The sequence below is a fragment of the Xenorhabdus sp. KK7.4 genome (assembly GCF_963876465.1).
Classification (GTDB): Bacteria; Pseudomonadota; Gammaproteobacteria; order Enterobacterales; family Enterobacteriaceae; genus Xenorhabdus; species Xenorhabdus stockiae.
This window is the reverse complement of sequence record NZ_CAWNQF010000089.1, coordinates 161,945-219,615: the sequence shown is the minus strand read 5'-3', so window position 1 is coordinate 219,615 and position 57,671 is coordinate 161,945. Positions and strand designations below refer to the sequence as shown.

The 57,671-nt window shown below is 41.6% G+C and carries 46 protein-coding genes (1 of these 46 cut by a window edge); 15 read left to right on the top strand and 31 right to left on the bottom strand.

The features are described from left to right. Nucleotides 1-345: 345 nt before the first annotated feature. Genes hemG through pepQ form a run of 4 tightly spaced genes read right to left on the bottom strand, consistent with a single transcriptional unit; the run spans nucleotide 346 to nucleotide 4,345 of the window. A complete protein-coding gene (gene hemG / locus AACS90_RS16410) occupies nucleotides 346-888 on the bottom strand; it encodes a menaquinone-dependent protoporphyrinogen IX dehydrogenase (protein ID WP_099120813.1) in 543 nt (180 codons plus the stop codon). 22 nt (nucleotides 889-910) lie between these two features. Further along, the gene (gene trkH, locus AACS90_RS16405; RefSeq protein ID WP_099120811.1) at nucleotides 911-2,362 is read right to left on the bottom strand and encodes a Trk system potassium transporter TrkH; all 1,452 of its coding nucleotides are present in this window, start codon (nucleotides 2,360-2,362) and stop codon (nucleotides 911-913) included. 37 nt (nucleotides 2,363-2,399) lie between these two features. Next, nucleotides 2,400-3,011: an IMPACT family protein gene (locus AACS90_RS16400; protein ID WP_099120810.1), complete on the bottom strand. Its 612-nt coding sequence runs from the start codon at nucleotides 3,009-3,011 to the stop codon at nucleotides 2,400-2,402. Beyond that, nucleotides 3,011-4,345 (bottom strand): Xaa-Pro dipeptidase, encoded by a 1,335-nt coding sequence (gene pepQ, locus AACS90_RS16395; RefSeq protein WP_099120808.1) that lies wholly within the window; start codon nucleotides 4,343-4,345, stop codon nucleotides 3,011-3,013. Before pepQ ends, AACS90_RS16400 begins: the two co-directional genes overlap by 1 nt. A gap of 271 nt (nucleotides 4,346-4,616) precedes the next feature. Here pepQ and fadB point away from each other — a divergent pair, with 271 nt between their 5' ends. Both fadB and fadA read left to right on the top strand, forming a co-directional pair. Continuing rightward, complete coding sequence (fadB, locus tag AACS90_RS16390) at nucleotides 4,617-6,803, top strand: fatty acid oxidation complex subunit alpha FadB (RefSeq protein ID WP_099120806.1); 2,187 nt, start codon at nucleotides 4,617-4,619, stop codon at nucleotides 6,801-6,803. Between the two features lie 11 nt (nucleotides 6,804-6,814). Next, nucleotides 6,815-7,978 (top strand): acetyl-CoA C-acyltransferase FadA, encoded by a 1,164-nt coding sequence (gene fadA / locus AACS90_RS16385; protein WP_099120828.1) that lies wholly within the window; start codon nucleotides 6,815-6,817, stop codon nucleotides 7,976-7,978. 269 nt (nucleotides 7,979-8,247) lie between these two features. Here the strand turns inward: fadA and fre are convergent, their stop codons facing one another. Together fre and ubiD are read right to left on the bottom strand one after the other, a co-directional pair. Beyond that, a complete protein-coding gene (fre, locus tag AACS90_RS16380; RefSeq protein WP_099120804.1) occupies nucleotides 8,248-8,949 on the bottom strand; it encodes an NAD(P)H-flavin reductase in 702 nt (233 codons plus the stop codon). 10 nt (nucleotides 8,950-8,959) lie between these two features. Next, nucleotides 8,960-10,432, bottom strand: coding sequence for a 4-hydroxy-3-polyprenylbenzoate decarboxylase (gene ubiD, locus AACS90_RS16375; protein ID WP_099120803.1), 1,473 nt, complete (start codon nucleotides 10,430-10,432; stop codon nucleotides 8,960-8,962). A 638-nt stretch (nucleotides 10,433-11,070) separates the two neighbouring features. Here ubiD and rfaH point away from each other — a divergent pair. Then, nucleotides 11,071-11,559 carry a transcription/translation regulatory transformer protein RfaH gene (gene rfaH, locus AACS90_RS16370; protein WP_099120801.1) on the top strand — a complete coding sequence of 163 codons (489 nt, stop codon included), beginning with the start codon at nucleotides 11,071-11,073 and terminating at the stop codon, nucleotides 11,557-11,559. 96 nt (nucleotides 11,560-11,655) lie between these two features. Here rfaH and AACS90_RS16365 read toward each other — a convergent pair whose 3' ends face one another. From AACS90_RS16365 to AACS90_RS16345, 5 genes are read right to left on the bottom strand one after another with little or no spacing between them, the layout of a single operon-like run. Next, complete coding sequence (locus AACS90_RS16365) at nucleotides 11,656-12,624, bottom strand: hypothetical protein (protein WP_099120799.1); 969 nt, start codon at nucleotides 12,622-12,624, stop codon at nucleotides 11,656-11,658. Next, nucleotides 12,625-15,756 (bottom strand): toxin VasX, encoded by a 3,132-nt coding sequence (locus tag AACS90_RS16360; RefSeq protein WP_099120798.1) that lies wholly within the window; start codon nucleotides 15,754-15,756, stop codon nucleotides 12,625-12,627. Between the two features lie 17 nt (nucleotides 15,757-15,773). Further along, the gene (locus AACS90_RS16355) at nucleotides 15,774-16,997 is read right to left on the bottom strand and encodes a DUF4123 domain-containing protein (protein WP_099120796.1); all 1,224 of its coding nucleotides are present in this window, start codon (nucleotides 16,995-16,997) and stop codon (nucleotides 15,774-15,776) included. Next, nucleotides 16,997-19,006, bottom strand: coding sequence for a type VI secretion system tip protein TssI/VgrG (gene tssI / locus AACS90_RS16350; RefSeq protein WP_099120795.1), 2,010 nt, complete (start codon nucleotides 19,004-19,006; stop codon nucleotides 16,997-16,999). The genes AACS90_RS16355 and tssI overlap by 1 nt, the downstream gene beginning before the upstream one ends. Before the next feature lie 12 nt (nucleotides 19,007-19,018). Next, on the bottom strand, nucleotides 19,019-20,761 hold the full coding sequence (locus AACS90_RS16345) for a type VI secretion system baseplate subunit TssF (RefSeq protein ID WP_193757139.1): 1,743 nt from the start codon (nucleotides 20,759-20,761) through the stop codon (nucleotides 19,019-19,021). Between the two features lie 774 nt (nucleotides 20,762-21,535). Between AACS90_RS16345 and AACS90_RS16340 the strand changes: the two genes are divergently transcribed. From AACS90_RS16340 to pcp, 7 genes are all read left to right on the top strand, one after another. Beyond that, the gene (locus tag AACS90_RS16340) at nucleotides 21,536-22,210 is read left to right on the top strand and encodes a PAS domain-containing protein (RefSeq protein ID WP_099120791.1); all 675 of its coding nucleotides are present in this window, start codon (nucleotides 21,536-21,538) and stop codon (nucleotides 22,208-22,210) included. Between the two features lie 110 nt (nucleotides 22,211-22,320). Next, nucleotides 22,321-23,322 (top strand): LacI family DNA-binding transcriptional regulator, encoded by a 1,002-nt coding sequence (locus AACS90_RS16335; protein ID WP_099120789.1) that lies wholly within the window; start codon nucleotides 22,321-22,323, stop codon nucleotides 23,320-23,322. 40 nt (nucleotides 23,323-23,362) lie between these two features. Then, nucleotides 23,363-24,817 carry a Na+/H+ antiporter NhaC gene (gene nhaC / locus AACS90_RS16330; RefSeq protein ID WP_099120788.1) on the top strand — a complete coding sequence of 485 codons (1,455 nt, stop codon included), beginning with the start codon at nucleotides 23,363-23,365 and terminating at the stop codon, nucleotides 24,815-24,817. Nucleotides 24,818-25,156: 339 nt separating this feature from the next. Next, entirely contained in the window at nucleotides 25,157-25,837 is a 681-nt protein-coding gene (locus tag AACS90_RS16325; RefSeq protein WP_099120786.1) for a helix-turn-helix transcriptional regulator, read from the top strand. Nucleotides 25,838-26,181: 344 nt separating this feature from the next. Continuing rightward, nucleotides 26,182-26,910 carry a DUF969 domain-containing protein gene (locus tag AACS90_RS16320; RefSeq protein ID WP_099120784.1) on the top strand — a complete coding sequence of 243 codons (729 nt, stop codon included), beginning with the start codon at nucleotides 26,182-26,184 and terminating at the stop codon, nucleotides 26,908-26,910. Beyond that, nucleotides 26,907-27,923, top strand: a complete 1,017-nt coding sequence (locus tag AACS90_RS16315) for a DUF979 domain-containing protein (protein ID WP_193757142.1) — start codon at nucleotides 26,907-26,909, stop codon at nucleotides 27,921-27,923. The genes AACS90_RS16320 and AACS90_RS16315 overlap by 4 nt, the downstream gene beginning before the upstream one ends. 22 nt (nucleotides 27,924-27,945) lie before the next feature. Further along, nucleotides 27,946-28,593 carry a pyroglutamyl-peptidase I gene (pcp, locus tag AACS90_RS16310; RefSeq protein WP_099120781.1) on the top strand — a complete coding sequence of 216 codons (648 nt, stop codon included), beginning with the start codon at nucleotides 27,946-27,948 and terminating at the stop codon, nucleotides 28,591-28,593. Nucleotides 28,594-28,687: 94 nt separating this feature from the next. On the opposite strand, the gene AACS90_RS16305 is transcribed toward pcp, so the two are convergent. The 13 genes from AACS90_RS16305 to AACS90_RS16245 all read right to left on the bottom strand — a co-directional run bounded on the left by AACS90_RS16305 (nucleotide 28,688) and on the right by AACS90_RS16245 (nucleotide 42,518). After that, nucleotides 28,688-29,848 carry an MFS transporter gene (locus tag AACS90_RS16305; RefSeq protein WP_099120779.1) on the bottom strand — a complete coding sequence of 387 codons (1,161 nt, stop codon included), beginning with the start codon at nucleotides 29,846-29,848 and terminating at the stop codon, nucleotides 28,688-28,690. A 10-nt stretch (nucleotides 29,849-29,858) separates the two neighbouring features. Continuing rightward, entirely contained in the window at nucleotides 29,859-32,690 is a 2,832-nt protein-coding gene (locus AACS90_RS16300) for an aldehyde dehydrogenase family protein (protein WP_099120777.1), read from the bottom strand. A 482-nt stretch (nucleotides 32,691-33,172) separates the two neighbouring features. Then, nucleotides 33,173-33,664, bottom strand: a complete 492-nt coding sequence (gene pgpA / locus AACS90_RS16295) for a phosphatidylglycerophosphatase A (RefSeq protein WP_099108723.1) — start codon at nucleotides 33,662-33,664, stop codon at nucleotides 33,173-33,175. Next, on the bottom strand, nucleotides 33,657-34,703 hold the full coding sequence (thiL, locus tag AACS90_RS16290; RefSeq protein ID WP_099120775.1) for a thiamine-phosphate kinase: 1,047 nt from the start codon (nucleotides 34,701-34,703) through the stop codon (nucleotides 33,657-33,659). Before thiL ends, pgpA begins: the two co-directional genes overlap by 8 nt. 100 nt (nucleotides 34,704-34,803) lie before the next feature. Next, nucleotides 34,804-35,220, bottom strand: a complete 417-nt coding sequence (gene nusB / locus AACS90_RS16285) for a transcription antitermination factor NusB (protein WP_086954179.1) — start codon at nucleotides 35,218-35,220, stop codon at nucleotides 34,804-34,806. 27 nt (nucleotides 35,221-35,247) lie between these two features. Then, on the bottom strand, nucleotides 35,248-35,718 hold the full coding sequence (gene ribH, locus AACS90_RS16280) for a 6,7-dimethyl-8-ribityllumazine synthase (protein ID WP_099120773.1): 471 nt from the start codon (nucleotides 35,716-35,718) through the stop codon (nucleotides 35,248-35,250). Nucleotides 35,719-35,807: 89 nt separating this feature from the next. Continuing rightward, entirely contained in the window at nucleotides 35,808-36,947 is a 1,140-nt protein-coding gene (gene ribD, locus AACS90_RS16275) for a bifunctional diaminohydroxyphosphoribosylaminopyrimidine deaminase/5-amino-6-(5-phosphoribosylamino)uracil reductase RibD (RefSeq protein ID WP_099120771.1), read from the bottom strand. 10 nt (nucleotides 36,948-36,957) lie between these two features. Beyond that, entirely contained in the window at nucleotides 36,958-37,407 is a 450-nt protein-coding gene (gene nrdR, locus AACS90_RS16270) for a transcriptional regulator NrdR (RefSeq protein ID WP_099108728.1), read from the bottom strand. 156 nt (nucleotides 37,408-37,563) lie between these two features. Then, nucleotides 37,564-38,532 (bottom strand): protein translocase subunit SecF, encoded by a 969-nt coding sequence (secF, locus tag AACS90_RS16265; protein ID WP_099108729.1) that lies wholly within the window; start codon nucleotides 38,530-38,532, stop codon nucleotides 37,564-37,566. 10 nt (nucleotides 38,533-38,542) lie between these two features. Further along, complete coding sequence (gene secD / locus AACS90_RS16260; protein ID WP_099120769.1) at nucleotides 38,543-40,390, bottom strand: protein translocase subunit SecD; 1,848 nt, start codon at nucleotides 40,388-40,390, stop codon at nucleotides 38,543-38,545. A gap of 28 nt (nucleotides 40,391-40,418) precedes the next feature. Then, nucleotides 40,419-40,757, bottom strand: coding sequence for a preprotein translocase subunit YajC (gene yajC, locus AACS90_RS16255; protein WP_099120767.1), 339 nt, complete (start codon nucleotides 40,755-40,757; stop codon nucleotides 40,419-40,421). Between the two features lie 170 nt (nucleotides 40,758-40,927). Next, the gene (gene tgt, locus AACS90_RS16250) at nucleotides 40,928-42,052 is read right to left on the bottom strand and encodes a tRNA guanosine(34) transglycosylase Tgt (RefSeq protein ID WP_099108731.1); all 1,125 of its coding nucleotides are present in this window, start codon (nucleotides 42,050-42,052) and stop codon (nucleotides 40,928-40,930) included. A 253-nt stretch (nucleotides 42,053-42,305) separates the two neighbouring features. Beyond that, a complete protein-coding gene (locus tag AACS90_RS16245; protein ID WP_099120765.1) occupies nucleotides 42,306-42,518 on the bottom strand; it encodes a hypothetical protein in 213 nt (70 codons plus the stop codon). A gap of 152 nt (nucleotides 42,519-42,670) precedes the next feature. On the opposite strand from AACS90_RS16245, the gene AACS90_RS16240 reads away from it, so the two are divergent. Next, nucleotides 42,671-43,537 (top strand): phage tail protein, encoded by an 867-nt coding sequence (locus tag AACS90_RS16240; RefSeq protein ID WP_241538187.1) that lies wholly within the window; start codon nucleotides 42,671-42,673, stop codon nucleotides 43,535-43,537. Nucleotides 43,538-43,594: 57 nt separating this feature from the next. Here AACS90_RS16240 and queA read toward each other — a convergent pair whose 3' ends face one another. After that, the gene (queA, locus tag AACS90_RS16235; RefSeq protein ID WP_099120761.1) at nucleotides 43,595-44,707 is read right to left on the bottom strand and encodes a tRNA preQ1(34) S-adenosylmethionine ribosyltransferase-isomerase QueA; all 1,113 of its coding nucleotides are present in this window, start codon (nucleotides 44,705-44,707) and stop codon (nucleotides 43,595-43,597) included. A 105-nt stretch (nucleotides 44,708-44,812) separates the two neighbouring features. Between queA and AACS90_RS16230 the strand changes: the two genes are divergently transcribed. The 3 genes from AACS90_RS16230 (at nucleotide 44,813) to ggt (ending at nucleotide 48,293) form a co-directional block, all read left to right on the top strand. Beyond that, entirely contained in the window at nucleotides 44,813-45,436 is a 624-nt protein-coding gene (locus AACS90_RS16230; protein ID WP_099120827.1) for an acyl carrier protein phosphodiesterase, read from the top strand. Between the two features lie 155 nt (nucleotides 45,437-45,591). Further along, nucleotides 45,592-46,194, top strand: coding sequence for a peroxiredoxin C (locus AACS90_RS16225; protein ID WP_099108735.1), 603 nt, complete (start codon nucleotides 45,592-45,594; stop codon nucleotides 46,192-46,194). A gap of 335 nt (nucleotides 46,195-46,529) precedes the next feature. Then, entirely contained in the window at nucleotides 46,530-48,293 is a 1,764-nt protein-coding gene (ggt, locus tag AACS90_RS16220) for a gamma-glutamyltransferase (protein ID WP_099120759.1), read from the top strand. 104 nt (nucleotides 48,294-48,397) lie between these two features. Here ggt and AACS90_RS16215 read toward each other — a convergent pair whose 3' ends face one another. The 6 genes from AACS90_RS16215 to phoB all read right to left on the bottom strand — a co-directional run bounded on the left by AACS90_RS16215 (nucleotide 48,398) and on the right by phoB (nucleotide 56,511). Further along, on the bottom strand, nucleotides 48,398-49,717 hold the full coding sequence (locus AACS90_RS16215; protein WP_099120757.1) for a sodium-dependent transporter: 1,320 nt from the start codon (nucleotides 49,715-49,717) through the stop codon (nucleotides 48,398-48,400). Further along, the gene (locus AACS90_RS16210; protein ID WP_099120755.1) at nucleotides 49,714-49,920 is read right to left on the bottom strand and encodes a branched-chain amino acid transport system II carrier protein; all 207 of its coding nucleotides are present in this window, start codon (nucleotides 49,918-49,920) and stop codon (nucleotides 49,714-49,716) included. The genes AACS90_RS16215 and AACS90_RS16210 overlap by 4 nt, the downstream gene beginning before the upstream one ends. 884 nt (nucleotides 49,921-50,804) lie before the next feature. Continuing rightward, nucleotides 50,805-52,130, bottom strand: a complete 1,326-nt coding sequence (gene brnQ, locus AACS90_RS16205; RefSeq protein ID WP_099120826.1) for a branched-chain amino acid transport system II carrier protein — start codon at nucleotides 52,128-52,130, stop codon at nucleotides 50,805-50,807. 559 nt (nucleotides 52,131-52,689) lie between these two features. After that, nucleotides 52,690-54,030, bottom strand: coding sequence for a branched-chain amino acid transport system II carrier protein (gene brnQ / locus AACS90_RS16200; protein ID WP_099120753.1), 1,341 nt, complete (start codon nucleotides 54,028-54,030; stop codon nucleotides 52,690-52,692). Between the two features lie 389 nt (nucleotides 54,031-54,419). Then, nucleotides 54,420-55,721: a phosphate regulon sensor histidine kinase PhoR gene (phoR, locus tag AACS90_RS16195; RefSeq protein ID WP_099120752.1), complete on the bottom strand. Its 1,302-nt coding sequence runs from the start codon at nucleotides 55,719-55,721 to the stop codon at nucleotides 54,420-54,422. A 100-nt stretch (nucleotides 55,722-55,821) separates the two neighbouring features. After that, the gene (phoB, locus tag AACS90_RS16190; protein WP_099120750.1) at nucleotides 55,822-56,511 is read right to left on the bottom strand and encodes a phosphate regulon transcriptional regulator PhoB; all 690 of its coding nucleotides are present in this window, start codon (nucleotides 56,509-56,511) and stop codon (nucleotides 55,822-55,824) included. A 305-nt stretch (nucleotides 56,512-56,816) separates the two neighbouring features. On the opposite strand from phoB, the gene sbcD reads away from it, so the two are divergent. Continuing rightward, a protein-coding gene (gene sbcD / locus AACS90_RS16185) for an exonuclease subunit SbcD (protein WP_099120748.1) crosses the window boundary here: on the top strand, nucleotides 56,817-57,671 show its 5' portion. It continues 372 nt past the right edge of the window; the window shows 855 of its 1,227 coding nt (coding positions 1-855); its start codon is at nucleotides 56,817-56,819; the stop codon falls past the right edge of the window.

Here is a 57,671-nt window from a genome sequence, read left to right as displayed (position 1 = left end):
ACTGTTTCAGTCACTCTTCAAGACTTTAATCTTTTTTGCCTTTCGGCTGTCGATAGTGTCTTGCGAGTGCCCACACAGATTGTCTGATTAATTTGTTAAAGAGCATTGCAACCGGAAGTGGCTTCCGGGTTGCGAGGCTGCGTATCTTACGCTTTTTGCCTCCGGAGTCAAGCGTTTATTTTCGCTTTCCTTCCGCTGTCCTGCGCGACATGTCTCAGCTCAGCGTCGGTCAGTGGTGGCGCATTATAGGGAGTTTTTCGGCCCTGACAATAGTTTTTTTGCATTTTATTTTCGTTCGTTTCTTTTTTCCTCAAAGTGAGGAAATAACCAACAAAAAGATTGCTTTTAAGCCTCTTTTTGAGGCTCTAGTTGTAAAAATGTCTGAGAAAAATGATCCACTTGGGCCCAGTCGGTGTATTCAATCTCTTTTGTTGTATCAGTTTCTCCTCCGGTCATACGCATAATGAGCTGAATCATTATGCGATCAAACCAACGGTAGCGGGGATAAAGCAATGCTCCGGCAAAAACATCGCACAAATCTGGCTGCCAAGGGCTTTTTACCAAAAACTTACGAACATAAGCATTCGTCTCGGGCGTTCTTTTTTCTGGTTTTCTGGCTGTTAAATTGACACTGAAGAAAGCTGTCGTTAGTTGATTCAATTGCTTTTGATGGCGTACAACAAACTTATGTAATACCGAATTAAAGTTCCCGTAACGTATTGAAGCCCCGATCATCACCTTATTATAAGGAAGCAAATTCATATGATTGACTGTCGCAAGATCTCTCAAGTCACAATTGATACCTGTCCGGCGAATATTTTCTGCAATACGCATGATTATTTTCTTAGTCTGTCCATCCTGTGTGGAGTAGAGCAATAGGTAATTCATAAATACGCCTCTGTATCTTCGATTAATCGCGCCAGAAAGTTGGCGTAAATAAAACTAATAAAGTGAAAACTTCCAAACGCCCAAACAGCATTGTCACCACTAAAACCCATTTCGCTGTCGGGTTCATTGTAGTGAAGTTATCAGCTACCGTACCCAATCCCGGCCCAAGATTATTCAGTGTTGCGGCAATAGCAGAGAACGCAGAAAACTCATCAACTCCTGTAGCAATCAGTAACAACATGCTAATAATGAAAACCAACGCATAAGCGGAGAAAAAACCCCAAACTGCTTCAATAATTTTTTCCGGTAATGCCCTACGCCCCAGTTTAATTGTGTATACCGCATTAGGATGAACTAACCGCTTCAATTCGCGGGAGCCTTGCAGAAACAACAACAAGATGCGGATGACTTTCAAACCCCCACCAGTCGATCCGGCACATCCGCCGACAAATGCAGAGCACAGTAACAGAAATGGCAGAAACAGCGGCCACTTAGCAAAACTGTCCGTCGTAAACCCTGCTGTAGTTGCCATCGACACAACCTGAAAGAAGGCATGATTCAGTGCATTTAATTTTGATTCATACACGGAGTGCTGCCACAAAACCAGCATACATATGACGACCAATGCCAGCTGGATACTGATAAACATGCGGAATTCAGGATCACGCCAATAAACTTTCAGGCTTCTTCCTGAAAGCACAGCAAAGTGCAAACCAAAGTTACAGCCAGAGATCAGCAGAAAAATTGCAATAATAGTATTAATCGTCGGGCTATTAAAAAAGCCTACGCTGGCATCATGGGTCGAGAACCCCCCTATCGCAATAGTAGAAAAGCTATGAGAAATGGCATCAAAAACTGACATCCCGGCAGCCCATAAGGCAACCGCACAGGCAATGGTTAATAAAACATAAATCAGCCAGAGAGTCTTTGCCGTTTCAGCAATACGAGGACGCATTTTATTATCTTTCAGTGGCCCCGGCATTTCAGCCCGATAAAGCTGCATTCCCCCTACCCCCAGCAAAGGCAGGATCGCAACCGCCAGTACGATGATTCCCATTCCTCCCAACCATTGCAGCATTTGCCGATAAAAGAGAATGGCTTTAGGAAGAGAATCAAGACCAACGAGTGTCGTTGCCCCTGTCGTCGTCAATCCTGAGAAAGATTCGAAAAAAGCATCAGTAATAGAAAGGTTAGGTTTTTCTGAGAAAATAAAAGGTAAAGCACCGACACTACCCAGTACAGTCCAGAACAGTACAACGATCAAGAAACCTTCCTTAGGTTTCAGTTCATATTTTTGTTCCCGATTCGGTACCCAAAGTACCAGACCAATCAGAAGTGCAAAGATGAATGTCTGACTGAAAGCTCTGCCGGCACCATCTCGGTAAATCAATGCCACCAACCCCGGAATAATCATTGTGACAGAGAAAATAATGACAAGTAGCCCGACAATACGGGTTATGGTGCGAAAATGCATTCAGCAGGTTCCTTCGAAATCCGGTATGACAAAATAATTATTCTTTTGATGTTAAAAATAGCGCCCCGCGACTTAAGTCACGTAATTTATTACCTATTTCATCAGCAAGGGTAGCAGGTAATGAGACTTGCAATGTAACATTTTCCGTATATTCACTGGCAAGTACCTGCCCTGAAAATTGCTGTAATAACTGTTCTACCATTGAGATTTGTGCATATTCACATTGTATCTGGTATTGTTTCTGTGGAACTTTATACTCTGTTTCCAATAGCTTAAGCGCCTGCTGAACGCCATTACCGTAGGCTTTCACTAACCCCCCGGTACCCAGTTTAATTCCCCCAAAATAACGGACGGATATAGCAGTGATCTCCCCTAAACCGCTTCCTATCAATTGTGCAATCATCGGTTTACCCGCGGTTCCGGTAGGCTCTCCATCATCTGAAAAACCTAACTGCTGAGAATCATCGGGAGCGCCAGCAACAAAAGCCCAGCAGTGATGCCGGGCATCAGGGTATTGCTGTTTAATGCGTTGAATAAACGATTTTGCTTCATCAACCCCGCTGGTATGCTCCAGCAGGGTAATAAAACGACTTTTCTTTATTTCTTCAGTAAAGCTGACTGAAGCCGCTGGAATTAAATAAGGCTTCATTACGGCAACTGTAAATCTCTGGTCATATTTTCAATTTTTCCATCATGGATAACGATATTATCTTCAATGCGAATACCACCATATGGCTTGAGTGCCTCGATCTTTTTCCAGTCGAAGTGTTTGCTGTATTCGCTGACACGCCACGGTGCCAATAAGGTTTCAATAAAATAAAGCCCCGGCTCAATGGTCAAAACCATTCTTGGCTCCAGAACACGTGTGCAACGCAAATAAGGATACATTTCCGGCGCAGCCAAATGAGTTCCGGTATCATCCTGCATAAATCCGGCGGAATCATGTACCTGCAAACCAAGCGGATGACCAAGCCCGTGAGGGAAAAACGGCGCTGTCAGCCCTTTTTCAACCATAGCTTCTTCACTAATTCCATTAATGATATCGTGCTTTTTCAGCAACCTGGCTATGCGATAGTGCATATTGATATGATAATCGGTATACCGGGTACCCGCTTTGATCGTGGTTATAATTGCCTGCTGTTCGTCATTCAGCCCTTTAATCAGAGAAGCAAACTCACTATTTGATTTCGCTGCATAAGTTCTGGTGATATCCGCCGCATAGCCATTATATTCTGCCCCCGCATCAATCAAAAAACTGCGAATTTCAGCCGGTACCGTTTGCTGCAACTTTGTATAGTGCAAAACAGCAGCATTTTCATTCAGTGCGATAATATTGTCATAAGGAACATCAGTATCACGGTGTCCCGTTGCGATCAGATAGAACATATTGATTTCGAACTCGCTGACACCTGACAAAAACGCATCATGTGCCGCCATATGGCCATTCACTGCTGTCTTCTGCGCTTCACGCATACAGGCCAGTTCGTAATCTGTCTTATAGGAACGATGGAAGCTTAAATAATCTAAAACGGCTTTGGGGTTAAGATTATGTTCGGAGATCCCCAGCGATTTCGCACGTTTAACTTGTTCGCCGATGTAGGCCGTATGTTGTTTTGAAAAGCCATTCAGTGCTGCATTAATATCTTCGGCACTGGTCAGATGGAACATTTCCACTTCTTCCGTCCAGTATCCGTGAGGAAGTGGTTCCACACTGTGCCAATAATCCACTGGAGAATAAAACCATAATTTGGGTTTATTGACACCATCGATCCATAACCAGCAATTCGGTACTTTGGTTACAGGAACCCATGCCTTGAAATGTGCATTTGCCTTAAACGGATAATGGCTATCATCGAGAAATACTCGTAATAACTCACCAGAGTGAATAAGCAGGGCGTCAAGCTGACTGCGTGCTAATATTTCTTTAGCACGCTTTTGCAAAATTTTAATATGTTCTTGATACAGAGATGCCAACTTTTCCATTTTATGAACCTTTGGGTTATCTGGCCGGAATTTCAATTTTACCACAATACATTATTTTTCGTGTCATCACTGAAAATCAACTTAATAAGAATTAACTAATAATATTTATATTTTTCAAGTAAATAATAAAAAATAGCACTTCCCATCATAAATCTTACCTGTGATCCGCCCTACAAAAAATTAATCATTGGTTTGCATTCACTTAACACACTAATCACAATCAACTGCATCTGGTCATACCAGATGGTATGCACTCATTGAGGAGAATGACATGCTCTACCTAAGTGAAACTATTCAAGTAAACTGGCTGAAAGATGGCATTGCAGAACTGATCTTCAATGCGTCAGCCGCAATTAATAAATTGGATACCAAGACTGTTGCATCACTGGATAAGGCAATTGCCACCCTTGAACAACAATCTGAATTAAAAGGGCTATTAATCCGCTCTGAAAAACAGGCCTTTATCGTCGGTGCGGATATCACAGAATTTTTATCTTTATTTAGCGCTCCGGCAGAAAAACTGCATGAATTACTGAATCTCGCTAATAACATTTTCAATCGAATTGAAGACCTTGCTGTTCCTACAGTCTCCGCAATCAATGGGTATGCGCTTGGTGGCGGTTGCGAGTTAGTACTTGCCACTGATTTTCGCGTAGCATCCCCCGATCTTCGAATCGGTTTACCAGAAACGAAACTAGGTATCATGCCGGGTTTTGGTGGCTCAGTTCGTATGCCACGCTTGATCGGAACTGATAATGCCCTTGAAATTATTACAGCGGGCAAAGATATTGGTGCTGAAGAAGCGTTGAAAAATGGCTTGGTTGATGCCGTTGTGCCTACAGAGAAGTTGGTTGACTCTGCTGTTTCTATTCTGGAACAGGCTATTCAAGGTGATTTAGACTGGAAAGCCGCCCGCCAACCGAAACTAGTACCGCTTAGCCTTAATGCGATTGAACGCACCATGAGTTTCACTGTGGCAAAAGGCATGGTAATGAAAGTCGCAGGGCCTCATTATCCGGCTCCGATTACTGCGGTAAAAACCATTGAAAAAGCAGCGACTCTGAATCGCGATGAAGCATTAAAACTGGAAAGTGATAGCTTCGTGATGCTGGCGCATACTTCAGTCGCCCGTGCTTTGGTCGGGATCTTCCTGAATGATCAGTATGTAAAAGGTCTGGCAAAAAAACATCTGAAAGAAGTTTCAACACCTCAACATTCCGCTGTTCTGGGCGCGGGTATTATGGGTGGTGGTATCGCTTACCAATCAGCACGTAAAGGTGTGCCGGTTCTGATGAAAGATATTAATCAGAAAGCACTGGATCTCGGCATGAACGAAGCGGCTAAATTACTGAACAAACAGTTTGAGCGCGGACGTCTGGATGCAATGAAGATGGCTAAGATTTTGTCATCAATCCACCCAACGCTGGATTATGCCGGTATTGAGCAATCTCAGGTTGTAGTCGAAGCGGTTGTTGAAAACCCGAAAATTAAAGCGGCAGTTCTGGCAGAAACAGAATCTCATATTAATGATGATTGTATTCTGGCATCCAACACTTCCACTATTCCCATCACTGAATTAGCCAACTCACTGAAGCGACCAGAAAACTTCTGTGGTATGCACTTCTTTAACCCGGTTCACCGCATGCCGCTGGTTGAAGTCATTCGTGGAGAAAAAACATCAGAAAAAACAATTTCTGCTGTTGTTGCCTATGCCAGCAAAATGGGCAAAACCCCGATTGTTGTGAATGATTGCCCGGGCTTTTTCGTAAACCGTGTTCTATTCCCATATCTGGCCGGCTTTGGCATGTTATTGCGAGATGGTGGTGATTTCCGTCAAATCGACAAAATCATGGAAAAAGAATTTGGCTGGCCGATGGGCCCTGCATATCTGATTGATGTAGTTGGGATTGATACTGCCCATCACGCACAGAGCGTCATGGCACAAGGTTTTCCTGAGCGTATGAACCGTGATTATCGGGATGCCATTGATGTCTTGTTTGAAAACCAGCGTTACGGCCAGAAAAATGGTGTTGGTTTCTATAAATACACTCAGGATAGAAAAGGTAAACCGAAAAAAGAGCAGGATGAAACCACTGATCAGTTACTGGCAGGTGTAAGCCAGCCTAAACAGGCTTTCTCTGGCGAAGATATCATTGCACGTACCATGATACCAATGATTAACGAAGTTGTTCGCTGTCTGGAAGAAGGTGTGATTGCCAGCCCTGCAGAAGCAGACATGGCGCTGGTTTATGGTTTAGGTTTCCCTCCATTCCACGGCGGTGTTTTCCGTTATCTGGATACAATGGGAACAGCAGCCTATGTGAAACTGGCTGAAAGCTATGCCCATTTAGGTGCACTTTATCAGGTTCCAGCTGGCCTGAAAGCGAAAGCTGAGAGCAATGAAAGTTACTATCCTGCGGCAGCAAAACTTGCTGTTAATTCAGGTGAAACAGCGTGAGGTCTGAAAACATGGAAAACGTAGTCATTATTGATGGTATCCGTACCCCGATGGGGCGCTCAAAAGGTGGAGTATTCCGTCAGACCCGTGCCGAAGATCTCTCAGCACATTTGATGAAGTCACTCCTTAAACGTAACCCATTAGTACAACCTGAGCAGATTGATGATATCTCTTGGGGATGTGTACAACAAACACTGGAACAAGGATTTAATATTGCCCGTAATGCAGCCTTGCTGGCAGGGCTTCCTCATTCAGTACCCGCGGTTACCGTGAACCGTCTGTGTGGTTCTTCGATGCAATCATTGCATGATGCTACCCGCATGATCATGACAGGAGATGCCAATATTGCCATGATTGGTGGTGTTGAGCACATGGGCCACGTGCCGATGACTCATGGTGTCGATTTCCACCCTAAATTAAGCCGCAATGTCGCAAAAGCAGCAGGTGTAATGGGTCTGACCGCTGAAATGCTGGCAAAAATGCATGGTATCAGCCGTGAAATGCAGGATGAATTTGCTATGCGTTCACATCAGCGCGCTGCACAGGCGACAGAGTCAAAAGCCTTTGCCAGTGAGATTGCCCCTCTGCACGGGCACGATGCTGACGGAAACATTCAGCTTGTTAATTTTGATGAGGTTATCCGCCCGGATACTAATCTGAAAGATTTAGCTGGTCTGCGCCCTGTCTTTGACCCAGTCACGGGTAGTGTAACCGCCGGTAACTCTTCAGCACTTTCAGACGGTGCATCAGCAATGCTGGTTATGAGTGAAAGTAAAGCACGTGAACTGGGATTGAAGCCTCGCGCCCGTATCCGCTCAATGGCGGTTGTTGGTTGTGATCCTTCCATCATGGGCTATGGCCCTGTTCCTGCAACACAGATGGCATTGAAAAAAGCCGGTCTGACTCTTTCGGATATTGGCCTGTTTGAATTAAACGAAGCATTTGCTGCCCAGTCTCTGGCATGTATGAAGGGACTGAATCTGCTGGATAGTATGGATGACAAAATTAACCTGAACGGTGGTGCTATTGCACTTGGTCATCCATTGGGCTGTTCTGGTACCAGAATCACAACAACCTTGCTGAATCTGATGGAGCGTAAAGATGTCCAGTTCGGATTAGCAACCATGTGTATCGGGCTGGGTCAGGGCATTGCCACGATTATTGAAAGAGTTTAGCTATCGAGATATCTGACGATTATTTGTGAGTATTTTCCCCTTGTCTGTCTTATCTATTGCATCACTCGAATAAGTTGTTGCCGTAGTTTCCCGCCTGTCAGGGGCGGGTTTTTTTATTATTGCTCACCAGATGGTAGGTATATACACAATGGATTTCAAGATGCGTAGCGGCGGCAAGGGAGTAAATCCCCAAGAGCATAGCTAACTATGTGACTGAGGTGAGCGAGCGCAGCCAACAAAGAGGCAACTTGAAAGACAAAGTGTATAAATCAGATAAACTCGAACGCATCACCATACATACGCTCAAGAGAAGCATCACGCTCACTGCAAAACCGTTCACGGGCAATTTTAGCCATTTCAAAACGGCCGGCGATATAAATGTCATACGGAGCTAAATTGCCAAAATCCTCCAGAACAGCACTTAATACAGTTCCCGTCCTTCCCCGCCAATTACCGTCAGCCTGCTCAACCACAGGAACGACGGTTAAATTAGAGTAATGTTCACTTAAAGACTGTAATTCACCCAAATCATAGAGGTGTTGCAACTCACGACCACCCCAATAAATTGCAATTTCGCGCTCAGGATCGCTCTCTAAGGCAGCCAGTAAAATAGAACGGGTATATGAAAACCCGGTTCCTCCTGCAATTAATAGCATAGGGTTTTTACTGTCTTCACGAAACCACGCTTGCCCGTGTGGAATATCAATATCAATAACTTTCTGATCCAGGATCCTATCCATCACCGCCATTGCATACAGGTTCAATTCAGAAGCCCCTATATGCAATTCAATCGTCTGTTTTTCTGATGGCGATGATGCCATAGAGAAGGGGCGTTTATCCCTCTCATCCATCACGACCATAAGGTATTGCCCTGCACGAAAAGAAAAAGGCGAATCAGGTAATAAACGAACCCGATAAACTGTATCTGTAATGGAGTCAACCGATGTTACTTTACAGCTTAGTGTTGTCATGCGTTCCCTCTTATCGCTTCAAAATATCTAATTGATCCCAAATTTCATCGACACGGGCCCGGATCTCATCACTCATGACAATCGGACGCCCCCATTCCCTTTGTGTCTCTCCCGGCCATTTATTGGTTGCATCTAATCCCATTTTTGAGCCAAGCCCGGAAACAGGTGATGCAAAATCGAGATAGTCAATTGGTGTATTTTCCATTAAGACAGTATCCCGTTGCGGATCCATCCGCGTTGTTATTGCCCAGATAACATCATTCCAGTCTCGGGCATTAATGTCATCATCACAGACAATCACAAATTTTGTGTACATAAATTGCCGCAGATATGACCAAACACCCATCATGACCCGTTTGGCATGCCCTGCATATTGTTTTTTCATCGTAACGACGGCAAGCCGATAAGAACAACCCTCAGGAGGTAGATAAAAATCGACAATTTCAGGAAATTGTTTTTGCAGGATAGGTACCAGCACTTCATTCAATGCAACGCCCAATACAGCCGGTTCATCCGGTGGGCGCCCTGTATAGGTAGAGTGGTAGATAGCATCACGACGCTGGGTAATGTGAGTAATGGTAAATACAGGAAACATATCTATTTCATTATAATAACCAGTATGGTCACCATATGGCCCTTCCGGCGCCATTTCACCCGGCTCAATGTATCCTTCGAGGATAATCTCAGCGCTGGCAGGCACTTCCAATTCATTGGATAAACATTTCACAACTTCCGTTTTATGCCCACGCAACAATCCGGCAAAAGCATATTCAGACAGGGTATCAGGCACAGGCGTAACAGCGCCTAAAATTGTGGCAGGATCCGCACCCAGAGCAACAGAAACAGGAAAACGCTCCCCCGGATGAGACTGACACCATTCCTGAAAATCGAGTGCCCCACCGCGATGTGATAGCCAGCGCATGATAAGCTTATTTTTACCTAAAACTTGCTGACGATAGATGCCTAGATTCTGGCGTTCTTTATTTGGCCCTCTGGTTACAGTCAGGCCCCATGTAATCAAAGGAGCAGCATCTTCTGGCCAACAGTGCATCACCGGGATTCGGGTCAAATCAACGTCATCCCCTTCCCAGATCAGCTCCTGACAAGGCGCAGAACTAAGACGCTTGGTTGGCATATTTAAAACTTGTTTGAATTTAGGCAACTTACCAACCAAATCACGAAAACCTTTTGGTGGCTCCGGCTCTTTGAGAAAGGCCAGCAACTTGCCAACATCATGCAGGGCTTTAACATCATCCTGCCCCATCCCCATCGCAACCCGTTTAGGTGTCCCAAACAGATTACACAAAACCGGCATCGAGTATCCTTTTGGGTTTTCAAACAACAAGGCAGGCCCACCGGCACGAAGAGTACGATCCGCGATTTCGGTCATTTCCAGATAGGGATCAACTTCCATACTAATTCGTTTTAATTCACCAGATTGTTCCAGCAAGGAAAGAAAGTCTCTTAGATCGCGGTATTTCATATTATTCAATTATGCCGATTTTTAAGGGGGAAGGACATTATAAGCTCTCGAATGCAGGTTACAAGGTAAACTCATAACCTACTAAAAATCAATGAATTTATTGTATTCTTGTGGGGCAAATTGCTAAGACACAGAGAAACGTTGTTCAGCCTCCATGCCTGCTTATCAAATTGCACGGAAAACATCTGATTACGTAGATAAATTTTAAGCTATTCATTTACACCAATAAAATAGTGCTATCCTCTTAATATGCGTTTTTAAAAAAATAAACTATTCTGCAATTTTATCTATAAAAATCATTTTAATTCATAATGATAAGTAAAATGAAACGATTATCTGTTTAATAATGATACACAATGGATTTCAAGACGCACCGTGGCGGCAGGAGAGCGTCAAATTCGTCGGAAACGAGTTTGTTCAGCCAACAAAGAAGCAACTTGAAAGACAAAGTGTATAAAATATGGATTTTGGCCTGTAAAACACGTTACTGCCTGTAAAAACATGTCATTTTCTTTAAACACATTTTTCACTTTATATATGATTTGCTTATATCGGTTTTGTTATGCTTCATTTTATAGGTGATTCTGGTATATCGGTTTTGTTATGCTTAGTAGATTGTGTAATGGAGTCGGAATATTATGGGAAATTGGTATCTTCTTTATTGTAAACGCGGGCAAATCTCTCGGGCGGTAGAAAACCTGGAGAGACAGGATGTCATTTGCCTGACACCCACAGCCAAAATTGAAAAAATTATACGGGGCAGAAGAACGACCGTAACCGAACCTCTTTTTCCGAACTACCTTTTTGTGAACTTTGATCCAGAAGTTATTCATACCACCACGGTTAATTCAACGCGGGGGGTTAATCACTTTATCCGTTTCAGTACATACCCAGCGGTTGTCCCACAACAATTAATCGATGAATTAATGAATGCGACTGAACAGGAATTCACTGCACCAGAAACCCCTGTTTCCGGTGATACTGTTCTGATAACTGAAGGGATTTTTGAAGGGATTCAGGCCATTTATAATGAACCAGATGGAGAAACTCGTTCAATTCTTCTGCTGAATATTTTGAATAAAGAAGTTTCCAAGGTATTAGATAATAAACAATTTACAAAACTCTAATTCAACCTAATTATACTTAAACCGTCATTAATATCTTTTTTTACAACAAAAGATACTCAATGACGGTTTTTTGCTGTTTAACTGCTTTTCCAACTGCTATTTGGGGTCAGTAGCCTTTCTCGACGGCCCAAGCCTGTCTAGTTCCGCTAAGATTGCCGAAATCTGTTGTTCCCAATCGGTTGGTTTTATTTGTTTACGAAACCACGGCAATCTCTCTTGGCGTTTAAAATCAACTGAACTGACTGCTTCTTTCCCCTGTAACAAATATTTTGACATAAATGCCAAGATATAAATCTTATCCTCATCCGAGTTGAAAAGACTGAGATAAGGAATGAAAAATTGGTATGTCAATTCATTTTTTTCGTTTAGTCCATAACATTTGAAATGCAAAATATTATTAGTAAACGCCACTTCTAATTCTTTATAACGCGATACATACACTTTCCCTTTTTTCCAGGTATAAAAAAGTTTCCTTTCATGATCAATAATGAAATTTGCAGGCTTACGTAGTCGTAATAATATGCTAATCAAAAGAATATTGGCGATAAGAAAAAACAACCCAAAGCTTGCATCTATAATCAGGTATCGTCTAGCCCTTTCTTCACCATAATAACTACCCTTAGAATATTTTATATGGAAATAATCCAATAATGATACTTTTTCATCATCTGATATTATCTGTAATGATTTAACATATTCAGGTGCATTGGGATTTAAATAAAATTTCTCTCCATAACGTTTTTTGGCGTTCTGTACAGACCAAAGATAACCTTCCTCATTAGCTTTCCATACTGTAACAAAATTATTAATAAAAAAACCAAGACATAACATAAATCCAATCATCAAAGGTATTATAACTTCTTTTCTGGCTCTTATGATATTATGACGAAATTGACATTCCTTGTCATTTATTACGTCCAAAAAACCTGCACGTTTTACAGTTTTATCATTCAACAAAATTATTTTTCCCTCTAGAACAGGATCACCAAATGTAGACAATGGTTCTGTTGGAGATGTTTTCACTTTAAAAATTTTTTTAAGTGTTTTTTTTATTAACTCACTCATTTAACATAATACCTCATCTTCATATCCATAAATTGCATTTTCTAACGTTGGTTCTTTTCCCCACTTATAGTGAAGAGGAGAAACATTATCTTTTGTTGGCTTATAATACCAAAAAACCTTCATATATTCAGAGTACTTTTCTTCTACTTCAACTGTTAACGTAGTTAAACCACTCCTCTCATCATAAATTAAATTTTCACGATTTTTACTAGCAATATTAATTGCTTTATTGAATTTATCTTTTGCTACAGAATAACAGTATCTACTATAACTACGTTCAACTATTGATGCATCCGGATCACTATAGCCATCAGACAAAGTTGATGGTATAACTTCATGATATATATTTGACTCTCCCCATTTAAAGTTAGGCAGTATAAATTTATAAATTATCTTTCCTTGTTTATTATTTTCAATTTTTAAAATTGGTTTCGTAAAGAAATTCAAAAACTCCTGCATCTCAACAACATATGAATCATTTACTCCTTTTTCTACTTTTTTTATTTTCTCAAATTGTTCCTCTAAAGGTTTTCGATCTTCATCTGTACTCCAAAAAGCATACTTCTCTCCATTACCCCAAAAGCAATTCTTTAATAAAGTTTTAAAATCGACCCAATTGAAGTATATAGCTGCAAATGTTCCACCAAGCATTAGTGAAGCTCCTAGTGCAATAACGAGACTAATTCCAAAGGTCACTTCAGATGTCGCTAGCGCTATAGACCACCCAACAGCCATCATTATTGAGCCTGTGCCTATTGCAACATGGGAATAAGCTTCCTTATTATTACCAAAGCCAAAAGAATTATAAGCATCATAATAAGAAAGTACACCGCTCACGAACCCTGTCGCAATTAATCCACCATTTACTGCCCTTGTCATTACAGCGCTTTCTAACATAAGTTTACGTGAAATAGAATTTAATAATGCTCTTGCGGCAGGTCTATTCAATTTATCTGCTAATTTAGCTGTAACTTTAAGAAAATCTCCACCAATAGCAGAGGAACCTTTTGCTGCAATTAATCCTCCTAGGATAGTATTCGCATAGCTTGAAACATAATAATATGGAAGTCTATTTGCATTAAATGGTGCATTCTTATCGAAACGCGACATTGATGTCATTTGATATAGCACATAACTTTTCATGAATAAATCCAATCCGGTTAAGCTAGACTTTAACACATATCCAGTAGGTTTATTTAAATAATAAAATAACTTAAAATTAAGATTTAATTCTGGCCTTTTAAGTTTAATTAACGGTATTTTTATTTTTAAATTGTTATTATAACCATCCAATATGTTAGACCAGTCAAACACTTTTTTACCAAAAAATTTTTTCGAGCCAGATTTAACATGGGCCACACCTTTCTTAAATAGCCCTGATAAACCTTGGTTTTCATAATCTTCAACTTTTTTTAGAAATTTATAATACTCTTTTTCAGTTAACTCAGCATATTGACCTTGCTTTATTTCAAGACCAAAATATTCTAAAACATTAGGAACCAATTTATGTGTTATCTGTTTAACACTCAATACATGCAAATGTAATATTCCTTTATACGATATTTCTGTTGTAAATACAAAAAGTCTAGCAAGCAAATTACCAACGGCACTGAATATTATATCCACTCCTCGATTAAGAAACTTTGCAATGGAACCCTTATTAACTCCATCATGTCCCAATGAATTCACTATTCCATTAAGAGCAACATTCCACGCACTATTTTCTTCTATGGCCAATGGACCAGCAATAATACTTTCCATCGCCAAAAACCCCTCTTCTGAATGCTTCAGTGGTTCCATTAATTCATTGTATAAAATGCAGAACTCCGCAAACTCTCTTGCATCATCTTCAGTAAAAATATCTTTCTTATCAGATACAGAAAAAAAATTTTTAAAATAATGTGTCAGCCCACCTAACTTACCGGCAATCATTCCACCTTCAAAGAAATGATTATATAAATCAAGAATATCCTTCTTTTTATTCTTTATATCATTAATTGGAATAGTTAATTTAGGCCACCAAGTTTTCCAATTTTCTTGGTGAATACATTCCTCTACATATTTCTTTATTTCCTCATTTTTTGAGGAAGATAATATTTCAATAAAATTCCCTATTGTAAGAGGATAAATATTAGTTACACCATAATTCAGCTCCCAAAGATTAAGTAACATATATGCCATCAAAATATCACGTTGATACCCCACAGGATCATTCAATACCACAATCTTCGCTTTGTCCTTATAATGAGGGCAGATAAGGCTGTCTATATAACGCATTTCCATATCTGAATTCATGAAAAAACTGCCATCAATCGAGATATCCCCTAAATCAGCAGATTGCAAAGCTGGATCAGATAATTGTTTTTTGTATGTCTGAAATTGTCTTTCTGGATCTTTAAAATCTTCTACTAATCCGTCAAAATGCTCTTGTTTGGCATCAATGGCATAGTCTGATTGTTCACTATCTAAATCTACAAATTGCATCGCATTCCTTCGAAACTCTTTGTCATTATCCATCTTCTTCAGGATAGATTTAGAAAGCTTTACTTCACTGTAAACGATACTGATTTTGGTCACATCTTTATCCATTGCCAGAAAAGGATAGCCTAAACCTGCTGTACCACTAGCTGGATGAATTTCTTCCCACGCAGAACTCCCAGCTTTTTGCTCATACTTGGTATATTTGGTGACCATCCCTCTTTTGCCTTCTAGGGTGACAATTTCAGGGCTGAATTTGAAAATTAATAATTTTCCATCCCGTTGAGATCCTCTGGTTTTAATCGGCCCTTCTTCTTTGACATAAATCCAGCCAGCTCTTGGCATTCGGATGCTATATCCCCTCAAAACGCTTGCACTTAATGAATCATCATAAGGATCAATAAAAGCACTTATTGGCGGCGGTAATTGAGCACTTAACAATTCGTCACCAAAAAAATTCATATAAGCATATCTGACAGGATAAATCGGCCTGATATTGGCATCACACGGTCTGACAACAGTATCCATGTCCAGCTGATGTGGCATACGCGCCTGCGCCTCATCAACTATTTTTTCAAAGACCTGTTTTGCTTTTTCAGAAGCTGTCTCAACAGCTTCGCCAGTTTTCGTAAAGATAGAATCAACACTGTCCATTTCTCTTTTTTCCTATGTTATTTTGCAATCCGATTCTTAAAACTATTGTTAAAACAATACTCATAACAACTCAGCGCCCTTACTTCTTGCGCCTGAGATTCTGCACACGCATACTCCCATGCCCGTAACCACAGTTCTTCATCATCACGAGCCAAACTTCTGGCTGCCACCAAGTAAAGCACCGAGCGTTGATGAGCAAAGCCGGCCAGACAGATCAAATTGCTCTGTTGCAGTACAAAAGTAGGAAGTTGTGCTTTTTGCTGTGATGTAAGTTCGGGTTGTGTCTCTTCGATGAATTTGACAATTTGTGCGAGCGCACGTTGTTGTGTTTGTTCCGCAAGGCTACTGATTAAAGCAGCGTTGATGGTGACGGGCGCGGTTTTATCCTTATCCAGTGCATTTTCAGCCAGAGACAAGGAGTAATATTGCTTAGTCTGAGAATCGAAATACCCGACTTGCTGAATCGGATGCATAAAGTGCATCAACTGCTCATCCGGTAAGCTTTTCAGCAGTGGAATCAATCCCAAAGGAACATAAAAGCGATAGAACATCCATGTTTGCTGTTGTTCGTTTTTCAGATAGGTGAATTTACGCAAGTGATGACGTAACGCACTAAAAGGCTGGTCACTTTCGATAAAAACTCCCAACGCTGATGCCATCGGTTTAGTAATGGTTTGCCGGAAGCGGGAATACGCATCGCCACTCTCCGTTAATTCCACCAAATAAGGAGCGCTATCCTCCAAAGTGACCTGGGTTTCCCCCTGAAACAGGCTTTCCCAGCGCAGGTTAGAAACCATCAGGTCAGCGCTTAAAAAACTGCCCATGACCTGACGATAAACAGCAGCATCCAACACAGCATAACGATATTTCGACTCAGGTTTTTCCGGCATGCTATCTGTAACAACAAATTGCAATACACCACGCTCAACAGGCAGAAGTGAGCTATTATTACGTTCATTCAACGACATCACACGTTCACCCTGTTCCTGCCCTTGCCGGAAACGTCGCAATAATGGCAACTCCTGTCGAGAACTGGTGGTGAGATAATCCAGCAATGGCTTAATGGCGTGATATTGGCCGGGTGAATACCCTGCATTCAACAAATATTCCACCAGCTCAGAAAGCGCCTGACGTTCACTTTTAGCATGAATAATCGCCTGTGCAGAGAACAAATCCCCCTCTTTGTTGGTGAATGAGTAATCCACTATCCAGTGCTCAGAACAATCGGGTAACCAAAACATTATTCAGATGACTCCTTGAGCTTTTTGGCTTTTTCCCTGCAATCCTCCGCCATTGCCAAACCTTCATTGGCTGAGCCATCTAAAGATGGAACCGAACCCGGGCTACCTCCCATTACCGAGACATTTCCCTGTAAGGTGATTTTGCCGGTAATTGTGACTCCCTGCCCATCCAGCAGAATCGAACCCGCTTTACCCTTAATTAGTACGGATTCACTGGCCTGTAACGAGTGCATCTTAGTCAAGGTCTGAATGTTATTAACCACATTCAGCGTATAGTTGTTATTAACTTTAGCGGTCTTGTCCCTACCGACTTCTTGCAGGTGATCTGCGAATATCTTCTCCTCCCAGCTATTATTAATGCGGGTTTTGCGATCCTTAGTGATAGTCTCAAACTGATTCAGGTCAATCTGAACATGCTGTTCATGCATGATCCGGATGAATTCATCATTGCCGACTTCATGTTTACGGTTATTCAGTACATTGTGACTTTCATCGTGACCAACACGTTGGGTTTTATCGTGATTTATCTGGATAAGCTGATCTTTCTGAGCGTGGATATAGATCTCTTCACTGCCTTTGGCATCTTCAAAACGCAGTTCATTAAACCCTTCCCCTTTGTGAGTATGCGTTTTAAATGTCGTACGTGTCTTTTCTGCCGGCAGATCCAATGGCGGTCGATTACGTCCATTGTAGGTACATCCAGTGACTATCGGACGATCAATATCACCATTAAGGTAGGAAATAATCACTTCCTGACCGATGCGCGGAATTGCCATAAAACCGTAGCCATCACCGTTCCAGCCCTGTGCTACCCGCACCCAGCAGGAAGCTCGGTCATCTGCTTCATCATAACGGTTCCAATGGAAATGGACTTTAATCGCACCATGTTTATCAACATAGATTTCTTCACCTTCCGGCCCCACGACTGTTGCCACTTCATCCCCGTCTGCCAGCGGCTTATGGCGGAATGGTGGACGCCAGTCCTGTCTTCCGGGAATAAACGTAACATTATTGGTTAAGGTTGTTCCTTCCCCCGCATCCCCGGAGGCCTGTGGTTGATGACCATGATGTGTGACAGTAATAACCTGCCAGCGATCATTCATCGCCATAATCGGATGGGATTGCAAAACAAAGATCCGACCGGGTCTTAGTTTGATACAGTTAGTACTCGCTTTACCGACTTTGCTCTGGTTCTGTAACTGCTCCAAACGCAATTGAGTAAAAGGGCGACCTTCTGCATCCACTTGAAAACGACCATAACTTTCAAAGACAGAGTGGTTGCCGCCATCGTCCAACGCCGCCGCATGTTGTAGCGGATAAGAAGGCCGGAGGAAGTTATTATCTTTATGGATCGTTTCATCCGGACACAGATATTCGCCATAATTCCACTGCCATGCAGTCGAATCACTGTTATCCGTGCTTGCCTGCACGTTGTAAGTCAGAGTCAGCGCTGCCAGCATGCCAAGGTGGGAGTTACTGTAAAATAGTTTGTCTTCCTCAAACCAAAACATGATGCCTTCTTCCGCCGCCAGCCGGCACCAGAATTCATAGGCAGACTCTCGTTTCTGGGTGGTATATTCACGTATCGAATGCTGTTGGTGATCTTTGTAGAATTTGCTGTCTGCTTTAATGCGGTGCTCTTTCAGCAACTGGCTGAGAATATCCGGCACGGATTGATGATGGAAAATCCGGCTATCCTGATTGAGGGTCATTAGCCACATTTCCGGTCGGATAATAAAAGTATAATAGGTACGCCGTCCGTCGGTATTTCCCTGTTCTGCTCCTGCCACAACGCCATTGATCGTTCGCTCAATCGCACCATCTCGAATAACTGTCAAAGCGGCGCTGGCACCTAATTGTTCACTGAGTCCAACATTGTCAAAAGAACTGACTACTGTCATCGATAAGTGAAAGAGTTGTGACAACCCTTCTTGTAAGCTGAAATCTACGACCTGAAATGTAGTGAGTGGCAGTGAACCTATCTGACATGTAAAAACTAATCCATCCATTGTGAAAACTCCTTACATAATTGAGCGATAACCCTGAATCATTGAAGGTGACAGATACCATTCTGTCCCTGAAGGCTGGCTGAGCACTCGCATCCGCAGCCATGTGCCCTGAGCCAGACAGAATGGGAAAAATTGGTAGAGTGAATTGGCAAATCGATACATTTCACCGATATCAATATAAGCAGTTTCATCCAGCACCAGAGTGAGCAGCAGGCAACGAACGGGCCTGTCTCGGATTATTCTATCTCCCCATTTTGCTTCTATATTGGCAACCCCTCCGATCATGCGCTGAATATTTCGGCTGGATGAGCGATTAGCATCTGCGTATAAATCAAAATCCAGTAATAACTGTTTGACGGATACAACTGTCTCCAATAAATGACTGCCGACTGAATAATGTGACAACAAATCCCAGTGACGATGGCTATCAACAACAGGAGGATAAGTTTGTGAAGTTGATGTGATATTTTTTAATTGAAAAACTTCGGGAATATTTTCACCAGACTGACAGATTTCACCTATCGCAAGAGGTTCCTGATATTGTTCAATACCATAAAAATGGCAGATAAATTCTCGCTCAGGAGGTCTACGCATCAGCTCTGCTTTGCTGTCATAAAAAATCAGTTCGTACTGTATTCTGCCTAATGCATCTTTAATGACTTCAAGCGAATAGAACCAGGCCCTATCATATTCTGGATGATAACGCTCCATGCCAGTAAGCAGGCTGACCGGATAAAACAGATATTCATCACCGCGCTTTTCTTCTTCTGTATTCGGCTCGTTTTTCAGTTCAATACCTGTAATATGCAGGACTCCCTGATTCGGTATTAGAGGTAAACGATAACGAGCTGTTTCAGGTGTAAAAGGGAGAGTTATCTGACTGTTACGTGCCATATTAACGACAGGAACGCAATTCAGTAAAAATGCAGATTCAACCTGAGCGGCTGATAATGGCAGTACTGTATTCAACGATAAAACAACACTGAATTCACGCTGTTCTGCCAGTTCCAATCTTTTTGCCATTGTCGGCAGAGGCAAATTCAGGAATTGATTAATATGCGGCAGATAAAATGATTCAACCAGTAACTGTGGTGCCCAGTTATCCCCTACCGCAGATGACAGAGCCAATCGAGAAGCTCCTGAGCGTGGTTCAAACCGATCGCCACGGGCTTGATAAACCTGCCCATTGTGATGTAATTCAGCTCCATCATAATATTGTGTCAGCCCCAGCATCAAAGCATCAGCCACCTGATCGTCACTACTCAGGAACAAATTAATCGGTTGGGTCAACCACTCTTCTTCCCGACCGTTATAACGAAATTTTAAAGTGATTTTAGTTGACTGTACCTGATGAGTAATTTCACGTGACACTAATACCAAAGGCTCAATAGAGCATTCACGGCACATTACAAATGGTTGTTGATGATGAGTATAAACTTCAGTTCCTGCTGGTATAGAAAAAGCAAAATCACCCTGTGTTCCACTATCAAATTGCACAATACTGGTTGCAGGAATACCTTTTATCGGCTGTGCCTGTAGTTTTTGTAGTAACGGCTGCGTCAGTTCAGGAAAAGCATCATTGATTTTCTGACTCAAACGAGCCATTAAAGCAGCAAAACCTTCATTAACTCTTTCTGCATCAGGGTCTCTACCACTGAGTACATCACCAAGATGCGATTTTTCTTCACGTGCAGTTTTTGCAAGTTGCCTTAGGTAATCAAGTTCCCACTGATAATAATATTCAAACGGATTCACCACTAACTCCTTTTGCCCTTTTGCCTTAAAGCTGCACATTATGAGCATTACCATTTTTGGCTTAGGTAAAATAAAAAGTGCAATAAAAAACATAGCCATTCACCTTGCAAGATGATTAGCTTGTTAATTTTAGATAAGGACAATTTAATGTTTCAGTTTATTGAAATAATATTTTCAAGATAAAATAAAGCGCCCTATCATGATTTATTAAAAGAGAAACACGCCTCGAATAATAAACTGTAGTAGGAATATATCAAAAGAAAAAATAGCCTGTTTTTTATTGATGATTAAAGGCACTTTAAAAATGAGATATAAGTCACATAAAATTATTTTTTATCTTATTACTAACTCAAAGAACATTACCTATTTCCTCCTTGTATTCCTTCAATAAACTAATTCAATAAAATTAATAACCCATGTAAAGTTAAATTATGGAGAATAACCTCATCTCAACAAGTAAGTTATTTATAAAAAATGGCTTATTCAATAAAAAATATATTTAATCTTAAAAAGAAAATTAGATTGAAAGCAATTAGTTGATTTTTGCAAAAAATAATCATATGACACTCTGAATTCATTTAGCTGACAAACGCCAAGAAAAAACGTTACACAGATCACATTTTAGCACTCCATGAAACCAATTACATGAACAGCCATCCGCCCTCACATTCTCTATAAAAGAAATTGGTTACTCTCCTATAACCATAAACTCTGACTTACTGATTACTAATATATTTTAGTATATTCCCCCCCAACTATTATTGAAGGTTATATATGAGTAAAATCACCCCTCAGTTAACAAATATGTGGGATAAAAGTCATGAGCCATGGTTCGTAAAAGATAGGGAGCTCCGTTTTATATATGCAAACAAAGCATTTTTTAAACTAAACATACTATCTGAGAATTTTGACATTATAGGTTATACAGAGAAAGAGTTAATTACTCCCTTTAGTGGACTTGCTCAATTATTTGAAGATCATGACAAGAAAGTTTTGCAATCTATGCAACGGATATCATCCGTCGGATCTTATTTTCAGAATAATACAAAAAAATTAATACCATATTTTTGTGAAAAATACCCATTAATGAGCGAAAACAATACATGTATGGGGATCATTTGCCATATTAAAGAAGTAAACTATTTTTCAGTACATAATTATATTAAAAATGATATTTCTGTATCCATCAACCTAACTCCTTCTAGTGATATCCTGACAGAAAAAGAGTGGTTAATAATTTTTTTATTCTGCCGAGGAGTCAATAATAAAAATATGGCTAACGAACTAAAAATATCAGGAAGAACATTAGAGCGATATTTTAAAATTATCTATGAAAAACTATCGATTAACTCAATGATGGAGTTGAAAACACTTTGTGAAAGAGATCACTATGATTTATATATTCCTCCCCAATATATCAAATCAATAGGTCATACTCTTCTATATTAAATCCTGTTATTCATTTGGATATGAATTCCACAAAGGCATTCATGATCATATGAATAAATTGGTATATGATTCGGCTCCATATTTACATTACAGAACTACTGGGGAAAAACATGGCAACTATGAAAGACGTAGCACATCAGGCAGGAGTATCTGTAGCAACTGTCAGCCGGGTTATTAACAATACAACTTATGTTGAGCCGGGTACTCGTGAACGTGTAGAAAAAGCTATGCGTGCATTGAATTATCGTCGAAATTTAGCTGCTCTGGCGTTAACAAAAAGGTGTGGAAATATGTTGGGCTTACTAACTGGCAATTGGGCTGACCCATTTTTTTCCCTTTTAGCTCGTGGTGTCGAAAAGGTTGCCCGCCAAAATGAAACTAAGCTGATGGTATGTAATGGTAGACATCAAGCGGAACTCGAAAAAGCAGCCCTAGATTTTTTAATTAATCAAGGATGTGAAGCCATAGTCGCGTATGTTAGCAGAATGAGTGAGGCAGATATATTACGCTATGCCGCCCATACTCCAGGATTAGTCATTATAAATCGCTATGTTCCAGCTATCGCTAACCGCTGTGTTTGGTTAGATAATATAAGTGCTTCTCAGATTGCCACCAATTACCTGATTCAAAATGGCCATCGGAAAATTGCTTATATAACAGCCGATCTACCTATTGATGATCGAAAACTCCGACTGGAAGGATATTATAACGCAATGGCTCAAGCTGGCATTACAATAGATAATGATTGGATTATTAGTGCTCCATTTAACGAAAAAGGAGGAGAACAAGCAGCGGAAAAGCTTTTAAAGCGCCGTACCAATTTTACTGCCGCTCTAACATTTAATGACGTAATGGCAGCAGGAATGATGAGATTTTTACATCGGAGAAAAATTAATTTACCTGAACAGCTATCAATTGTTGGATTTGATAATATTGTCACAGCCCAATATCTCTATCCTCCTTTAACTACTATACATAACCCAATTGAAAAAATGGCTCAACGGGCCGCCAACATGGCATTACTTCTCAGTGCTAAAAAAGAATTACCACCACAAATGAATATGTTCTCAGGAGAGCTGATCATCAGAGAATCAGTCTCTTTGATAGAGTAATTTTTGTTGTAATACCCAGCCGAAAATTGGGATATTTATAATGGATAACAAGAAAAAACTGAGTTTGGGACTGGCTATATTGCCCATTGTAACCATGCTCCTGCTGCTAATTATTGGTTATGGTCAATTAAGCCTCCGAATAGAATCTTTATTACTAGTATCAGCAGTCATTGCTGCATTACTGGCTTATTGGCAAGGCTATCGTTGGGATGACATTATTAATGCCATCGTAGCAAAATTAGTCAAAGCAATGCCGGTAATCATGATACTGATTTGCGTTGGTGGATTAATTGGTACCTGGATGCTGAGCGGAACAATCCCTTATATGGTTTATTGGGGATTAAAGCTAATCAGCCCTCAATATATCCTTATCGCTACATTCTTTATTACAAGTGTTATTTCTGTTTGTACCGGAACATCATGGGGCTCCGCCGGAACAGTAGGCGTTGCTTTAATGGGAATAGCAGCCAGTCTCGATGTTTCATTAGCGGCTACAGCAGGTGCAGTGGTTTCAGGAGCATATTTCGGTGATAAAATTTCACCGCTATCTGATTCAACAAATTTTGCAGCCATTGTTGCCGATACTGATCTTTACAGCCATATTCAACATTTACTGTACACCACTATTCCAGGCTTCCTTTTAGCTACCATCGTTTACTTTATCGCTGGTCATACAAGCTTGACAGACAGCTCAGCAACCTCTGAAAAAATAACAGCAATTACTCAAGTTCTTGAAAGTCTCTATCACTTCAACGTATTGCTAATTTTGCCCCCAGCACTAGTTGCATGGGGAGCCATAACAAAACGTCCGGTGATACCAATCATGCTTGCTGCTTCTGTTCTAGCTATCGTACTCGGTGTAGGACTTCAGGGATTTACAATCAAGCAAGGCCTCAATTCATTAATTGATGGTTTCAATCTCTCCATGTTCTCTGAACAAGAAAGTCATCTTATCGGGAACGTGAATGATATCCCTCTCCTGCTTAATCGCGGCGGCATGTCTTCCATGATGGGAACTATATTACTTATTTTTTGTGCATTCGCATTTGCCGGTTCACTAACACTTACTGGTGCTCTGACCATCATCATTAATTGGCTTCTACGAGCTGTTCACACTACAGGGCAGCTCATCGCTGCAACCTTAGCTACGACTATTCTGGTAACAGCTACAACTTGTGACGGCAAACTGGCACTGCTTATTCCAGCAGAGCTGTTCAAAGGGGCTTATCAACAGATGGGACTGGATAATAAAAATCTGTCCCGAACAATAGAAGATGGCTGTACTGTCATCGAACCACTGTTTCCTTGGACTTCTGCCGGTATTTATATGGCGACAACATTAGGCGTCAGTACTCTTGATTTACTACCGTGGGCAATTCAGTGCTATACCGCTGTATTTTTAGTACTCATCTATGGTTTTACTGGTTTCAGTATTGCAAAAGTAGCACCAAAAAATTCATTGCAGAATAATGAAGCCCAACGTGACACCATCTGACACTACAAACATACCTGAAACTTTCCGTGAAAAGTTTCAGGTAATAGATTCAACTTAATTACTTTTATATTATTAATAAATTCCCTGGAGCTGGCGACGAAACAAGATAATTAATGATTTTATTCATTTTTGGAAACGTTGAAAGCGTATAAAATACTTTGATAAACATCATTTACGTGGTTCAAATTAAAGCCAGCCATAATTTAATAACAAGTAGTTAATATTTCAAAAGATGTAAATATAAAAACCTTGATCTTTATATCCCTGAAAGATTGATCACCGTTAGTAGCAAAAAATTTAACTGATTATATTAATCAGACATAAAAAAGGAATATTGATATGAGTAAGAAGTCGATCATTTCACCTCAGATAATTAATACGCTGGCAATAAGTAACGAGCCTTGGGGGATCAAGGATAAAAATTCATGCTTTATCTATGGTAACAACGCATTGAATAAGATTAAGGGATTTTCAGATTCATTTGATTTTGAGGGGCTCTACGATCACGAACTTCCCTGGGATGGTGCAGAGTTTGCTGAGGCGTATATTCATCATGACCAAAAGGTAATGAAAGAAGAAAAGTCATACGTTTCACTAGAAACCCATGTCTGGGGAGAAACTCAAACTTTATCATCTTACTTTTGTGAAAAGTCACCTATTTATCACGATAATGGTGACTGTATAGGAATCATCTATCATTTATGGAAAGCTCAGGATTTTTCACTGACCCGCTTATATCATGGGAAACTGCCTGCTTCTATTATGTTCCAGCCCCCAACTAATTTGTTTACTCAACGAGAATGGGATGTGATTTTCCTCTCTTTACATAAATACACTAGCAAACAGATCGGAAAGATACTAAATATCTCCTACCGCACTGTTGAAAACTACACCGCCCAAATATATAAAAAAGTTGGTGTCAGCTCTGCTCAACAACTGGAAGAATACTGCCGATTGAATAATTTCGATCTTTACGTGCCAGAAAAATTCTTACAGCCCGGAAGTCGTATCTTAATTTGATTATCAATAAATAATAATATCTACAAATGAAATTGTTAAATTGAATTATATTTTTAAAATACAGTAAAAACATCTTAAATTAATACCGATAGTTAACACCATGTAATGCTAAAAATGGCGTTAAAAATATCGGTTTAATCCTTTTTTATTTCCAATGACTCCGATAAGAAATCCATCCAATCAGTGATCTACCTTCCATTTTTACAATCCAATGCAGATTTACATTGATCATTCTTTGAACGCAATATATTTATTGTTCAACAATAAAAAACAATTAACCAACAATGAATGCAAATTAAATCAACAATAAAACAACAATCCATTTATGCAGAGGGAAGTAAAATATGCAGCATACTGTCAGTTTTTGGCCCCTAATCGGGATTGCAGTCATCATCATTGGTTTTATTATCAGGTTTAATCCTGTTCTGGTTGTCACAATTGCAGGGCTGGTCACAGGCTTAGCTGCCAATATGCCGCTTCTCGATATTCTGGAAAAGCTCGGATCTGGCTTTCTTAATACAATGAACCTATCGCTGACTATTCTATTACCTTTGGTCATCATTGGATTGCTGGAAAGGCATGGTTTAAAAGAGCAGGCTCAACGTGCCATTGCTCATATTAAAAGTGCCACAACCGGGCGTTTATTGATTGTCTATCTGTTTATACGTGAAATCTCTGCCGCTCTGGGGTTAACCAGCCTGGGAGGGCATCCACAAATGGTTCGTCCATTATTGGCGCCAATGGCTGAGGGGGCTGCCGAAAATCAATATGGTGATTTACCCAAAAATGTGCGCTATCGGATCCGCGCTATGTCCGCCGCAACAGATAATACCGGATTGTTTTTTGGAGAAGATATTTTTGTCGCATTCGGCGCGATTATTTTTATGCACAATTTTATGCTGAACTCCGCTGGTATCGAGACAGAACCCCTACATATTGCACTATGGGGAATTCCGACTGCGATTTGTGCTTTCTTCATCCATTCAGTTAGGCTATATCGGCTGGATAACAAACTTGCCAAAGAAATTGCCTCCCTAAGCCATAAAAAACACGCCAGTCAGGAGGCTATATAATGTTTCAGTTACAGTATCTCTATTATCTGGCAGGCGCTATTTTGCTTATTGTAACGGTGATGTCCTGGCGTGATAAAGCCAATCCCCGTCGTTTGACTACAGGACTATTCTGGGGGCTTTATGGTTTTATTTTTCTGCTAGGAAACTGGAGCTATCGTTTGGCTGAGCTCTGGATCGATAATGAAGCTCTTGCAACAAGAATCGTACATATCGGAGTAGGGATTTTAGTGGTTGTGATGGCACTGCTGGCTGGGTTTGGCGGGGTTCGTTTAGGTAACTATCATCAGCCAACGCCAGAGCAACGACAGGAAAGCGCAACCCGCCTCGGTAATCGGTTATTTTTACCCGCCTTACTTATTCCGGTTATCACCATGGTGGGTGTTCTTGCATTTAACCATATTCCCGGATTAGAACGTGCAATTTTTGGCGAAGGCAATCATACAACGCTGGCAACCCTCTTCTCTATCACTCTCGGCTGTCTTGTCGCACTGATAATTGCTATCCGTATCACTCGCGAGAAAATTATACAACCTATGCAGGAGACTCGCCGCTTACTGGACTCTATAGGCTGTGTATTCATTCTGCCACAAATTCTGGCTACGCTCGGGTTACTGTTTACAGCTGCTGGAGTGGGAACAATTATCTCTTATCTGACAGAGAGTTATCTGGCGGTTGATAATCGGTTTATCGCAGTCATGGCTTATGTCTTTTGCATGGCACTCTTGACCATGATTATGGGAAATGCTTTCGCCGCCTTCCCTATCGTAACAGCCGGAATTGGGATCCCTATTCTTGTACTTCAACATGGTGGTAACCCGGCCGTAATGGCAGCAATCGGCATGTTTTCCGGTTACTGCGGTACATTGATGACACCAATGGCAGCAAATTTTAATCTTGTTCCCGCAGCGCTATTAGAGCTACCTGATCGAAATGCTGTCATCAAGGCACAGATCCCTACGGGATGTACTTTGCTGATTGCCAATGTGTTTTTACTCTATTTTCTGATGTTCTGACAACAAATGACAGGAAACAGCTATGAAAACAATTTTAGTGACTGCCTTTGAGCCTTTTGGAGGCGATGCCACCAACCCTTCATGGGAGGCGATTAAGCGACTACAAGGCAGCCGAGTTGCTGATGCAAACATTGAAGTTCATCAGCTCCCCTGTATCTTTGATACATCACTGGCGCAGCTTTATACCATTATTGATAAGTATCAGCCGGAATTAGTAATTTCCGTTGGATTAGCGGGAGGCAGACCTGATATTACAGTCGAACGGGTTGCCATTAATATTAACGATGCAAGAATTGCCGATAATGCAGGTCATCAGCCGATTGATACACCTATTATTGCCGGTGGCCCTGCTGCGTATTTTTCCAGCTTACCTATCAAGGCAATGGTCAGGGCGTTAAATATATCTGGTATCCCTGCTACTGTTTCCCAAACAGCCGGCACGTTTGTCTGTAACCATGTAATGTATGGCTTATTACATTACCTTACACAAAAATACCCTGCCGCACGTGGAGGGTTTATCCATGTTCCTTATTTGCCAGAGCAAGCCACTGAATATACGAATATGTCCAGCATGTCTTTAGAAATAATAACGTCAGCATTAAAAATGGCGATTAAAGTGGCCTGGGAAAATAAATCAGATATTGCTGTGGCGGGTGGAGCAACACATTAAACTGACTACGTAGGTATGACTCAATATTCATACTCGCTGAATTTAAGTTTACGCTTTATTGGCGGCAACGCTAACTCTGCCGCCATACAAAATATTAAGATTTATTGGGTACAGACTTGTTAGGAAGCAAATATGAAAATACGAATACGAGCCCAACAGTAATCAATATAATTGTAAATCCTTTTGCGTTGAATATATCCATTGCTACACCTGTTATTAAAGGCCCCATAAGACTGCCAATGCCCCAAATAATGCCAAATAGAGAGTTTATGGTAATCAATGTCTGACCTGAATATTTTTTCCCGGCTCTCACCAATGATAAGGTGTAAATCCCACCTCCGAATGCACCCATAATAATGATATTAGCCCATAAAAATATAGAGTTTATACTAAATGGCAATGCCAATAGAGTGAGAATAAAAACCACCCCACAAATAATGTGCATTTTCTGATGGTTAGTTTTATCTGCCAGCCAACCTATAGGCATCTGGAAGATTGCATCCCCTAAAAAAATTAATGTTATCAATGTAATGGTGATCTTTTCGGATATTCCCAATGATAAACCATATAGCGGGAACATAGATAACGTTGCTGAATCAAAAAAAGAAAAACAAAAAACACCAATCATAAGGCTAGGTGCTGATATGATTAGTGGTAAGAAAGAACCTTTTATTTTTTCATTTTGTTCTGTTTGTTGTGATAGTGCTGATGAAGGGTTTCTTATTATAAGAACAAGGCAAAGAATAGAAAATATGCTCAGTAAAATTGCAGGGATAAGAGAGATAATACCAAAAATAGAAATTAACAATGGCCCCAGAAGTTGACACCCCGTGAATACGGAAGTGTATAGCCCCATGAATGTCCCTTTGTATTTACCACTAGTATTATCGCTAATCCAGGATTCCCCTATAACCACAATGACACCACAAGCAAACCCCATAAGAAACCGGGGAATAGTAAGGTAATATACCTGATTTAAATAAGTAGAAAAAAAAGTAGAAACAGCCAGTAACAATAAACTAAAACTCAATAATTTATTTAAGTTAAATAATCGTGTAAGTATTGGAACAATTATGGAAGAGATCAGCATTCCTAGTGCAGGTAATGCTGACATTATACCCATTATTGTTGAAGCTCGATTTTGCCCTGCCAGCTTTAGACTGACCATTGGTAATGTATATCCCATCGCTAATCCTACGAGCGATGCACCCAATATGATGGAAACCATATATGATTTATTAAAGCTGGCAGTCATTTTTATCTTTTTACCCTTTGTATGGTTCAACTAGATATTGGTATATATCTCTTTGTGGTAATGTACTTCCATTAATTCTGTTACCATCATGCCAAAGGCATGATGCTGCGGGTCCCTGTCCACCATATGGGAGATAACCATGTTCCTCTAAATGTAAATCAGTATTAAGGAGGATACTATCCGGTAAGTGTAACCTTTTATTTAATTGATGACTAATATAATCACTTGTACCAAACAAAGAAATATACATCGCATTAGCAGAATAGTTTGAATGAGAAAAATAATCTGCCAGCTCTTGATCGCCCTGATATCTTTGCAAAAAGAAAACAGGAGCAAAAAATTCTTTGTAATTGCCACCTAAAACGAGAGGCTTTTCAAATACTGTCGGCTTTATCATACCATCTATAGGATTTATTTCCCCACCATAAGTACAATAACTTCTATTAAGTTTAAATAAAGATGCTATTTTTATACTATGATCAACATCACTGTTAGGGCCTACAATATTATTGTAATCAGAATAAGAGCCTACCTTTCCTTCTATTTCTTTCAAGCTTAATATTAATTTATCCCTGAATAAATCATATATATCGCTGTGTACTAGTATAGAATTAGGACCAGCACAATCCTGACCTTGATTGTAAAGCACAACCCGTTTAGTACTTTCGATAGCTAAATCTATATCCGCATCTTTTGATATAACAAGAGGGTTATGCCCTGCACCATTCAAGATAAACAACGTGTTTTTTCTGAAATGTTTTCTGACCTTAACTGCATTTTCTGGCGTACCGGTAAAGATAACAGCATCTGTTATTTTCACTCTTCGACTTAAAAATAATTCTTTTTCTTCATAAGAAACTGAAAAGGATTCAGATATCTTCGACATATCAATAACATTTTCAAATTTTTTATAATGGTAATGCATTGCCGTAGGTGGACGTATACAAACATTTTCAGCCATAAGAGAAGGTATAAAACCAAAACATACAGATGCGTAAATTGGCTGATTCAATGGTAAAAATGATGTAATGCCATAAATTTTTTCCTGAAAATACGCTTCATTTTCCCCAATATTTTCTAGAATATCAACTGAACGGGAAATCTCATCTTCAGTGACAACTTTACATTGATATTCAGATAGCGCCTCTATCAAAGAACTACTCTGTTTTTTTAATTCACGGGATAGGATCTGACACTTTTCCTTAACTTGATTAAAGTTAATTTTACCGAATAACTTTGGCATATGTAACTCTTCATTTTTATCTATGTTTATCACTATGGATGAATTTGATGGGTTTGTTTTAATATCAATATTATCTTGTGAGTCATTTTCTTTTTTCTGTATATATGGGTTACTAAAACAGTCAATAATATCTTTTTCATCATTTAACTCTATCCATGTTTTAATTCTGGGGCCACAGATATCGCCATACAACCCTCTATACAGTAAATTCCATATTTGTGCGCTATCTTTTTCTGGAAAGATGTTTTCATAGGTATCAAATATCAATTTGAACACTTCTTCTTTATTAAAAGACATTTCTTTTTTCATTAAGTTTGTAATAATAGAAAAGTACTGTCTTTCTTTACCTGTTGCTAAACCAGCATAACGATTTTTATTTGTTTTTAAATAATAATTATAACTTATAGTTAATTCTTCTTCTGATATCACTTCCCCATCGATTAGGTATAAATCAATAAATTTCTTTGCTGAGAGAAGAGTTATAGGATTTGATGCTTTTAATATTCTGGCAATCTTAAGAAAAGAAAGGCGTTTTTTGTTTTTTTTCAATACATTAACTTGATCATTTAATCTGGGGGATTGTTCTATATAAAATTTAGTGGATTTTTTAGGATCTTTTGATAAAAAAACCTGGATAGCTTCTCGTGTAAGAAGGCTTTTGGCATCTTGTAGAGAAAAACCATTTCCTTTTGACTTAGATATTTTTTTCCCGGAAGAATCAAGAAACAACCCATATTTGTAAAGGCGAGGGCTAGATCGATTTAAGGCACTGAAAATCTGGCGAACAACTGTAGCTGAATCTATTAGATCTTCCCCATGCATTTCAAAGTGGATGTTTCTATGCAGTAATCGCATGCTCCAGTCAGCTTTCCATTGGAGTTTGGATTTTCCGTTTAGTACTGAAATTGTTTGTTCCTGATCAAATATTTCACCCTGATAAAGCTCCTGAAGTTCTACACCATATTCATACCCAGGTTTATTCACAATTTCATCTGATGGTATATAATAACTTATCTCACCATTGTCAGGATCTACATTTGTTATGATGATATGCTCAAGGACTTTCCCGGTTATTTCGGAAATAGGCATTATTATATTATATGTTCGCTGCCTCAAAAACCCGGTAGATTCTTTGCATATTTGATTTATAGTAGTAAAATTTTTCAGAAATAACTTTATTGAATCGTTATAATCACCATTTTTATAAGCCAGCGAATTTTTTATTATATTACAGTCTATACCATATTCTTTAGCGAGCTCTAACAATCGAGTTTCTGCCATTTCTGAGAATGAAGAGAAAACCCCAAATGGATCTGGAACTTTGTTTACCGGTAGCCCCAGATAATCCTTCAATTTTTCTGGGTTAGGTACGTTAGACGGTATTTTCCTAAATGGGTCTAAATCATCTGAAATAAGGAAAAAATTATTTTTCCTTCCTAAATTAGTTAGTTCTTCTTTAACTAAACCAGTCCGGATAATTTCACAAAGAGTCCCTATATGTGGAATTCCTGTTGGACCAAACCCAGCTCCAATATTAATTTCTTTTTCGGGGGTAACTTTATTATTTATTTCTAATGATTCAGTAACATACCACTTCATAAATAATCAACTCCTATACGAATGATTATATTTACTTGCTGCGGATAAAAGTCACATAAACCAGATTTTAAGCTCAACAAATTCCTTTCCAAACCATTATCAATGGAAAGAAATAATAAAAATAAACTACATTATAGTAATTTGGATTAGACTAAAAAAATAATACTCCTATGCTTCTTCAAGTCAACGGATGCTTAATTTATCCCGTTATTATTTTTTATAATATAATTTTATTTTTTAAAGGTTATTTCTTAAACCTTATTCATATAAAAAAGAAAAATAAATTATATAAGCTTAAAGCTATTGCATAATAGAATAGGAACAAATAAAAATTAAAATAAATAACTCTCTCTATATAAAGCAATTAGAGTGAATGAATGAAATAAACAACAAAATGGTAACTTGAAATTCAACAGGTATAGAAATAAATTAGCCACTGTAAACAGTGGCTAATGTCAGTGATGCGGGTAATAGTAAGAGATTCAGAAAGGCAATAACTGGTAAAAATTAAACAGCCAAATAACAATTACCGCAAAAATTGCAGCGATAATATCATCCAGCATGATACCAACACCGCCTTTAACATAGCGGTCAAACCAGCGGATTGGCCAAGGTTTCCACATATCAAAAATACGGAATACCACAAAAGCGACTAAAACCCATTGCCAGTTGAGAACAGGGATCGCCATTAAGGTAATCCACATTCCGATAAACTCATCCCAAACCACACAGCCCGGATCATCTACCTTCATGGCATCGGCTGCTTTCTGACAAATCACACAACCGATTATTGTGCCCAACAGAATAGCCAGCCAGATCCCCCATTGCGGTAACTGTACCAACAGTAACCAGAATGGAATAGCCGCCACTGAGCCCATTGTGCCCGGCATTATCGGCGATAATCCGCTACCAAATCCGGTAGCCAGCAAATGCCACGGATTGCTCATCTTCAGGTGGCGTTTTGCGTCATCCATGCGTTCCCTCCGTCTGGTCATCCTCTGCATGTTCTGATGGATAGTGAGCTTCCTGCGGTTTTTTGTCAGTTCTGAAATGGTCAAACCCTTTCAGATCCAGATCAACTTCTTCGTTATTGTTAAAGTAGCGGATGCCTTCTGATTCTGGCCTGATTTGCCCGATACAACAAAAACTGGCGCCTGTATGTGCCAATGCCATATTTAATGCACCACGATTCAGTTCCGGTACAGTAAAGCACAATTCATAATCTTCACCACCACTCAAAGCCCAGTTTAAGGCCTGTTCTGGCGTTGCATATTTCTGCACTGCTTCAGAATAAGGCAGAGCATCAAGATTAATACGTGCGCCACACTGGCTGGCTGTCAGGATATGATTCAAATCAGAAATCAGCCCATCAGACAGATCAATCGCTGATGAGGCCAAATCACGCAGTGCCTGCCCTTGCAAGACTCGTGGTTGCGGACGAAGATGGCGTTTAACCAACCAGTTATGGATCGATACTTCTTCGATTTTCAGACGATCCTGCAACAAAGCCAGCCCTGCCGCACTATCGCCCAAAGTTCCGGTGACATAAATCCAGTCACCGTTTTTAGCACCAGTACGACGTAATGCTCTACCAGCAGGAACCAGACCATGTACAGTCAGAGTCAGGCTCATCGGGCCTTTGGTTGTGTCTCCGCCAATTAACTGCATTCCGTAATAGTTCAGTTGTTCAAACAGACTATCACTAAACCGCTTTAACCACGCCTCATCGACAGAAGGCAAGGTTAGGGCCAGCGATGCCCAGGCGGGGTCTGCCCCTACAGCAGCTAAATCACTGATATTGACAGCCAGTGCTTTATACGCCAAATCTTCTGGAGCAATATCAGGCAGAAAATGAACACCAGAAACTAATGTATCTGTTGTCACTGCCAGTTCTTGTTTTTCTGCAACGGTCATCAGCGCACAATCATCACCAATCCCTAGATTCACATCACGTCGGCGGATAACATGGCGATTGAAATAACGTGCAATGAGGTCAAATTCACCACATGCCATAATAGAATTCCAAAAAGTGACTGACGATAAGAACATGAGGCCGGGAAACCGGCCTCATGTTTAAAATCATCGAGTTATAATAGGGGCTATTGGCAGGCAATCACTTTTTTTTACGTGCTACCGGGCCAGCTTTGTCCAATACCCCGTTCACGAATTTATGGCTGTCTTCAGCACCGAAGGTTTTCGCCAGTTCGATACCTTCATTGATAGCCACTTTGTAGGGGACATCATCACGAAAGCTTAGTTCAAACATCGCAACGCGCAAGATAGCCTTTTCCACCTGACCCAACTCTTCGAGCTGGCGGGAAAGATAAGGAGCCATCAAGGCATCCAATTTTGTCGCATTGACCGCTACCCCGGACAGCAATTCACGGAAATAGGTGACATCAACACCGTTTACGTCCTGCTCTGACAGAAACTGCAATTCAACATCCGCGATGCTGTTTTTAGATAATTGCCATGAATAAATTGCCTGAACAGCACACTCACGAGCACGACGACGAGCAGCAGGTTTCACAAAATTCCCCTTAATTAAAACTAAAACTTAAGCCTTAATGGCTTTAATTACATTGATCATTTCCAATGCGGTCAAGGCAGCTTCAGCGCCCTTGTTGCCCGCTTTAGTACCCGCGCGTTCAATTGCCTGCTCAATATTTTCGGTTGTCAGAACACCAAATGTAACAGGAATATTACTGGACATTGCCACGCTGGACAGGCCAGAACTACACTCGCCGGCAACATATTCAAAGTGGGCCGTACCGCCACGGATAACAGTACCCAAAGCGATCACCGCATCATATTTTTTGGACTCAGCCAGTGCCTTAACGGTCAACGGCAATTCATAAGCCCCCGGAACCCATACTACGGTGATATTGTCCGAAGAAACCTGACCAATGCGTTCCAGCGCATCCACGGCCCCTTCCAACAGGCTGTCATTAATGAAGTTATTAAAGCGGGCGATCGCAATAGCGATGCGGGCTTCAGGAGTTGCAACAACACCTTTGATTACGTTCATAGCCTTCCTCATATCTTATTCATATCCGCAGGGGCGCGGATCTTATCACATTCTTTTTCTCTGCGTCTTGATTTATGTTCAAACTTAAATCAGAGCGGTTTTAAACGAAGACGGACATCAGGCCCAATCTGTTGGACATCTATCAGCGTGAATTCAGGCGCATCCGATAACTTTTGCAGTTCAGGGATGGCAAACAGCCCACGGGCACTATTTCCCAATACTTTGGGAGCGATATAGAGGATAAGCTCATCCACCAGACCCAGAGACAATAATGCACCAGCCAGCGTTGGACCACATTCCGCCCAGACAGAGTTTACCTGACGTTTACCAAGCTGCATCATCAACAGCACTAAATCAACACCTGTACCGTGTACCGGCAGTAATATTTTTTCTATATTATCAGGCCATTGCTGTTCATTTTTATCAGCACTATTTGCACTATCTGAACCATCTAGGTCAGTGTGTGCTAACCAACATTGACCGGTTTGTTGAACTACCTGATGCTGCGGGTTGACTCGATTTTTACTATCTACAATAATGCGAACGGGCTGACGCAAAGATTCCTGCGGATAGACGACCTGTGTTTCTGCATCCAGTTCATTCCAGCGGACGGTCAGTGACGGATCGTCTGCCAGCACCGTTGCACTGGAACTCAGGATAGCACTGCATTGTGCTCGCAGTTTCTGCACATCCTGCCGGGCGGCTGGTGAAGTGATCCACTTACTTTCACCTGATGCCAGTGCGGTACGCCCATCCAGTGATGCTCCCAGTTTTAATTGCAGATAAGGAAACCCGGTGCGCATACGCTTAAGAAACCCTTTATTCAGCATTTCGGCCTGTTCCATCATCAAACCATGCTCAACCGAAATACCTGCCTGCTGTAATTTATATAAACCGCGTCCCGCTACCTGTGGATTCGGGTCCTGCATTGCCACTACAACGCGGCTGATACCTGCTGCAATCAGGGCATCAGAACAAGGAGGGGTTTTACCATGGTGGCTGCATGGCTCAAGAGTCACATAAGCGGTTGCACCTTTTGCTTTTTCTCCGGCCATACGAAGCGCATGGACTTCGGCATGGGGCTCACCCGCACGTAAATGAAAACCTTCCCCGACTATCTGATCATCTTTAACGATCACACAACCTACATTCGGATTCGGGGATGTGGTAAAACGCCCCTGATACGCCAATTCCAGCGCACGGGACATATATGTTTCATCAAGAGTCATATAGCAGCCTTTAGTCTTGTAGTCTGGCGATCTCTTCGCCAAATTCCCGGATATCTTCAAAACTACGGTAGACAGATGCAAAACGGATATAAGCTACTTTATCGAGCTTTTTCAATGCATCCATCACAAAATTCCCAATCATTTTAGAGGGGATTTCACGTTCTCCCGTTGCTCTAACCTGAGATTTAATGTGGCTAATTGCTGTTTCCACATCATCGGAGCTGACAGGGCGCTTTTCCAGTGCTTTCTGCATACCACGACGCAATTTTTCTTCGTCGAAAGGCTCCCGAACATCATCACTTTTAATCACTCTGGGCATGACCAGTTCTGCAATTTCAAACGTGGTGAATCGTTCATGACATTCGAGACACTGACGGCGGCGGCGCACTTGTGAGCCATCCCCTACCAGACGGGAATCAATAACTTTTGTATCAACGGCTGCGCAAAATGGGCAATGCATATTGTTTCCTGACAGTTAACCGAACAGGAAGACAGTTTACCCTGAAGTGATAATGAAAAACACCCTGTAAGTGAGCACTTACAGGGTGTTTAAATTAGACTGCTTATGTTATTAAAAACTATGCAATTACATACAGAAACATAATTAGAAACATAATTAAGGAAGAATGGACGGCTGGTCTGCCCCTTCTTTCTCCACTTTCTGTACAATCATATGCTCACGCTTCATACCCAGCTTTAACGCCAGTGCAGAAGCAACATAAATGGAAGATGCCGTACCAATGGAAACCCCGATTAACATCGCCAGTGAGAAGCCTTTCAGCATTTCGCCACCGAAGATATAAAGCATCACCACTACCAGCAATGTTGTTGCAGAAGTCATGATCGTACGACTCAGGGTTTGAGTCAGAGAAACGTTGGTAATTTCATACGACGTACCACGACGTATCTTACGAAAGTTCTCACGAATACGATCCGAAACCACAATACTGTCATTCAGTGAATAACCGATAACAGACATCAACGATGCGACGATGGTCAGGTCAATTTCAATGTGGAATAACGACAATACGCCCAATGTAATGATAACGTCATGAGCCAGTGCGATAACAGCACCTAGCGCCAGACGCCATTCGAAACGGAATCCGACATAAATCAGGATACAGATTAGCGCCACCAACAGGGCCATTGCCCCAGTCTGTGCTAATTCGCTTCCCACACTTGGGCCTACAAATTCAACTCGTTTAACAACTGCGTCTTTATCTATATCCGCGTTAATGACCGAGATGATTTTATTACCCAGCTCCTGACCCGCGTTACCTGTTGCTGGAGGCATACGAACCATCACATCACGGCTGCTACCGAAGTTTTGCAGCAGTGGATCAGCAAAACCATTTTTCGCCAGACTCTCACGCATCTTGTCCAGATCTGCGGGCTTGCTCAGGTTTATCTCAATTACCGTACCGCCGGTAAAATCAAGCCCCCAGTTAAACCCACGCGTTGCCATCATAGCGATGGAAGCAACCAACAGCAGCAATGAGATAGTAAAAGCAACGTTGTCCCAGCGCATAAAGTCAATGACTTTACGCCCATAGTTTAATTGTTCAACAGTATAATCCTGTGCCACAACGTGCTCCTTAAATTGACAGCTTATTGATGCGCTTACCACCATACAGCAGATTCACGATTGCACGTGTTCCTACAATGGCAGTGAACATTGACGTCGCGACACCGATACTGGTTGTGATTGCAAAGCCTTTGATGGAACCCGTCCCTACAGCATACAAGATCACAGCGGTAATCAGCGTCGTCAGGTTGGCGTCAATAATACTGGAAAACGCACCTTTATAACCTTCATGTATCGCCTGCTGTACAGAACGCCCGTTGCGCAGCTCTTCTTTAATACGCTCGTTTATCAAAACGTTCGCATCGACGGCAACGGCCAGAGTCAGTACGATCCCGGCAATACCCGGCATCGTTAATGTCGCCCCCGGCAACAGAGACATAACGCCAACAACCAGTATCAGGTTCGCCAACAGTGCGCTACTGGCGATCAGACCGAATTTACGGTAGTAAACCACCATGAACAGTACGGAGGAAATCAGCCCCCACAGACAGGCTTCAAGCCCCTGTTCGATGTTCTGCAAACCAAGAGTTGGACCGATTGTACGCTCTTCAACAATCTGAATAGGTGCAATCAGGGCACCTGCGCGCAACAATAACGATAACTGACGGGCTTCGTTCGGGTTACTAATCCCTGTAATACGGAAACTATTACCCAGACGAGACTGAATAGTCGCAACGTTGATGACTTCTTCATGTTTAGCCAGAATCGCACGACCGTTAGCATCTTTCTTACCGCTGTCTTTATACTCCACAAACAGTGTAGCCATCGGCTTCTGCAAGTTATCTTTAGTGAAGTTAGACATCGCAGTACCACCGGCACTATCCAGTGAGATATTGACCTGCGGATAACCGTTCTCATCAGTGCTCGAGGTTGAATCGGTGATATGGTCACCTGTCAGGATCACACGCTTATACAGCACAACAGGATTGCCATCGCGAGTATATTTCAGCTCTGAATCGCCCGGAATACGCCCCGATACAATGGCACTCTGATCAACATTGGTGTTTACCAGACGGAATTCCAGTGTTGCCGTTGCACCAAGGATTTCTTTCGCGCGGGCGGTATCCTGAATACCCGGTAACTCAACAACAATACGATCCGCACCCTGACGCTGTACCAGAGGCTCAGCAACACCCAACTGGTTAACACGATTACGCAGGATGGTGATGTTCTGCTGAACAGCATAAGAGCGGGCTTCGCGCAGACGCTCATCCGTCATAACCGCTTTCAGCGTACTGTTATTACCAGTAGAGAATACAAGGTCACGGTGACGAGGTTCGAGGTAGTCTTCTGCTTTAGAGCGGGCATCATTATCACGGAAACGGATTTCTACACCGTAATTTTCTGCCTTGCGGATAGTGGAATAAGCAATGCCCTGTTCACGCAGTTCGGAACGCAGGCTATCAATATTCTGTTCCTGAAGCTTGCTCAGGGCGGTGTCCATATCGACTTCCATCAGGAAGTGAACCCCACCACGCAAATCCAGCCCCAGTTTCATCGGCTCTGCACCGATTTTACTTAACCAGACGGGTGTCGCAGGCGCAAGGTTTAATGCCACGACATATTGTTCGCCCAAAGCCGAAACCAGTGCTTCACGGGCGCGGAGCTGAACATCAGTACTATTGAAACGAGCAAGGATTGCCCCATTTTCCAGCGCAATGGACTTACTCTGAATATGATCTTTATCTAAAACATTACGGACTTGGTCCAGCGTTTTTTCACTGGCGGCGATACCTCGCGCGCCAGTGATTTGTACAGCCGGATCCTCACCATAAAGGTTGGGAAGTGCATAAAGCAGACCGATGAGGATCGCAGCGATCAGCATCAGATACTTCCACAAAGGATAACGGTTCAACACGGCAGTTCCCTTCGGGAAAATCGGAAAATTAAATAGCTTTCATCGTACCTTTCGGCAGAATGGCAGCAACGAAATCACGCTTGACAGTTATTTCTGTGGTGTCATTCAGGGCAATAACAACGTAACCCGTTTCAGACACTTTAGAGACACGACCAACCAAACCACCAGAAGTCAGCACTTCATCTCCCTTGGAGATGGACTCCATCAGTTTTTTATGTTCTTTGGTGCGTTTTTGTTGTGGACGCAGGATCATGAAATAGAAAATCAGGCCGAAAACAACCAGCATGATAATCAGAGAATATGGGTTTCCCTGAGCTTGTGCTGGTGCGCCAGCAGCTGCCGCAGCTTCAGAAATAAAAAAACTCATCAAATATCCCTCATTGTTATCGAAAACACTTATTTTGCGAAAAAACAGTTTACAAACAAACAGATTACGAAAATTGGTTATCGAAAAAATTGCTATCGAAAATCGACAGTGGCTCGATCAAAAACCAGCCCAATATGCTACACACATTGAGGCTGGTTAGTCACGCCAAATTATACATTTAACGGTGGAACGGGTTTACCGATCCGCTGATAAAACTCTTCAACAAACTGTTCCAGTCTGTCTTCTTCAATGGCTTGACGAATTCCGGCCATCAGACGCTGATAATACCTTAAATTATGTATCGTATTCAGCCTTGCACCAAGAATTTCGTTACAGCGATCAAGGTGATGCAGATACGCACGGCTATAATTCCGGCAAGTATAGCAGTCACAATGCTCATCTAATGGCGATGTATCTTCTTTATGCTTCGCATTGCGGATCTTGATCACACCTTCCGTTACAAAAAGATGACCATTTCGGGCATTACGGGTCGGCATAACACAATCAAACATATCAATACCGCGACGAACACCTTCAACCAAATCTTCCGGCTTACCAACGCCCATTAGATAGCGTGGCTTATCCTGCGGAATTTGTGGGCAGACATGTTCTAAAATGCGATGCATGTCTTCTTTTGGTTCGCCCACAGCCAGACCACCCACTGCATAACCGTCAAAACCGATTTCCACCAGCCCTTTGACAGATACATCACGCAAATCTTCGTAGACACTGCCCTGAATAATACCAAACAGCGCATTTTTATTGCCCAGCTCATCAAAACGCTGGCGGCTGCGCGCAGCCCAACGCAATGACATTTCCATAGAACGTTTGGCATAATCCCAGTCCGCTGGGTATGGCGTACATTCATCAAAAATCATAACGATATCGGAACCCAGATCATGCTGGATTTCCATTGATTTTTCCGGGCTGAGGAAAACAGGCGTTCCGTTGATAGGATTGCGGAAATGAACCCCCTCTTCCTTAATCTTACGCATAGCACCGAGGCTGAAGACCTGAAAACCGCCGGAGTCAGTCAGAATTGGGCCGTGCCACTGCATAAAATCATGCAAATCTCCATGCAGTTTCATAATTTCCTGACCCGGACGCAACCAAAGATGGAAAGTATTGCCCAGCAGGATTTGTGCTCCTGTATCTTTAACCTCTTCCGGTGTCATACCTTTAACTGTGCCGTAAGTTCCCACTGGCATAAAGGCAGGTGTTTCCACTACACCACGATCAAAAATCAGACGGCCACGGCGGGCATGCCCATCCGTTTTTTGTAACTCAAATTTCACTTAACCTCCAGACATCAGAAAAACAGTCTGATGTTTGACATAAAATGATGCATTCTAAACACTAATGACGCCACTGTACACGCCAGCCTTGTGATATACGGTATGTCAATATTTGCGAATTTTTGTGTCATTCCTACTTCCTTGTGACACAATTTTGTCAAAGTTGACACATCATTAAAAAAGTTTGAAGGATATTAGGAAATTTTTGTGTGCCAAATGCGCCCCACCTTTTTGCTAACCTTCTGATATAGCTTCAGTCCTGAAGGTTCAAAAAAACTGCATGAAGCGGCTTATCTGAATTGAAGGATTTTAATCCAATATCAATGGTGTCAGCCTGCATTAATAAAGTGCCACCAATGTTTCTGATAAAAATAAAAAACGCCAATAAACCAGCGATGAAACTTCCACCAACCCCATCAGTTATTTGATAAATTTGATTAATTACTCGCCTGTCATTGTATGTCATCCTGCAACAAAACATGCAACCTATCAAATATCGTTTAAGGCCGTTATTTCAGTATCGATAAACCACGTTATTGATATTCACTGGCGGAGAAGTCTTCCAACGCCTTTATGTTACTTGGCAATGTGTATTGTTGATTAAATGAGGGAATGATTATGCAAAATCAAAAACCTGACGTCCTTGTTTCAGAAGATAGTAACCTTGCTGTCGTTACAACACCGGAATATGTCAAAAAAGCGATTGCAGAACACGCTCAAAGCCGCAACCACCCAGATGCCACGCTGCAAGATAAAGGTTTTACTATTCTGAGTAATGATACTGGCAGTGATAGCGAGACTATGGCTGCAACACCAAAAGCGGTTAAAACTGCCTATGATTTGGCGAATGCGGCAAATAATAACGCTGATAATGCGAACAATGTCGCTAATAGTGCAAATGACAATGCTAACACTCGCTTAGCAAAGAACCAGAACGGGGCTGACATACCGGATAAGAAAGAGTTTGTGAAAAACCTTGGAATAGAAACATTAATGGAAGAATTATCCTTACCTGCTGGTGTTCCCGTACCTTGGCCAACAGCAACACCACCAGAGGGTTGGCTGATATGTAACGGTGACTCATTTGATCCTGTAAGATACCCGAAACTTGCTCTTGCTTATCCATCTGGTGTGCTACCCGATTTGCGAGGAGAGTTTATTCGCGGTTGGGATAATAGCCGAGGAGTGGATGCTGGCCGACATCTGCTTTCTCATCAAGCAGCAGATATTGCACCACATAACCACAGAATTCACCGCATGTGGTCTAGATCCACGGCGGGTGCTGAGAATTTAGGTACAGGGAGCGCCATTTTTAATAGCGTCCAAAAAAACATTAACTATGGTGCTGATCCCAGAGGATTAGGCATTGCCATTGGAATGGGATCTGGTGGTTATGGTTATATGGATAATGCGGTTGCTAACTCAACAGGAAAAGAAACTCGCCCCCGCAACATAGCCTTCAATTATATAGTCAGAGCTGCTTAATTATGAGTAACCATTTAACCCGCAATTTTCTGCGGGTTAATCATTCCCTCAATCCATCTATTCAGCTTGATCAATATCAGTGGCAACCTCTACCATCTCTTTTGCAGCTATTGAGTTGCGATTAATAAACATCGCATCACCATAACTAAAGAAGCGATACTTTTCAGTCACTGCTTCCTTATAAGCGCTCATGGTATTTTTATAACCCGCAAATGCAGAAACCAGCATGATCAGAGTGGATTCCGGCAAATGGAAATTGGTAATCAGAGTGTCAACAACCTGATATTCAAAGCCCGGATAGATAAAAATTTGGGTATCATCAAAAAATGGCGCAATCAGCCCATCCTGACAGGCTCGGGCCGCACTCTCCAGCGAGCGGACGGAGGTTGTCCCCACTGCCACAACTTTATTGCCACGGGCCTTACATGCCAGAACTGCATCAACAACATTCTGCGGTACTTCTGCATATTCAGCATGCATTATATGGTCTTCGATGGTATCTACACGTACTGGCTGAAAAGTTCCCGCCCCGACATGCAGAGTAACAAACGCCATTTCGACACCTTTTTCACGTAAGGCAACCAAAAGCGGCTCATCAAAGTGCAATCCGGCAGTCGGTGCAGCAACGGCGCCCGGACGCTCATTGTATACCGTCTGGTATAATTCCTTATCTGATTCTTCATCAGGACGGGCAATATAAGGCGGCAATGGCATATGACCGATTTCATCCAGAATGGTCAATACATCACGCTCATCATCGAAACGAATCTCAAATAAAGCATCGTGGCGGGCCAGCATGGTAGCCTTAACGATCTGATTGTCATCAGGCGCTTTATCTTCGCCGAGGATCAGTTCAGCGCCCTCTTTTGGAGCCTTGGATGCACGAACATGAGCGAGTACTCGCTTACCATCCAACATCCTTTCGACCAAAACTTCTAATTTGCCACCTGTTGCCTTACGGCCAAACAGGCGGGCAGGAATAACCCGGGTGTTATTGAAAACCAGCAGATCACCTGCTTCCAGTTTATTCAGCACATCAGTAAAAATACCGTGAGTCAGCTCCCCCGTTTCCCCATCAAGGGAAAGCAAGCGGCAGCCACTGCGCTGTGGTTGGGGATAATGAGCAATTAACTCTTCTGGCAGTTCAAATGTAAAATCAGCGACACGCATTTTATCTGTATCATTCAAAAAAACAGGCGGACTAGTCTAGTGCTGCACGGGCAATGGTGCAAGAAAGAAGCATATTAGTTTAACTATTTGCGTTATACTCTCACCATGAATTTTCTCGCACACCTCCATTTAGCTACATTATCTGAAAGCTCTCTGCTGGGTAATTTAATGGCGGATTTTGTCCGTGGAGCCCCGGAAGGCCGGTTCGCCCCTGATGTTGTCTCAGGCATTCGTCTTCATCGCAGGATAGACAGCCTGACAGACAGCCATCCGCTGGTCATCGAAGCCCGGACTCTATTTCGTAGCGAATATCGGCGCGTAGCCCCTATAACCCTTGATATTATCTGGGATCATTTCCTGTCCAAGCACTGGAACAAACTCGAAAAAAATTACTCCTTGCCTGAGTTTGTGCAGCTAGCGCGCAATCAAATAGAGCCTCACCTCAGTGTTACCCCTGAAAAATTTCAGGAACTGAATCAATATCTCTGGTCACAAAATCTGCTTATTCGTTACGCTGACCTGACATGTATTGCCAATGTGCTACAGGGTATGGCACGGAGACGCCCTAAATTATCCGCTCTGGCAGGTTCTTATCAGGATATAGAAGAGCATTACTCTGATTTTGAAACACTATTCTGGCAATTTTACCCGCAAATGATGGATCTTGTGATGAACCACAGCCAGCCCGGACAGGAAATTTCGCCAGAACCTTGCACTTTTTCCAAATAGCTTTATCTTATGGTAGGCTAAAAGGAATTAAAAATAGGTTATTGATAGGTAAAAACTATTATATCAATTGGTAATTTATCCTTTATTGCTATCACTTAATTCCTTATGCTGTAACCCGTTTCCACAAACACCTACAGAATTTTTAGGAGTCAATTATGGTTTTAGTAACCCGCCAAGCCCCTGATTTTACAGCTTCTGCAGTTCTCGGTAACGGCGAAATCGTTAATAACTTCAACCTGAAAAATCACCTGAATGGTCGTCCAGCTGTTATCTTCTTCTGGCCAATGGATTTCACTTTCGTTTGTCCTTCTGAGCTGATTGCTTTCGACCATCGTTATGAAGAATTCCAAAAACGTGGTTTTGAAGTTATTGGCGTTTCTTTCGACTCTGAGTTCGTTCACAACGCATGGCGTAAAACTCCAATCAGCGAAGGCGGCATTGGCGAAGTTAAATACCCAATGGTTGCTGACATCAAACGTGACATCATGAAAGCATACGGCATTGAGCATCCAGAAGCGGGTGTTGCTCTGCGTGGTTCTTTCCTGATCGATAAAAACGGCGTTGTTCGTCATCAGGTTGTTAACGATCTGCCACTGGGCCGTAACATTGACGAAATGCTGCGTATGGTTGACGCGCTGCAATTCCACGAAGAACACGGCGAAGTTTGCCCTGCACAGTGGGCAAAAGGTCAGGAAGGTATGGGCGCTTCTCCTGAAGGCGTAGCAAAATACCTGACTAAAAATGCTGATAAACTGTAATCTTCGTCAGTATTCAATCCTTTAATAGCATCACATTGTTAATGGATTTTATAAACCAGCCGCATTGTCGGCTGGTTTTTTCTTATCCATTATCTTTCAGGCTACCTCTTTATTAGTTGCAATCACACAGTTTGTTTACTTACCGCCGCGAAATAACTTCAGATTTGAAGTATGCAAATGAAGATTCATTCTGAAATATTCCGAATTATTGACTAACACATAGAAAATCATCTTTCAAAAATCCTGAGCTTCCGATAATGTTACATTACAAATAATTAACATAACCTTATAACCTTTTGGGTTTTCCCCTACAGCCCAAAAATCAGGAGGAAAATATGTCCAAAACATGGAAAATTCCGTTCATCGTCGCCTCACTATTCGTCTCATCCTCTCTTTACGCAGCCACTGGACTTGCAGTTGAAGCCAAGCAGGGCATGGTTGTCAGTGCGCAACATCTGGCATCACAGGTGGGGGTTGATATTCTCAAAATGGGCGGTAACGCTATTGATGCCGCTGTTGCTGTAGGCTATGCAGAAGCAGTCGTCAACCCCTGCTGCGGTAATATTGGTGGTGGTGGTTTCATGACCATTCATCTGGCAGATGGTACAGATAAATTTATTAATTTCCGTGAAACAGCACCTGCAGCAGCCAGTGCCGATATGTATCTGGACAAAGACGGCAATGTTATCAAAGGGGCCAGCCTGTATGGATACTACGCTGCTGGTGTGCCGGGAACAGTTATGGGGCTGGATACTGCGCTGCAAAAATACGGTACATTAACCCGCGAGCAAGTAATGGCTCCGGCCATTAAGCTGGCGCGTGAAGGTTATACCCTGACCCGTGGTGATACCGATATTATGGATACCACAGTCAAACGTTTTGCTCAGGATCCGGAAGCTGCCCGAATTTTTCTGCGTAAAGATGGTACTCCATTCCAGCCCGGAGACAAATTAATTCAGACTGATTTAGCCAACACACTGGAAATGATTGCCAAACAAGGGCCAGATGTTTTCTATCATGGCAAAATTCCTCAAATCATTGAAGAAACCTCAAAGAAATCAGGCGGGATTATCACAGCAGCTGATTTTGCCAATTATACTATTACCGAAACAACGCCAGTTACCTGTAGCTATCGCGGATATAAATTTATCTCTGCGCCTCCACCCAGTTCCGGCGGGGTCACACTGTGTGAAATACTGAACATTGTTGAAGGCTATGATCTGAAATCGATGGGGTTCAACTCAGCCGCCTATATTCACACCCTGACTGAAGCCATGCGCCATGCTTACATAGATAGAAACACTTACCTCGGTGATCCTGCATTTATTAAAAACCCGCTTGAACGCTTGTTAAGCAAAAGTTATGCAGAATCTATCCGTAAAGAGATCCAGCCAAACAAAGCGACACCATCCAAATTGGTGCAACCGGGTATTGGTCCGCATGAAAAACCGGAAACAACGCATTATTCTGTGGTAGATAAAGATGGTAACGCGGTATCAACAACTTATACCATTAATGGACGCTTTGGCGCTGTCGTTATTGCACCGGGAACCGGCTTTTTCCTCAATGATGAAATGGATGATTTCACCACGAAAATTGGCGCGAAGAACATGTATGGTCTAGTTCAGGGAGCAACCAATTCCATTGCCCCCGGTAAGCGCCCACTATCATCAATGAGCCCGACATTAGTGACCAAAGATAATAAAATCTTTCTGGTTTTAGGTTCTCCGGGTGGTTCAAGAATTATCTCCATTACTTTACAGGCCGCGCTGAACATCATTGACTTTGATATGCCGCCACAAGAAGCTGTGAACAGCCCGCGGATTCATCACCAATGGCTGCCAGATGAAGTCTATTATGAGCAGCGTGGTCTTTCGAAAGATACCTTAAATCTGCTGGAAAAAATGGGTTATAAAATGGTGGAGCAGACTCCATGGGGTGCAACTGAATTAATCATGATAGGTTTACCGGGTGCAGCCGGAGTTTCTCCGATCAACTCATCAGGCAATGACTCTGCTGTTTCAGGCAAGGTTCGCGAAGGATATATCTATGGCGCTAATGATGTACGGCGACCAGCCGGTGCAGCCATCGGTTATTAAGAACAATACCTTCAGCTAAAAACACAGTTAAAAAATAAGGGTAGGCATTCAAATGCCCACCCTTATTTATTTTAGCTATTTTTCAAAGCCACTCAGATAGTGTGTTAGCTAGGCATAAGGCCGTGTACTAAAATCACCCCAATGCATAATGGCCCGACATATCTCCATATAAACAGTAAACACTGGCGGCTCCGCGATGGCATATTCTCAGGTATTAAAGCATTAGCCTTATGTGACCAGCCAAATACAAGGCAAATGATAATCCCGAACAATGGCATCAAAACATTGGAAGTAATGAAATCCAGCATGTCAAAGATGGTTTTTCCACCTAATGTAACGTGACTTAGCGGGCCAAAAGATAAGGAAACAGGGATCCCCATTAACATAATCGATGCCGTGACGACTAAGCTTGCTTTACGGCGCTGCCATTTAAAACGACTCTGAACATAAGCAACAATGTGCTCAAGTAATGAAATTGCTGAGGTCAGTGCAGCCATCAGTAATAACAAAAAGAACGTGACTGCTAATATTGAACCACCGGGCAGACTCGCAAAATAAATTGGCATTGTCATGAACGTTAACCCGGGACCTGCATTGGGTTGTAAACCCGCCGCAGCCAAAGCAGGAAAAATCATCAGACCAGCCAATACACAAACCAAACAGGAGAGGATTACAACCCAGATACTCGACCTACAAATACCTTTATTACTCGGTAAGTAGGAACTATAAGTAATGTGAATACCCAAACCGATAGAAAGTGAAAAGAATGCCAACCCTAATGCATCTAAAACACCTTTTCCGGTCAAATTATTGAAGTCTGGGTATAAAAATAATTTTAGACCTTCTGATGATCCGGGTAAGCGGATACCGACAATAATCAGCATTATCATGATCAGGAATAACATTGGCATCATGACCTTAACTGCTTTTTCCAAACCTTTTTGCACACCAGATAGCACGACGTAACAAGTTAGCCCTGAAAATGCCAGATGTGCAACTATCGGCCACCAAGGATCACTAATGAAATTGGTGAAAATAGATGATAGCTGAGAGGTATCTGTAATATTTAACTGGCCTGTGCCCGCCATCACTGTATAACCGATGGTCCAGCCACCAACTACACTGTAGAAACTATAGATACACCATGAACTCAGTACACCTATAAAGCCAACCCATCCCCAGTGTTTACCGAGTAATTTTTTAAACGCATTAACAGCCACTTCACTTGTACTACTGCCCAGTATGTTTTCAGCTAACAGGACAGCTAATCCAATCACAAAACTAAACAATAAAAATACAATCAGAAATGCACCACCACCATTTGTGGCTGAAACATAAGAGAATTTCCAAATGGCACCAATGCCAACGGCAGATCCTGTTGCTGCTAATATATGTCCCAAACGGGAAGTCCATTGTTGACTCATGCTAACCCCCGAACAGATACGGTGCCAGCACATGTATCCAGTTCCACAGCAGTCAGCAAAAGAGCCGCATCAGCGTTCCAAACATGCTCACCTGCCTGCAGGTTAACCATAGACGGGGAAATCGTATATTCTGCCCCGTGAGATGGGGCAAAGGTCATAAAACCGAATGCCCAAATATCTTTAGATGATAAACAGTATGTCATAATAATTGTTAACTTATTGTTTTAAATACAATTACAGATAAGATAGTAACCAATGCAGTTAATTGAGTTCCACTCGCGAAACTGGATCCTGACCCAACAATCAGTGGTAGCATCATATTCACTAATCCCCGCAAGCTACAAAATGATAATGATAAAAACAGCCACAATCGCCAATAACTACCTATCGATAAGGTGCCACTTATCCAAGCAACGTTTAAGTGTCTCCATTATCTCGTCGATATTATTGTGTAATGAGCCTGTTAGTATCTCATTTATGCTCTGAATCATCTTGACCCAGAATAGATATGACGGAGCAGCGGATTATCGTAGATAATGCCACGATATACTGTTGGGTGCTACGTTTAGTGTTTTCACTCAATCTAATGAACCTCACGCTCATTGCCATCAATTAAAGTAGTGCAAACTCCACCACGTTCAGCATACCTAATGTCGGAAGTCATCAGAAGAAAGCATCGCAATCTGGTAAAATAACTACCTATATATTACTTAAATACCTAAATATATATAATTTTTCGTTAATACCCAAAAGATGATATTTATGCTCACATTAATATTAAAGAATATTGACTCAATAAATATAATCTGAGCACACGTATAAATGTACCGGTATAGTTACTCTGATTGAACAAGCTAATCGCTCTATAAAACCCACTCAAACCACCTTAACTAACACGCTATTAATGCGATATTGGGGACTTATAATATCGCTTATCAAGTGATATCAAAATTATATTTACTATTCAATAATGCAATTCTTTTTAAAAATATAATCAATAACCCATAAAGGTAAAAAGCGGCACTAATTTGTGCCGCTTATCGTTTCTAGAAATAAAATTAACGAATAATAATCGCTTTTATTTCTGCTATACCTCATGCTTTGGGATTTTTCTTTCAGCCACAATAAGGTCATAAATAGCAAATATACCCACCGACGACAAAGTCGGAATTAGCCAAGCCAGTCCTTGGTCAGCCAGAGGGAGGTGTGTCGCCCATTCTGGCAAAAAATGAACAAGGTAATTTGAAGCCTTAGCTGCATCCAGTACCCCAAACATCAGACTCACCAGCATAGCCGGAGCCAGTATCCAGGAGAAGTTATTCCACAAACCACGGGTGAAGCTCAATAGTACCAACACAATACAAGGTGGATAAATTGCTGTAAGTACCGGAATTGAAAAAGTAATCAGATGACTCAACCCCAGATTGGAAACCAGCATGGAGAAAAAAGCCAATAATAAAACCAGTGTACGATACGACAATGGCAGATAACGGCTAAAGAACTCGGCACAGGAGCAAGTTAAGCCAATTGCAGTCGTCATACAGGCCATAAAGATCAGTACTGCAAGGAGAAAACTGCCATAGTTGCCAAAAGTATTCTGGACATAAGCGTGTAAGATCACAGCACCATTCTCAGCATTAGGTACTAATGCACCGCTACCTTCACCCAATTTGAAAAAAGAGAGGTAAGCCAGCGTAAGAAAAAGCCCTGCGATTAAGCCTGCATATACGGTGTAGCGAGTCAGTAATGCAGAAGACTCTACTCCTCTGGAACGCACAGTATTAACAATCACAATACCAAAAACCATTGCCCCCAGAGTATCCATAGTCAGGTAACCGTTCACAAAACCATTTGAGAATGGCATTTCCTGATAAGCTTCTGTCGCCGGAATCGGATTACCCGCCGGCCACAATATAGCTGCAATTCCCAGAATAACTAATGCAGACATCTTAATAGGCGCTAGTATACGCCCAACATTATCCAATAATTTACCGGGATAAAGTGATATCAGAATCATCAACAGGAAATAGATGACGCTGTAAATGAAAAGGGGAAGTTTTCCGCCTCCTGTTATTGGCGCAATACCGACTTCAAAAGAAACCGTTGCCGTTCTCGGTGTTGCAAACAGTGGGCCAACCGCCAGATAACAGACAGTAGCCAGTACCAAACCCGCCGTTTTCCCCATAGGAGAACTCAGCGCTTCAATACCGCCACCGACTTTAGCCAGAGCAATAACAGTGATAACAGGCAGGCCAACAGCGGTCAGCAAAAAGCCAGCAGCTGCAATCCAAACATTCTCTCCGGCCTGTAAGCCAACCATAGGCGGAAAGATAATATTCCCCGCCCCGACGAATAAGGCAAAGGTCATAAAACCTAATGCCAAAATATCTTTAGATGATAAACGATGTGCCATAGTGATTGATAATATATTATTGTTTAAAATTACATATGAAATGATAAGTGCTATAAACGCGGTTACGGAATGTAAATAAAACAACCGCTGTAAGCACCGAATTTTTCATTGGTAAACTGAATTTTTACTTTAATTCTGAAAAGAGCTTATGCTCAGTGATAAGCACATGCTACCCAATCAGAGTAACAACCAGAATCGCCAACAAACAAGTATAAGTAAAGCGTTTATATCGCAAAAAGGCAAGTAGCAAACCAAAAAGCAGAATAATATTCCAAATTAAATTTCAAACATGGTGGTTACTCTTATCTATAATTGAATGCTTAATATATGATTTTCATTTTCCCATTATTTTTTACTAATAAGTCTGAATTTAAAAAAACACTTTCTAATAATGATTAAATTCATCAGAGTTTTTTTCATTATGAATAAAATTCGGTTTTATATTTACTGATAGGCACAATTATTTTAGTGAAAAAATGAACAACAAAAACACCACAGCATAAATCCATGCTGTGGTGTTTCATTTTCTTATTACTACAAAAACATCAAAATATAATAATCAGCTTTGTCCCTGCTGGATTTCATGCTTTGGGAGTTTGGCTCCTCCCGCAATGCGATCATAAAGAGCAAATACAGCCACTGACAGCAGAGTTGGTATTAACCATGCCAGACCTTTATCTGCCAAAGGCAGATGAGCGGCCCACTCTGGCAGCATATGTGACAGGTAATGAGATGATTTAATGGCATCCAAAATCCCAAATATCAGGCTTACCAGCATTGCAGGAGCCAGAATACGGGTAAAATTATGCCACCAGCGGTTAGTAAAACTCAGCAATATCAGCGCAATACAAGGGGGATAAATTGCCGTAAGTACCGGAATTGAAAACGTAATCAGATGACTCAGCCCCAGATTAGAAACCAACATGGAAAAGAGCCCCAAAAGTAAGACCAGAGTGCGATAAGAAAGTGACAGATAACGGCTGAAAAATTCAGCACAGGCACAAGTTAGGCCAATTGCAGTTACCATACAAGCAATAAAGATCAGTATCGCAAGGAAGAAACTGCCATAGTTACCAAAAACATTCTGAACATAGGCATGCAAAATAGCCGCACCATTATCAGCCGTAGGTACTAAATCGCCACTACCCTCTCCCAGCTTGAACAAAGAAAGGTAAACCAGAGTCAGACAAAATCCTGCAATCAAACCTGCCCACATCGTATAACGCGTCAGTAATGAAGAAGATTTTACCCCTCTAGAGCGTGCAGCATTGACAATAACAATACCAAATACCATCGCCGCCAGAGTATCCATTGTCAGATAGCCATTCACAAAGCCATTTGAAAACGGAATCTCCTGATAAGTCTCAATGGCAGGAATAGGATGCCCTGCAGGCCATAATACAGCAGCCCCTCCGAGAATCACCAATGCCGCTATTTTGATTGGTGCCAGCACATGCCCGACGCTATCCAGTAATTTGCCCGGATATAGCGAAACAAAAATCACCAGCAAAAAATAAATGACACTATAAATAAAAAGTGGAAGGTCACCTGAACCTGTTAACGGAGCAATACCCACTTCAAAAGAAACTGTTGCTGTCCTCGGCGTTGCGAATAACGGACCAACAGCCAAATAGCAGATCGTTGCCAGTATTAAACCGGCTGTTTTACCAATAGGTGAACTCAGCGCTTCAATACCGCCACCGACTTTCGCCAGGGCAATAACAGTAATAACAGGCAAACCTACAGCCGTAAGCAAAAAACCAGCAGCAGCGACCCAAACATGTTCACCCGCCTGTAAGCCAACCATAGGTGGGAAAATGATATTTCCCGCACCAACAAACAGGGCAAAGGTCATAAAGCCTAATGCCCAAATATCTTTAGATGATAAACGATGTGTCATAATGATTGTTACATTATTGTTGCTAAAAGAATTGCATATACAATAGGAAATATTGCAAGCACTTGAATTTTCACTGGCGAAACTGGATCCTGATGAAACAGTCAGTGATAAGTATCATATTTACTGATACTTGTAAGATACAAAATGATAGTGGTAATAACAGGTAGAATCGCCAACAACTGCCCACAAGTAAAACTTTTATAGCGTTAAAAGGCAAGTAACAAACCGAAAAGCAGAGCAATATTTCAAACTAATTTCAAAATTAGTGATTATTATCATCTATCATTGATTACACCCTATATGATTTGCACTTTTTTTGCCCACATTGGCTAATAAATCATTTTTTTGCCTGTATTATTACCATTTAATTTTATTAACCTTATGATTTTTTAATCAGTTTCTGTATCAGGAGCAATAAACTGCTGAGGTAATAAAAAGCTGAATACAGAACCTTTCCCTACCGTACTTGTAATATCAAGATGAGTATTATAGTAGTGTAAGGCATGTTTCACGATCGCCAGCCCCAACCCGCTTCCACCCGCACTTCTTGAACGTGAACGTTCAACGCGATAGAAACGCTCTGTCAGGCGCGGTAAATGCTCAGGGCTGATCCCGGGGCCATTATCCTCAACTTTAAACAACGCTCCATGAACTGTTCTCAACCAACTAACCTCTATGCCGGTTCCTTTTTCTGTGTGGTTAATAGCGTTATGAATAAGATTCGACATTGCGCTTCTGAGCTGCTCTTCATTTCCGAGCACATGTAATGTGTTATCGACATTAAAGACAATATCGTACTGTTTATCTGCCAATGTCTGTACTTCCTGCTCTAATAAAACCAGCATAGCCGGAACATCGACCATATTGTGCACATCAACCTTTGAGCCGCTCTCAATTCTGGAAAGATGTAGTAACTGACTGACCAGACAATCCATTCTCCGCACCTGTTCCTGCATAGTACTCACTACTTTCTGATTTGCTTTCCCGCTGAGCTCCTGATCCTGCATCATTTCCAGATAACCCTGTAGCACTGTTAACGGTGTCTTCAGTTCATGGCTGGCATTTGCGAAAAAATCACGGCGAGAGTTTTCTAGTCGTCTTTTTTGCGTGATGTCACGGGCAATCATCAGTAATTGGCTTTCCGAGTAAGGCATCAACTGAAATTCCACGATATGACCATTATTTAATTCAAGAGAGAGAGGAGAAGTAAAATCACCCGCTATCATATAACGGATGAAATCAGGGTAGCGAAGAAGATTGAAAATAGACTGTCGATTATCTTCTGGCCAGCGAAACCCTAATAAATGTTGAGCCAGACGGTTACACCAAAAAATATTCCCTTCCACTGTCATCATTACCAAGGCATCCGGCAATGATTCGGCACCACTGCGGAACCGTTTGATTAATAATGCCAGTTCCCTGCGCCGCTTGCGATTACGTTGCTGTAACTGGTAAATACCATAGAAAACCGGCTCCCATCCTCCCCTGCCTGCCGGGGGCAACATACTGCGATCAAGCCAGAGCCAGTCAGATAACTTCAGTAAGTTATAGCCGTGCCATACTAATGCCAGAAGTAATGCAATAACCAGCAACCAAGCCAGTTGGCCCACAAAGAAAGACAAAATCACTGCGGGCAGACAGAAAATAAATAACCCCAGTACCAGCTTTTTCCAGGATAATCTCTCAAGCACTTAACTCTCTCCAGTACAGGTTTGTTGTTTTTTAAGTTGCCTCATTATTGGCTTCCCAAACTGAATTTATGTAGGTGGCTCAAGCACCCGACCGGAAAGATTAATAACGGGTAGAAAAGCGATAACCTGTGCCACGAACAGTCTGCACCATTTTATCGTGGCCACCCATTTCCAGCGCCTTACGCAGGCGACGAATATGTACATCTACCGTGCGATCCTCTACATAAACATTCGCCCCCCATACATAGTTGAGCAACTGCTCGCGACTATAAACACGCTCCGGGTGCGTCATGAAAAAATGAAGAAGTTTGAATTCGGTTGGTCCCATATCAACACTTTGCCCCTGACTGGAAACACGATGGGATATAGAATCCAGCATCAGTCCTTCTATATTGATAATATCTTCTGCTGCCATAGGGGAGATACGACGCAATACAGCTTTAACTCGGGCAATTAACTCTCTGGGGGAAAATGGCTTGGTAATATAATCATCGGCACCAACATCAAACCCACGCACTCGATCTTCCTCTTCCCCTCGTGCGGTTACCATCATGACAGGAATATCTTTGGTGGTGTTATTACGCTTCATTTGTTTGATAATTTGTATTCCTGAACCACCGGGTAACATCCAGTCCAACAGGACTAAATCAGGATAAGGCTCAGACAAACACCCTATGGCAGTGTCATAATCTTCTGCTTCAACAGGCTCATATCCGTTCTGCTCCAGAACAAAACAGACCATTTCACGAATTGGGGCTTCATCTTCAACAACCAAAATACGTCTAACCATGGTTAATCCTGTCAGTATGATTGAAGTCAGCAAAATTCACAGTGAACTATTGTGAGGCAATTTTATTACAGTTTTATGAAATAGATTTTATCTTAATCATAAAACTGTAACCAACATTACGAGGAATTTATCAATCAATTGCTCTATTTCATTGCCGTTGCGAGGCCGCTCGAAAATTTATGAATGAAATTATAATTACCCACGACATCCGCAGAACACTCATTATAATTAACATCTGAACAGGGGAAGCTGGACGCAGGGACAGCGCAGCGCAGTAACACAGGTAAGATAAGCAGAGCAAAAATATGCGGATTATTCATACGTCAGACTGGCATCTTGGGCAATACTTCTTTACTAAAAACCGTGCGGCAGAGCATCAGCACTTCTTACAGTGGCTTATCAGGCAAATAAAAGAACATCAGGTTGATGCCCTGATTATTGCCGGAGATGTTTTCGATACAGGTTCTCCACCCAGCTATGCCCGGGAGTTGTACAACAGATTTGTGGTAGACCTGCAACCCACAGGTTGCCAGCTTGTCATTCTTGGGGGAAACCACGATTCCGTCGCAACACTCAATGAATCAAAAACCCTGTTCTCTTATCTGAATACCACTGTTATTGCCTGTGCTGAAACTGATACCCAACAGCAAATTAAGGTATTGAATAATAGAAATGGTCAGGCTGGAGCCATTCTGTGCGCCATTCCTTACCTACGTCCGCGAGATATTATGTTCAGTAAAGCAGGCCAGTCAGCCATACAGAAACAACAAGCTTTACAGGATGCCATCGCTGAACACTACCACCAGCTCTACCAACAGGCGTGTAGCTTACGGGAGCAGCTTGGCCAATCTCTGCCGATTATCGCAACCGGGCATTTAACCACAGTTGGAGCCTCCACGACTGATTCCGTGCGGGATATTTATATTGGCACATTGGATGCTTTCCCGGCACAAGCATTCCCTCCTGCTGACTATATTGCTCTGGGGCATATTCACCGCCCACAGTCGGTCAATAAAACTGAGCATATCCGTTATAGCGGTTCTCCTATTCCACTGAGTTTTGATGAAGTTGGGCAAGAGAAAAGTGTCTGTCTGGCGGATTTTCAGGAAGATAAATTCAGTCACCTTACCCTGTTACCTATTCCGAATTATCAGCCAATG

Excerpts from the sequence above, each read along its gene's own strand:
- hemG (WP_099120813.1), bottom strand. The coding sequence starts at position 888 with ATGAATTACCTATTGCTCTACTCCACACAGGATGGACAGACTAAGAAA.
- ribD (WP_099120771.1), bottom strand. The coding sequence starts at position 36,947 with ATGACTCTTGATGAAACATATATGTCCCGTGCGCTGGAATTGGCGTAT.
- AACS90_RS16230 (WP_099120827.1), top strand. The coding sequence starts at position 44,813 with ATGAATTTTCTCGCACACCTCCATTTAGCTACATTATCTGAAAGCTCT.
- phoB (WP_099120750.1), bottom strand. The coding sequence starts at position 56,511 with ATGGTTAGACGTATTTTGGTTGTTGAAGATGAAGCCCCAATTCGTGAA.
- AACS90_RS16300 (WP_099120777.1), bottom strand. The coding sequence starts at position 32,690 with ATGAAGTGGTATGTTACTGAATCATTAGAAATAAATAATAAAGTTACC.
- nrdR (WP_099108728.1), bottom strand. The coding sequence starts at position 37,407 with ATGCATTGCCCATTTTGCGCAGCCGTTGATACAAAAGTTATTGATTCC.
- brnQ (WP_099120826.1), bottom strand. The coding sequence starts at position 52,130 with ATGGCACATCGTTTATCATCTAAAGATATTTTGGCATTAGGTTTTATG.
- pcp (WP_099120781.1), top strand. The coding sequence starts at position 27,946 with ATGAAAACAATTTTAGTGACTGCCTTTGAGCCTTTTGGAGGCGATGCC.
- ribH (WP_099120773.1), bottom strand. The coding sequence starts at position 35,718 with ATGAACGTAATCAAAGGTGTTGTTGCAACTCCTGAAGCCCGCATCGCT.
- AACS90_RS16355 (WP_099120796.1), bottom strand. The coding sequence starts at position 16,997 with ATGTTTTGGTTACCCGATTGTTCTGAGCACTGGATAGTGGATTACTCA.
- AACS90_RS16215 (WP_099120757.1), bottom strand. The coding sequence starts at position 49,717 with ATGAGTCAACAATGGACTTCCCGTTTGGGACATATATTAGCAGCAACA.
- AACS90_RS16320 (WP_099120784.1), top strand. The coding sequence starts at position 26,182 with ATGCAGCATACTGTCAGTTTTTGGCCCCTAATCGGGATTGCAGTCATC.
- AACS90_RS16210 (WP_099120755.1), bottom strand. The coding sequence starts at position 49,920 with ATGACATACTGTTTATCATCTAAAGATATTTGGGCATTCGGTTTTATG.
- ubiD (WP_099120803.1), bottom strand. The coding sequence starts at position 10,432 with ATGAAATACCGCGATCTAAGAGACTTTCTTTCCTTGCTGGAACAATCT.
- ggt (WP_099120759.1), top strand. The coding sequence starts at position 46,530 with ATGTCCAAAACATGGAAAATTCCGTTCATCGTCGCCTCACTATTCGTC.
- trkH (WP_099120811.1), bottom strand. The coding sequence starts at position 2,362 with ATGCATTTTCGCACCATAACCCGTATTGTCGGGCTACTTGTCATTATT.
- AACS90_RS16240 (WP_241538187.1), top strand. The coding sequence starts at position 42,671 with ATGCAAAATCAAAAACCTGACGTCCTTGTTTCAGAAGATAGTAACCTT.
- brnQ (WP_099120753.1), bottom strand. The coding sequence starts at position 54,030 with ATGACACATCGTTTATCATCTAAAGATATTTGGGCATTAGGCTTTATG.
- rfaH (WP_099120801.1), top strand. The coding sequence starts at position 11,071 with ATGGGAAATTGGTATCTTCTTTATTGTAAACGCGGGCAAATCTCTCGG.
- yajC (WP_099120767.1), bottom strand. The coding sequence starts at position 40,757 with ATGAGTTTTTTTATTTCTGAAGCTGCGGCAGCTGCTGGCGCACCAGCA.
- AACS90_RS16340 (WP_099120791.1), top strand. The coding sequence starts at position 21,536 with ATGAGTAAAATCACCCCTCAGTTAACAAATATGTGGGATAAAAGTCAT.
- AACS90_RS16400 (WP_099120810.1), bottom strand. The coding sequence starts at position 3,011 with ATGAAGCCTTATTTAATTCCAGCGGCTTCAGTCAGCTTTACTGAAGAA.
- pepQ (WP_099120808.1), bottom strand. The coding sequence starts at position 4,345 with ATGGAAAAGTTGGCATCTCTGTATCAAGAACATATTAAAATTTTGCAA.
- fadA (WP_099120828.1), top strand. The coding sequence starts at position 6,815 with ATGGAAAACGTAGTCATTATTGATGGTATCCGTACCCCGATGGGGCGC.
- AACS90_RS16335 (WP_099120789.1), top strand. The coding sequence starts at position 22,321 with ATGGCAACTATGAAAGACGTAGCACATCAGGCAGGAGTATCTGTAGCA.
- tssI (WP_099120795.1), bottom strand. The coding sequence starts at position 19,006 with ATGGATGGATTAGTTTTTACATGTCAGATAGGTTCACTGCCACTCACT.
- nhaC (WP_099120788.1), top strand. The coding sequence starts at position 23,363 with ATGGATAACAAGAAAAAACTGAGTTTGGGACTGGCTATATTGCCCATT.
- AACS90_RS16325 (WP_099120786.1), top strand. The coding sequence starts at position 25,157 with ATGAGTAAGAAGTCGATCATTTCACCTCAGATAATTAATACGCTGGCA.
- AACS90_RS16365 (WP_099120799.1), bottom strand. The coding sequence starts at position 12,624 with ATGAGTGAGTTAATAAAAAAAACACTTAAAAAAATTTTTAAAGTGAAA.
- AACS90_RS16360 (WP_099120798.1), bottom strand. The coding sequence starts at position 15,756 with ATGGACAGTGTTGATTCTATCTTTACGAAAACTGGCGAAGCTGTTGAG.
- queA (WP_099120761.1), bottom strand. The coding sequence starts at position 44,707 with ATGCGTGTCGCTGATTTTACATTTGAACTGCCAGAAGAGTTAATTGCT.
- AACS90_RS16245 (WP_099120765.1), bottom strand. The coding sequence starts at position 42,518 with ATGACATACAATGACAGGCGAGTAATTAATCAAATTTATCAAATAACT.
- AACS90_RS16225 (WP_099108735.1), top strand. The coding sequence starts at position 45,592 with ATGGTTTTAGTAACCCGCCAAGCCCCTGATTTTACAGCTTCTGCAGTT.
- thiL (WP_099120775.1), bottom strand. The coding sequence starts at position 34,703 with ATGGCATGTGGTGAATTTGACCTCATTGCACGTTATTTCAATCGCCAT.
- fre (WP_099120804.1), bottom strand. The coding sequence starts at position 8,949 with ATGACAACACTAAGCTGTAAAGTAACATCGGTTGACTCCATTACAGAT.
- AACS90_RS16305 (WP_099120779.1), bottom strand. The coding sequence starts at position 29,848 with ATGACTGCCAGCTTTAATAAATCATATATGGTTTCCATCATATTGGGT.
- fadB (WP_099120806.1), top strand. The coding sequence starts at position 4,617 with ATGCTCTACCTAAGTGAAACTATTCAAGTAAACTGGCTGAAAGATGGC.
- pgpA (WP_099108723.1), bottom strand. The coding sequence starts at position 33,664 with ATGGATGACGCAAAACGCCACCTGAAGATGAGCAATCCGTGGCATTTG.